Below are 57671 nucleotides of genomic sequence, written 5' to 3' on the forward strand. Positions count from 1 at the left end.
AAGTGCCTTTGCACGGCCGGGACATGCCAAAGCAATGCAGTATTTGCTTCGTAAATTGACCGATAATCCTGAATTTCGTAATCGGTTTGCCAATATACTCTTGATGGGCTTAGCACGTACAGGGATAAGTAAACAACGCTTGCAAGAAGCTCTCCTAGCGGCTTTGGAAGATGATAGAAATACAGAATGTCGATTAATAGAACCGTATACGTTTGAGCAGCTATGTCAGCTTCCAACAAGCTTTGCGAGTCGAATAATAACTGTTCTACCTCGATTCAGTGAGGTTGCAGAAGAACAACTTGAGTATGTCATTCGCCTCATGCAAGGACCATCAAACCCAATAGAAGAGGTGTAACTAACGATGAGTCAAGAACTATTACAAGATATTATGAGACTTCCCGCAGAAAGATTGTATCAGCATGAGTTGGTAGCACTTCGCAAAGCGGACACTGGTAAGGTTCCAGCCGGATGGCAGTTGTCACCCCAATCAGTACTGAAGTTTATCGTTGGCGGTAAAGCAGGGAGTACCGAGATTACACCTAAGTACATTGGTAACAAAAGACTAATAGAGATGGCGATAGCCACGCTGGTAACCGATCGTGCTCTGCTATTAATTGGTGAGCCGGGTACAGCGAAGTCATGGTTATCTGAGAACTTATCAGCTGCTATATATGGGCAGTCAGGACTTGTCGTACAAGGTACTGCAGGTACGAGTGAAGAGCAGGTCCGTTATTCGTGGAACTACGCGATGCTGCTTGCACAAGGCCCAACTCCGGAAGCGTTAGTGAAAAGTCCCATCATGCGAGCAATGGAGGATGGGGGCATCGCGCGTTTTGAGGAGATTTCTCGCTGTGCATCGGAGGTACAGGACGCGTTGATCTCCATTTTATCGGAGAAGACGATATCGGTTCCAGAGCTAGGTAAGGAAATGAGCGCGCGCAAAGGATTCTCGATCATTGCAACAGCTAATACGAGAGATCGTGGTGTCAATGACATGTCTACTGCCTTGAAGAGACGTTTTAATATTATCGTCCTTCCAGCACCTGCGGATTTATATACAGAAGTTGAGATTGTGAAGAAACGGGTTCGTGAAATTGCCTCGTCCTACGATTTGCAAGCTGCTCTTCCTGCAGATGAAGCTTTACATAAGGTCGTAACCATCTTCCGTGAGCTGCGCAGCGGGATGACATTGGACAAGAAAGAGAAGGTGAAGTCTCCTGCTGGGGTGATTTCCACCGCTGAAGCGATCTCCCTCTTAACGAATAGTATGGCGCTGGCCGCAAGCTTCGGGAACGGAGAACTGACGGACGAGGATCTGGCCGCAGGTCTGCAAGGTGCTATTGTGAAAGATGATGATAAGGACCAGCTTGTCTGGAGAGAGTATCTCGATAATATTATGAAGAAACGTGGCACAGAATGGCGGGGGTTATATACGGCTTGTAAGGAGATGAACTAGTGGAGAGCGAAACTACTGGAGCAGGCGTACATTTTTTTGGCGTGCGGCATTTGTCTCCTGGTGGTGCTCAGCATCTAGTAAGCTACCTTGATGAGATAAAGCCGACAGCTGTTTTGATTGAGGGGCCAGTAGATGCTACTACTGAAATTCGCCATATCCTCAACACGACAACCAAACCTCCTATAGCCATTCTAGCTTTTACGGAGGAAGTTCCTGTCCGTACAGCACTATGGCCGCTTGCGGTATATTCCCCCGAATATCAAGCGATGAGATGGGCGGAGCAGCAAGGAGCTTATACAGCGTTTATAGATTTACCTTCATCAGTGGTCATCGCTTTACAGGATATACGAACCAAAAGTAGAGATTCTGCTGAACAGAGCGAGGAATCTGAAGTTAACAATACAGTTGAAAGGGCTGCTGAAGAAGCATCTATATATGATAGAGTAGCTGAGCTGGCTGGTGAGCTTGATTATGATATGTACTGGGAGCGCAATTTCGAACACAACACTAACAAGGGGGCATATCAAGAAGCAATTATTTCTTTCTCATCCCAAATGCGTCAGCTTTCTGAAGAAAATGAGAGACATAACAACGTAATAGAATATGCACACAATACTATACGCGAAGCTTATATGCGTCGTCAGATTCAGGATACAATCGCTGCTGGCCATCAACCAGATAAGATCGTTGTTGTATGTGGAGCATACCATGCAGCGGCGCTTGCTGATCTGGCGTCTGGTATGTCGGATGAGGAAATAGATGCTCTTCCTTCTCTAAATACGAAGCTAACACTTATGCCCTACACGTACTATAAATTATCTTCTTTGTCTGGCTATGGCGCAGGTAACCTCGCTCCTCATTATTATCAAATGATGTGGGAACGTATGATGAACGGTTCACCTGAGGACTTACCACATCACTATCTGTCTACTGTAGCTAGATACTTGCGTAATAGCGGGACACATCGCTCTACAGCAGAAATTATCGAAGCTGTGCGCTTAGCTGAATCATTAGCTGCCCTTCACGGTGGAAGTGCACCGACGTTAAGAGATTTGCGAGATGCGGCACTGACCTTGCTGGGGCGTGGGGAGCTTAGCGTGATCGCTGAAGCGCTTGCTCGTACAGATATCGGTACTGCTATTGGTGAGCTGGCAGAGGGGATCAGTCAGACGCCGATTCAAGATGATCTGAATCGGCAATTAAAGCGCTTGAAGCTTGAGAAATATAAGACCCCAGTAGCAAATGATCTTGAACTAGATCTCCGAGAGAATCGAAGAGTGTCTTCTGAGGAAGCGGCTTATTTAGACTTAAACCGTTCCTTTCTTTTTCATAGGCTCACATTACTTGGGATCGATCTAGTGAACATAAGAGCAAGTGGTCAGTCTAGCGCAACGTGGGCAGAGCACTGGGTATTGAAGTGGTCTCCTGAAGTTGAGATCCAGGTCGTTGAATCTACGCTTCTTGGGGAAACGGTTGAGATTGCTTCAGCTTATGTATTGCAACAGAAATTAGATAGCAGTAGTACAATTGCGGAAGCGTCAGCACTCATTCGAACGGCTTATGAGTGTGGAATGTTACACCAGATGGAAGCAGGACGGCAGACGCTTCAGCGTTTAGCTGTTGACACTCGAGATGTGGTGCAGATTGCTGCTTCCATTAATGAGTTATCCCTTCTGATTCAGTATGGCGATGTTCGCCGGATCGATACAAAGCCGCTCATTCCTTTGCTGGAACAACTGTTCAGACGAGCTTGTCTGTTTTTGCTGGATGCGAGCCAATGTAACGATGAGGCTTCAGGTGAGATGCTTAAAGCTATGAACATACTGAATCAGGCAGCTATTGAGCATAGTGAGGAAGTAGATGAGCTGTTGTGGATACAAGAGCTGAAACACTTATCGGAGAGGGATGACTGCAATCCGCGTTTATCTGGAGTTGCGTGTTCCATTTTGTTGGAGCGTAATGCGATGACTGCACTGCAATGTTCAGAAGAAGTATCCAGGCGACTGTCACCAGGTATACCCGCAGAACTTGGAGCTGGCTGGTTCGAAGGGATGTCTATGCGAAATCGATATGTTCTGTTGTCTCGCTTGAGTCTGTGGGAGCAATTGAATGAGTATATTAATTCTTTGGATGATGAAGAATTTGTACGTGCGTTAGTGTTTTTACGGCGCGCTTTCAGCACCTTTGAACCAAGGGAAAAGACGATGATTGCCGAACTGTTAGGTGAATTGTGGGGTGTGAACACAGAGCAGGCTGCTGAGATTCTGACAGGTGAGCTGAAGGAGGCCGAAGCGAAAATGATTGAGGATTTGAATGATTTTGACTTTGGAGATATATGACGATGAGTACATCAGTGGATTCAAGTGTTGTAGCTCGGTGGCGGCTTATACTTGGTCAGTCTGCAGAAGAGCAATTGAAGGTTTCTAGTGGAAACACAAGTATTCACCTGTCCGAAGATGAACTCATCATGGACCAAGCGCTAGCTGCTATCTATGATGAGACGAGTGATATCGTAAATAGTGGCACTACTAACCCTTCAGGAACTGGACAAAGAGGAGCAGGATCTGGAAAATCTGCACCTCGGTTGGCAAAATGGTTAGGAGATGTTCGCAATTTCTTCCCAGAGGATATCGTTTCGGTTATTCAACATGATGCGATGGAACGGAAGGGCTGGAAGCAATTATTGTTTGAGCCGGAAGTTCTGGCAACAGTGAAGCCTGATATACAGCTAGTAGGTACACTACTCTCACTAAAAGGGAAGATTCCTGAGAAGACAAAAGATACGGCTCGCCTGTTAGTGAAGGCGGTTGTGGATGATCTTGTTAAGCGAATGGAGGAGGGTCTGCGTCGGGCGGTTACAGGTGCACTGAATCGCAGGCAGCATTCCCCACTGCCTTCACTTAGCGGCATTGACTGGACACGTACGATAAAACGCAATCTGAAGCATTATGATGCAGAGCGACAACAGATTATCCCTGAGAGATTCTACTATTATGATCGGGCAAGACGCAGTAAGGAATGGACCGTCATTGTGGATATCGATCAGAGTGGTTCGATGGCAGAATCGATTATTTGGGCTTCAGTAGTTGGTTCTATCTTTGCAAGCATCCCATCACTAAGTACCCGAGTAATTGTATTTGATACAGAGGTCGTAGACCTGACAGAGCAATGTGCGAATGATCCTGTTGATATGTTATTCGGGATTCAGCTAGGTGGCGGTACAGATATACAAAAGTCTGTTGCCTATTGCGAACAGTTTATTGATCAGCCGAAGAAGACGTTGTTTATCGTTATCTCGGATCTGTATGAAGGCGGGAACCAGGCAGGCTTAATCCGTCGTATGCGTCATCTGAAGGAATCTGGAGTTAGAACGATGTGCTTGCTGGCTTTATCTGATGAAGGCAAACCTTTCTATGATGAGCATGTGGCGAGATCTTTGACTCGAGATGGAACCCCCTGTTTTGCATGTACACCTGCACTGCTTCCACAGTTAGTAGAAGGTGCACTAAAAGGACAGGATCTTGCTGAATTAGCAAAGAAACTTGGTACAAAAGGGATATAACTGGTGTCATTATGTTACAAGTTTCATAAAAAGTGTTATTCAGACAAGAACTGTGTTTCATTACAGTTTTTGTGGCGTATATAGATATCATACCCCCCTTTAATACAATAGACTTGACCCTGTCACTTGTCGGCAGGGTATTTTTTATGGGAACTTTAGGTTAGCTATTATATTGACCTTTAAAATTTCTTTTAGAGTATGCTCTGTACTCACGCTGTGGTAAAATAGACCTGATTTTCAAATATAACGAAAGTTATGTTTCACTCTATACATTATCCTTATATTTCTCTCATAAACGCTACCGTCCCTTTAGGGACGCCAAAGGCGTTTTTGCTTCATAAACCTAAATCAGTGCATATTGGGATTGACATCTAAAATGGATGTAATGTTATAGAATGTGCTATAATTTTATATTGGGTTAAATCATCAATGAGCTATATTTTAGATAGAGGACGTGAAAACAGCATGACTAAGGGGAACCATAACTCACCGGACTTAAAATCCGGCAAGGGTTCGAAAGATTATTCGAGATATTTTGATTTTAGCGATGCGAAGGTAATTAGTGAAGAAGAAGGTAAGATTACTTACCGGATTAAAGGAAGAAATGTGCAAATTAATAGCCAGCCCGATTATAAAGAAGGAAAACGGCGTGGCAAGGAAGAAATAGAAGTGCATTATGATTTCGAGATTCCTGAAGAAATGCAGAATTTCGGAGTAGACAAATATTATCATATTACGACTTATGGCTGCCAAATGAATGAGCATGACACGGAAACGATGAAGGGCCTATTGGAACAGATGGGCTATAGAAGCGTCGATGATCGGAATCATGCGGATCTCATTCTGCTTAACACTTGTGCAATTCGTGAGAATGCCGAGGATAAAGTGTTTGGAGAGCTGGGTCACCTTAAGAACTTGAAGATCGAGAAGCCAGGTCTTCTGCTGGGCGTGTGTGGTTGCATGTCACAGGAGGAAGGCGTAGTTAATCGAATTATGTCTAAGCATGGATTCGTAGATATGATCTTCGGTACGCATAATATCCATAGGTTGCCACACCTCATTAAAGAAGCCGTATTCAGTAAAGAGCTTGTCATTGAGGTATGGTCCAAAGAAGGCGATATTATTGAGAATTTACCGAAGAAACGTGAAGGTATGCGCGCTTGGGTCAACATTATGTATGGCTGTGATAAATTCTGTACCTACTGTATCGTACCTTTTACACGGGGGAAAGAACGTAGTCGCCGGCCAGAGGACGTCATTGCTGAAGTAAGAGAGCTCGCTCGTCAAGGCTTTAAGGAAGTGACTTTGCTGGGGCAGAACGTAAACGCATACGGTAAGGATTTTACAGACATAGATTACACCTTCGGTGACTTGATGGATGACATGCGTTTAATTGATATTCCGCGCATTCGCTTCATGACATCGCATCCACGTGATTTTGACGATAAATTGATTGAAGTACTGGGCAAAGGTGGCAACCTGGTGGAGCATATCCATCTACCGGTTCAATCCGGAAGTACTGCCGTACTTAAGAAAATGAGTCGCAAATACACGCGTGAGGCTTATCTGGAATTAGTACGAAAGATCAAACTAAGTGTGCCTAATGCGGTATTAAGTACTGATATTATCGTCGGTTTCCCTGGAGAGACGGATGAGCAATTCGAAGATACCCTTTCCCTAGTGCGCGAGGTTGGGTATGATATGGCATATACGTTCATTTATTCACCTCGTGAGGGTACCCCTGCAGCTGCAATGGAGGATAATGTACCTATGACGGTGAAGAGCGAACGTCTGCAAAGACTAAATGATCTCATTAAAGAGAACAGTCGGATCATTAATGACCGTATGCTAGGTGAAGTCGTCGAGGTGCTGGTAGAAGGGGAGAGTAAGAACAACTCGGAAGTCCTTTCCGGCCGTTCCCGTGCGAACAAGCTGGTCCATTTTGAAGGTTCGAAGGATCTTATTGGCACATTTGTAAAAGTAAGAATTACTGATACCAAAACATGGTACATCAAAGGGGATATTGTGGCGGAAGCTGCAGCTGTTCATTAATCACATACGAATGGGGAGATGGCTAGTGAGTACAGAGGAACAACGGTTGAATAAATATGGAATGAAGACTTATAATACTCGTGATTTGATCGTACGCGAGGATATTATGGGTAAAGCGAAAGAACTCGCTACATTAATTTCGACAAGTGAAGAAGTAAAGCATTTTCAACAGGCTGAGCAAAAAATCCTGAACCACGAGCGGGTGCAAGGCTTGATTGCATCGATTAAGAAAAAGCAGAAGGAGATTGTTGCCTTCGAAAGCTTTAATAATAAAGACATGGTAGCCAAGATTGAGCGTGAAATTGAAGCGTTGCAGGATGAAATTGATGGGATTCCAGTCGTGAATGAATTCCAGCAGAGTCAGAGTGACATCAATTATTTGCTCCAGCTTGTCATTTCCGTGATAAGAGATACCGTTTCGGAAAAAATAAATGTGGAAGCCGGCACCGAAGCGCCTCCGACCACATGCGGATAACCCACACTCAGTTTAGGGGGCGGATGCAGATCCGCCCCTTTAAGTTTCACAATGTACATAACCTATTACGATTATGTGAATAAATGTAAAATTGAAAAGGATGGGGCAAAACTATGAGCGAAAATGGGGAACTAACCTATAACGCCAAAAAATATCGTACACCGGACGGGGTTCCGGCTGACATCGTAATGTTTACACTAACCAAACGCGAACGTAAGACGGTCACGAAGACACTTCCCTTACGTGAGCTGAAGGTAATGTTAATTAGACGGAAGAAATGGCCATGCGCTGGAATGTGGGCTCTCCCAGGTGGGTTCTGTCAGGAGGATGAATCCATTTATGATGCCGCAACTCGTGAGCTAAAAGAAGAGACCGGTGTTGATGGTGGTCATTTAGAATATCTAGGTGTTTACAGCACGCCAGGTCGCGATCCACGGGGATGGATTATTAGTCATGCCTTTTTCGCCTTAGTAGAAGAATGGATGCTGGAGCAAAGACAAGCTTCGGATGACGCTGGCGAGGTAGGTTTATTTACGTTGCAGGAAGCTCTTGAAGAGCTGGAGCTCGCTTTTGATCATCATGATATCATTCAGGATGCATACTTGCGTATTCAACAGCAAATGCTTCAGACTACGATCGCAAGACAGTTTTTGCCTAGACATTTTACCCTTAGTGAGCTCTATCAGGTGATTCAAACGGTAGTGCCGGAATTTAAGGAACCCAATTTTATTCGTAAAATCACTTCAACACGTAGTCGCCAGGGAATATTAAAAGAAGTGAGAGACGAAGAAGGAAATGCACTTAGTTCCAATCAATACTCTCAGCGTCCAGCTCAGCTCTATATGTTTACAGACCATGAGCCTTTGTTATCCATCTATACGTAGTGGCTTAAATCAGGAGAGGGGATTAATCTCATGAGAGCACTTATTGTGATTGACTTTACCAATGATTTTGTAGACGGAAATTTGCCGGTTGGTCAGCCAGCCGTAGATATCGAGCCTAGAATCAGCTCATTAACGTCCGAGTTTGTCCAGAATGGCGATTATGTCGTTATGGCCGTGGATTTGCATGAAGAGAATGATCCTTACCATCCAGAGAGCAAACTATTTCCTCCTCATAATGTGCGCGGGAATGTGGGTCGTGAGCTGTTCGGAAGTTTAAAATCTGTGTATGAGAACAATCAGGATTCCATCTATTGGATGGACAAAACACGCTATAGCGCCTTTAGTGGAACTGATCTGGAGATCAAGCTGCGTGAGCGCGGCATTACTGAACTTCATCTGGTGGGAGTCTGCACAGATATTTGTGTACTGCACACGGCAGTGGATGCATATAACAAAGGGTTTGCTATTACTGTGCACGAAGATGCGGTTGCCAGCTTCAATCAGGATGGACACACTTGGGCATTAGGACATTTCCGGGGAAGTTTAGGAGCAGACGTTGTTAAGGCATAATACTATAACAGAACATACACATATAGCAGCGTAGATATTAGGAGATGAGGACTTGAGAAGAGAACTTGCGCTACATACGGATAAATATCAAATCAATATGATGTACGCTCATTGGGTGAATGGTAGCCATAAACGAAAAGCCGTATTTGAAGCTTATTTCCGTAAGCTACCTTTTGGTAACGGTTATGCCGTGTTCGCAGGCTTAGAGCGTATTGTTGGTTATATCGGCGGTTTGCGGTTTACCGAAGACGATATCCGTTATTTATCGGAGCAAGAAGAGAACTACGCTCCCGCTTTTCTGGAGGAACTGCTACAGTTTCATTTTCAGGGAACGGTTTATTCGATGAAAGAAGGAGCGTTGATTTTTCCGGATGAGCCATTAATCCGTGTGGAAGGGACGATTATGGAGGCTCAGCTGGTGGAGACAGCCATTCTGAACTTCATGAATTACCAGACTCTGATCGCTACCAAGGCTTCAAGAATCAAGCAGGTGGCCCCAAATGATATCTTACTGGAGTTCGGTACCCGACGTGCGCAAGAAGCTGATGCAGCGGTGTGGGGGGCTAGAGCGGCCTATATAGGCGGATTTGATGCAACCTCTAACATGCTAGCGGGTAAAATGTTTAGTATCCCGACGAAGGGAACACATGCACATTCCTGGGTTCAGAGCTTTAGCAGTGAGCAGGAGGCTTTTGATGCCTATGCCAAGGTGATGCCGAATGAAGTTACGCTATTAGTCGACACCTTCGATACACTTCGCAGTGGGGTGCCTAATGCGATCAATACAGCCAAGAAGCTTGAAGCACAAGGTAAAAAAATGGTCGGGATCCGGTTGGATAGCGGCGACTTAGCTTATCTATCCCGTCAAGCGCGTAAAATGTTGGATGATGCTGGTCTAGATTATGTGAAGATTGTCGCTTCCAATGATTTGGATGAGAACACGATCATGGATCTGAAGTTGCAAGGCGCAGCTATCGATACTTGGGGCGTGGGGACACAATTAATAACCGCTTCAGATCAACCCTCTTTGGGTGGCGTCTATAAGCTGGTGGAAATTGAGTCTGCTACTGGAGAAATGATCCCGACAATCAAAATTTCCTCCAACCCTGAGAAAGTATCCACTCCTGGTAAGAAGGACGTATTCCGGATTATCGGCAAAAATGGCAAAGCACTTGCAGATTATATCTGCTTCCCAGAAGAGGAATCCCCACGCAATGGTGCGCGGTTGAAGCTGTTTAATCCGCTGCATCCATACATGCATAAATATGTTGAACGCTATGAAGCACTGCCAATGCTGGAACCGATTTACGTTAACGGATTCCAGGTGTATACCTTACCGGATTTGAATGAAGTCCGCCGCTATCATCGGGAGCAAAAGGATTTATTCTGGCCGGAATATCAACGTAAGCTGAATCCAGAGGTATACCGGGTGAATTTGAGTGAAAAGGTTTGGACTAGCAAGCAGCAGTTGATCGCTGAACATATGCAGCCGGATATTGAATAGGTTTTGCAGGATTATATAGGTCAACGGTGTGAGCGCGGGAGAACGATGTTCCCGCGTTTTTTGTTTTCCAGAGGCAAGTAAATTAGGAGGTGAACTGAATGGAAAATGGTAAGCTTGCTTTTACACCGAACCGGAACATCAAGCCCGGCGAAATCATTACTTACGGCACGTATCCACAGTCAAAGGAAGGTAAAGAGCTACCGATTGAATGGCGTGTTCTCCAAAATTCTGGTGGTGAACTGTTTCTTTTGAGTGAGTATATATTGGATTGCAAGAGGTATCAAGGTAAGAGCGTAGATATTAAATGGCGTGATTGCGTGGATATTACGTGGCAAGACTGTGATTTGCGTCAGTGGTTGAACGATGAATTCTATAATACCGCATTTAATGCCGCCGAGAAGGAATGTATAAAGACTACTCATTGCACAGACAACGGAGAGGGCAGCCCGGATACAGAGGACAACGTTTTTTTGCTTAGTGTTGATGAGATAAAGGCATTCTCTGAGATTCACGGTAAAGATCTTCTGCGTGCCGTTGGCACGGACTTTGCCAAAACGAAAAAGTCCGATGGATGCAGCTTATACGTATATGATAAAACGGATAAAGATAACTATATAATCAAAGACGGCGAAGAAATTGGATGCTCTTGGTGGTGGCTACGAACTCAGGGAAACAAACTTTCGCGTGCATTTTTTGTCGGACCGAGCTGTAGTATTCGCAGCTATGCGAATGTAAGTGTAGCCCGTGATGGCGTGCGTCCTGCTTTAGTAATTAATCTTCCATGATAAAGGAAAACCGACCTTGAATGGCAACAATAAAAAGAGGTGTTTCCCTCTCTTCGCTAATGTGAAGAACAAGGGAACACCTCTTTTTTATAAATCGATCCGAGCTAAATGCTTCCGGTCTTCTTTTTGAATTTTACGAATGACCAGATCGTAAGTATTACCACAACTGCCAGACATGAGCCTATACTGATGCGGTTTTGAGTATCGAACAGGAAGGAAATCGCGATAACCGCTAAGCAGACAAGTGTCAGAACGGTTATATAAGGGAATCCCCATACCTTAAAGGTCGCTTCTTTCGGGTAGGACTTTCTCAATTTAAGCTGTGACATACAGATACTGATCCAGACTAGTAAAACCACAAAGCCTGGAACCGCCATCAGCACACGGAACAGTCCATCCTGAGCGAAGTACGCTAACATAGAACCGATAAGAAGAACAACGGCGCAGAGCTTCAAACTGTTAATGGGTACGCCTTTTGAAGAAGTTTTTGCCAAGCTGCGAGGTGCTTCACCCTGAGAGGCCATTGAGTGTAGCATCCGAGTGGCACCATAAATACCAGAATTGGCAGCAGAGAGTACCGCTGTGATCAGTATGAAGTTCATGATGTGATCGGCACCCTTGAGTCCTGTTGCGGCTAACACCTGAACAAACGGGCTGGTATGATCATTCAGCTGATTCCAGGGAATCAAGCCACAGATGACTAAGATCGGCAAGGAATAGAACAGAATAACGCGCAGAATGAAGCTTTTGACAACCTTAGGTAAGACCTTCTCTGCATCCTTTGTCTCCGTCAAAGTTAGTCCAATTAACTCCGATCCACCGTATGAGAACATTACGACGAGAAGGGCAGAGAAGATCGGGGCCCATCCCCGTGGGAGGAATCCGCCATAATCCGTAAAGTTGTGTAAGTAAGGAGTAGCCTCAGTCATGGGCAACAGTCCAAATATTAATGAGGTTCCCAAAACAATAAAGATGATGATCATTGCAATCTTGATTCCGGCTAACCAAAATTCAGTTTCCCCGTAACCGGCTACACTCATCATATTGATGCCAATAATTAAAGCACCACATGCTAGACTAAGCAGCCATAATGGAACATCCGGTAGCCAGTATTGCAAGAAGCTTCCTGCCGCCAGCACTTCAATTACACAGACGGTCAACCACATGAAGCAATATAACCAACCCACGATAAAGGAGAGACGTTCTCCAAAAGCCTCACGAATGAAGTCCTTCATGTTTCTGTTTGGGTACACTGTAGCCATTTCGGCTATTGCTCCCATAACTACCAAGAGTAGTAAGCCTGCCAATACATAGGTAAGAATAACCCCAGGTCCAGCAAGACTTATTGTCTCAGAACTTCCTTTAAAAATCCCCGTACCGATTACTCCGCCCATCGCCATAAAGCTGATATGCCGTGGAAGCAATTTTTTCTGTAATGATGCTTCGTTTGACTTCACGATTAATGCCTCCTAGACTATGTTCAAAAAAATACACCAAGCATCAGTTTATCCTGAAATGGACTAGTTGAAAAGTAAAAATAACACACATTTTTTTGAAAACGGGTGACTTTTCACTGGAGTGTGATATTTATCATGCAGAATGTGATGAATTTAACATCTTAATTTTTAATTTTATTGCTAAATAAAAGTAGCTGAATAAGCTTAGGTAACACATGGAAAATGCAAGATTTGTCACTTCGCAACTTGCAAAATCAAGATACAATCGTTGAAAAAGTCAAAAGGATATTATACTGATGACATTTTGAAAGGGGCTATGTCGGTGGTACAGTTACCAAAAGTGAACGAACTCGGATTTTTTGAGATTCGTCTGGAATCAATTGGAGGGCTAGGCGCGAACTTAGCTGGTAAAATGCTTGCAGAAGCGGGCGTTGTCGGTGCTGGAATGAATGGAGTGAGCTTTTCATCCTATGGTTCTGAGAAGAAGGGATCAGCGGTAAAAGCGCATATCCGTTTTTGTGATTTGAACACGCATATTCGTGACACTTCACCAGTAGAACGACCTCATGTCGTAGGAATATTCCATGAAGCGTTGGCAAAGACCGTCAACGTGACTAGCGGAATTTATGATCATAGCACCGTGCTAGTGAACTCGGCTAAGACGCCAGAGGAATTGAAGTCCTCCCTGAATATGATGGCAGGAACCATAGCGGTTGTTGATGCCACATCGATCGCATTAGATGAGAAGAACCGCGTAAATATGGCGATGTTAGGTGCGTTGTTCCGGATGTGTGATTTCTTAGATCCTGAAATAATGAAGGGTGTTATTGAGAAATCTCTGGGCAAAAAATATCCGCAGGCTGTTCAATCAGCATTAACTACTTTTGAACGTGGATTTAATGAAGTTACTTTCATGCATTTTCCTTTGCCAGAAGGTGCGATGATGCCTGAGTTCGTTCGGTCCGATATTTCGGCCTTAGGTTATGAAACGCAGCCTATCGGTGGTACCATTACGAACCCTGGAAGTAGCTTTTTAAAGAATCTTAGTATTTCACGATCCGGTTTGTTGCCTCATTTTAAATTAGATGATTGTATTCATTGTGCGCAATGCGATACGGTATGTCCTGATTTATGTTTTGTTTGGGATGAGCAGCCTGATAAGAAGGGACGCCCGCAAATGTTCCTGCAAGGGATTGATTATCAATACTGCAAGGGCTGTTTGAAATGCGTAGAAGCCTGTCCGACAACTGCCTTGTCTAGTGAACGTGAGGAAGATGGCTACGCAGAGAGTCATACGGTCCGGCATATTTTTGATCTCGTTACCCAAGCTTAATTTAACGGAGGAAGGTGGAACACACGTGGCTATAGATTATGAAAAAGAAGTAAGCTCTACGAAGGTTGAGCAGAAATTCCTATATGAATCCGGCAATGAAATGGCAGCTTATGCTGCTCACCAGATTAATTATCATGTCATGGGTTATTTTCCGATCTCCCCATCAACAGAAGTGGCACAATTTCTTGATACAATGAAAGCCAGTGGACAGCATGATATTATGCTCATTCCATCAGATGGTGAACATAGTTCTGCTGGTATCTGTTATGGAGCTTCGACGGCTGGTGGACGTGTATTTAATGCTACCAGTGCCCAGGGTTATATGTTCATGTTAGAGCAATTGCCTGTACAAGCGGGTACACGCATGCCTATGGTTATGAATTTGATCTGTCGCTCGATCTCCGGTCCGCTTAATATTCATGGGGATCATTCTGATTTATATTTTGCGCTAAATACGGGCTGGCCGATTCTGATGTGCCGTGATCCACAATCTGTTTATGATATGAACCTGATGGCATTAAAGCTTGCTGAGCACGCCAAAGTGCGTCTTCCAGTAATGGTAGCTTCAGATGGTTATTTCACCTCTCACCAGAAGCGCCGTGTACAGGCATTTACTCACCGTGAGGATGTTCATAAATTTGTTGGGCCACAACCTCCAGCAGGCTTTACGGATACACTGGATCGCAATAATCCGGTCACCGTAGGTCCATACATGAACGAACCTGACTATATCAATAACCGTTATCAGCAGTCAGTAGCGATGTATAATGCTGGTGAAGTCTTCGAAGAAATCGCTAAAGAATTCGCTGAATTGACCGGACGCCACTATCCAATGATCGAAGAGTATCGGATGGAAGATGCGGAAGTAGCCGTATTCTTGATGAACTCTGCCTCAGAGATCATTAAGGATGTAGTGGATCAGCTTCGTAAGCAAGGGATCAAAGCAGGTTCAATTTCACCAAATATGATTCGTCCTTTCCCACAAAAGCAAATGGCTGAAGCACTGAAAAATGTGAAAGCAATCACCGTAGGCGACCGCGCGGATTCGGTTGGTGGTCACGGCGGTAATATGGTTAATGAAATCAAGGCAGCCTTGTTCACTTATGGCAACACTACTACAAAGGTCATTAGCCGTATTTACGGGTTAGGTGGTAAGGACTTCTATGCAGAAGATGGTCATGCGTTCTTCCAATTAGCCTTGGATGCCGTTGCTGCAGACCGTGTTGAAGTTCCGTTTGACTACTATGGCCATAATCCAGGTACACCGGATAAAGCGCCACAGCGTCTTTTGAAGCCGATGGACTTTGATTCGCTGAAGACTGGTTTAATTACGGTTAAACAAGATGAAGTAACCGGCAAATTAAGTGTGCGGATACCCCCACTGCGCAGCTTGACGAAGAAACCTAAACGGCTGGCACCGGGCCATGGCGCATGTCCAGGCTGTGGGATTTTCTCAGGACTGGAGACTTTCTTCAAAGGCATTGAAGGAGATATCGTAGCGCTTTACCACACAGGTTGTGCGATGGTAACGACTACGGGATATCCATATTCTTCTCATAAATCTACGTTTATTCATAACCTGTTCCAAAATGGTGCGGCTACCTTATCTGGTGTCGTAGAAATGTTCTGGGAACGCAAACGTCGTGGTGAGCTAGATGGACTTGGACTTCGAGATGATTTTACATTTGTAATGGTTACTGGTGATGGTGGTATGGACATCGGAATGGGGCCAGCGATTGGGGCTGCACTGCGCGGTCACAAAATGATTATCGTAGAGTACGATAACGAAGGTTACATGAATACTGGTGCTCAGCAATCCTATTCCACACCATTGGGTCACCGGACTTCTACATCCAGTATTGGTAAGAATCAGCAAGGAAAAGCTACTCAGCATAAAGATACTGCTCAGATCATGGCAGCTACAAATATTCCTTATGTCTTCACTGGTTCAGAAGCTTACCCGCAGGACCTCGTGAAGAAAGCGGCAAAAGCGCAGTGGTACGCACAAAACGAAGGATTGGTTTATGGTAAAATCCTGATCGCTTGCCCATTGAACTGGATGTCTGAAGATAAGGAAGGCACCAACATCGTCTCGCTGGCGGTTGAATCTTGCTTCTTCCCGCTGTATGAAGTGGAGCACGGCTCTACGAATATCACGTACAATCCAGAAGACAAAGGCAAACGCGTTGAGCTCTCGGCATGGCTGAAGACGATGGGCAAGACCCGTCATTTACTGAAGCCGGAGAATGAGCCAGCTTTACGCAGCTTCGAGGCAGAAGTTGAGCGTCGCTGGAATCGTTTGAAAGCGAAACATGAGCATCCTGATTTGTAAATTGCAATACAACAAACCCGGCAGATTCTTCTGTCGGGTTTGTTGTATATATTGGAAGAGGGAAGGGATTTACAATTGAATCAGATATTAACGTTGTACTCCTGACGGCAGCAAATCATTTAAGAGATAAGAATCCAAAGTCAGAATCCAAAGTAAGAGCTACCCGTAGACGATCCACATGTAGCGTTTAGTAGATGGGTTCTCCAACATAGAAATATAGCTATTAAAGATTTAGATTGGTTATGGTATGAAGCACCGTTAAATTACACTATTATTGGCGAATTAATCGTCCCGATCCATTGGTTACTCTTAGCCCGGTTTTGGTAGGGTTATAATCTGATCTAAACGCCAAACCACGAATGATTAGGGAAATATTTGCGCGTACAATGATGATATCGGACACAGATGACCTTAAACGCAACTTTTTCCCACATTTCAATTCTTAACGGACCCCAAAGCAGCTATTAGCATGAAAAACAACAAAAAAGAGTACTTTTCTAAGGAATAGAGTCACTGGTGGAGTTAGAATTAAAAGTGGACACCAGTTAACAGACTGACCGATAATGAGCCCACGGAGGTGTGTTCACATGGGAGAACATCGACAACGGTATAACGAAGAATTCAAGAAACAGACGGTGCAATTCATTCAAGATCAAACGAAGACGGTAGGTGACTTGGCCGAAGAGCTCAACATCCCTAAAAGTACTCTTCATCAATGGATGAGCCAATACCGAGAACTGAAGAATGAACCGGTAGCCAGCAGGGATCGAGTACGAGAACTTGAGGCGCAGTTGAAAGAAATGAGTCGCCAACTTCAAGAAAAAGATAATAAGATCGCTGATGTGGAAGAAGAATTAGCGATCGTAAAAAAAGCAGTGCACATCTTCAGCAAACCAAGGAACTAAGATTCCAGTTTATTGAAAAGCATCGCTCCGAGTTCCACTTGGAGAAGATGTGCATGTCTCTACAGGTGTCAAGGAGCGGATACTACAAGTGGCGGTTAGAAAAAACCAATACACAAAAGCTTCGTAGGACTGCCATAATGAAGCGAATTCAGTATCATTTTGCGGATCATCATAAGCGGTATGGGAGTCCGAAGATCACCGTCCTGTTACATCAAGAAGGCTACACCATTACCGAGCGTACTGTAAGCGTGTATATGCGACAAATGAAGCTTCGTTCCGTTGTGTGTAAAACGTATCGCGTGCAAACTACCGACTCCAATCATGACCACCCGATCGCTCCGAACACTTTAAACCAACAATTTAAGATCCTTAAACCCAACAAAGTATGGGTCACGGATATTACCTATATTCCTTGCCGAGGTGGACGCTTGTATCTAGCCAGTGTAATGGATCTTTGTACGCGTGAAATTGTAGGGTGGCGTCTGGAGAACCATATGGAAACTAGCCTGGTTTTGGGTGCCTTGCAAGATGCTTACGCAGCCAAACGACCCAAAAAGGGCCTATTGCATCACTCCGACCGAGGTTCTCAATATACTTCTCATGAATACGCTAAGCAATTGAAGGAATACGGCATGGAATCCAGCATGAGCCGCAGAGGCAACTGTTACGATAACGCCTGTATCGAGTCATGGCACAGCATTTTGAAGAAGGAACTTATCTATTGCAATCCACGCTTCAAAACCAAGGAGCAAGCCTACCAGGCGCTTTTTCAATACATTGAGTTTTACTATAACCGCAAGCGAATGCATGGTGCGCTGGGGTATCTTTCCCCCGTTCGTTTTGCTGAGCAATTTACTGGAAAATCTGTTTCGTGACTGTCCACTTTCTTGACAGAGGTCCATGGAGTCCGCAACTCATCAAAAAAGGCTGAAAACTAGCGAATAACGTCAACTGGGTCCGAATGATTGATAGGAGAAGGCTGCAATCATCCTTATTCCGTGAAAAAGAGAGTATACGGACCGTCCGTACAGAGATTCCATTTTGGAAGCATGCGTTTAGATTATCATCTTCAGTGTGCCACTTTCGCGTAAAATTCTCAAAATCACAGGGTGAATGGTCCATATTATTAAATGTTTCCTACAAAAAAAGCGAGAGAAGTCCAGTGCATTTAGCACGGTTCTTTCTCTCACTTATAGAAGACTTTTAATAGCGGCGTGAAGTAGAGTTATCTTCTGCCTCTAGGCATCATGGAATTATCGCACATCACATCTTTAACAGAATAAGTGTAGCAGTGACGAGGTACTGGTACACAATGATGGCGTCTCACGATTTCCACAGGGTGAATAACATTCACAACTTGAGGATGGTAGTAATCTTGATAAACCACTTTTGGTGGGTCAGTAACGGTTTGATCCGGGCATTTTGGACATTCAGGCATTTCCTTCAGCTCCTTTGTGTGTGGACTTACCGTATTATACGCACAGAACAAAAGCCTGATTGGTTGTTTGTCTATTGTATAAAAAATTGGGTATTTGTTTATCGTTTGTAAATTTCACGCATGACATGGCGAAGTTCTGGGATAATTAACCGTTCCATGGCCAGTTTAACGGCTCCAGTTGAGCCAGGCATAGAAAAGATTGCGGTCTTACCCATTGTGCCAGCGATGGCCCGACTAAGAATAGCGGCTGAACCAATGTCCTCTGTGAAGCTTAGCATCCGAAAAATCTCACCAAAGCCAGGTAGTGTTTTATCTAGCAAAGAGGCAACAGCTTCATAGGTCGTATCCCGTGGAGAAATCCCTGTTCCACCAGTCAGTAATACGGCTTCTATTCCGTCATGGTCGACGCATTTATACAGTAGCTCACGGATATCTTGATAATTGTCTTTAATAATGGTGCTGCCCATCACTTCATACCCAGCTTCTTCGAGCATTGATTTAATCAAAGCTCCGCCGGTATCTGTTTCTGTGGTTCTGGTGTCTGAGACGGTAATGATATAGCAGGAAACGGTTTGTGGTGCTTCTTTCCGATGTTCTTCAACGGATGACAAATGGATCAGCTCCTAAATTAGAGATGTTATCATGATAGAGTATGACTGAAGTAAAGACAAGCTGACTTAATACTCATTGAATGCAGCTTGAAATTTGGATGCCGCTTGCGTGCATCGCGCGCATGTAGTACACTCGCTACACATAACCGTAATTTGCTGGGGAGCGATGAAACATGGAACAGGTCGTACCTGTGTATATATTGTCTGGATTTCTGGGAAGCGGCAAAACAACGTTGCTGCAGCGTTTACTAGATCATTGGAAAAATCAGGGCTTACGCCCTGCAGTAGTCATGAATGAGCTGGGTGAAGTGAATTTAGATGGGTTGCTAGTTGAGCAAACTGTCCCTATGGCAGAACTGCTTGGTGGATGCATATGCTGTTCTATCCGCAGTGATCTTAGTACAGAGCTGGCTACACTGATCAAGAAGGAATCACCAGATGTCGTAGTGATTGAGGCAACGGGTGCTGCGAACCCGCTTGAAATTGTAGATGGAGTAACCGAGATTTCTTTATATCAAAAAGTAGAACTGAAAAGCCTGATCACCGTCGTTGACGCGGCGCATCTTCTTGAACTGTATCGCGCGCAGCAAGGTGCAACTTATCGCTTAATGCAGGAGCAGATTCGCTGCGCTTCTGTCTTGTTATTAAATAAAGTCGACCGTGTAACCGCTGAAGAGGTGGAAGAGGTTACCGCTGTACTGCGGAAATGGAATGCTTATGCACCCATCCTCCCAACTGAGCGTTGTGAGGTGGAAATAGAGGAGCTGCTGCGTAATGCAGGTGGAGTTCTTAAGGATGAACAACTGGAAGAGGTTGAAGACGTAAATGAGATCTCGATGTATGATGAAGATGAACAACCTACAGGTGGCACACATGCTACCCACGATCATGTCATGGCGTATACACATTACTTCAAACGTCCGGTAAACAGTGAGGAATTCGAACTGTTCGTTAAGGAACTGCCGCGTGATGTTTATAGAGCTAAAGGGATCGTGACCTTTAATGACACCTCCAGCCGGTTTCTTTTCCAATATGCCTATCGTGAAGCTGATTTTATGAAAATCACACCGCAGGGCGAAGTGCCAGACGTTGCCGTATTTATCGGTGAACATTTCTCATCAAGTGAACTGCGCACTAGGTTGCTTGAGATGGAGGGACGTATCTTTGTTCGTCCTAGTGCAATTAAAAGAAGTCTATAATCAGATCTCCTTGTCAGAAGTTGTAATGGTTCATTCCTAATCTTGTAGGTTAATAGTATCGCATACCCTATAAAAATACAGGAGGTTTAAGGCTATGACCCGAATTCAATATCAGGAGTGCATTGACGCTTGTTTAGAAAGTATGAATGCCTGTAATTATAGCTATGTCTCAAGCCTAAAAGAATATGATCTTGCTTCTCTGCGTGAAAGCATGCGGCTAGATCGTGAATGTGCGGATATTTGCTCTTATGCCATACAAGCGATGACTCGCCAAAGTCCGTTTGTTTCCGGAATTCTCCGACTGTGTGCCGAAATTTGTGAAGCCTGTGCAGATGAAAGCAGCAAGCATATACATACACATTGTCAGGAATGTATTGATGCCTGCCGTAGATGTGCTGAGGCGTGCCGTTTGATTAGCGATGCGGTTAAGGTATACGCGTAAGGTTGTATATCCTAACTACCTATATAACAAGCAAATGACCAGACCATTGCTGTGGATCCACAGCAATGGTCTGTTTTCTTTTTAGCACGCTCGAGCTTATAGTCTCAATAGATCTTAGCTTTGCTAGATATAATTTCTATTCTAGAAGAGGAAATTTATAGGGAACTGGAGAATTAACAGTAGATGTGAAAGGGAACACATACTTCTGCGAGTTACCTGGATGAAATCAGTTTATTATAGCTCTGGCAGAGCTACCGAAGTGGAGGGGAAAGATGAAGCATACACAAGTACCAGAGAGTGAACAATCGAAGGAGTTATTTGCGTATTTTGGATTAGCAGTCTATTATGGTCAAGCCCTAGAACAGCAGTTGACCAATTTGTTATTGCTCACCAAATTATCACAAGGGAAAACGCCCACGGAAGCAGATCTGACAGATTTGTATCAGCGAAAACTCAGCAATTCACTCGGTCAACTCATCAAAGAAATCCAGCATCACTTTCCTTTCTCGGAGCAAGAAACCGCTCAGCTAGAAGAAGTGTGGAAACAGCGCAATCATATCGTTCACGATTATTTCAAAGAACGGATACAAGAAACGTTCACCCCGGCTGGAAGGGCTAAAATGATCGAGGAGTTAAAACGATTCAAAAATAAAGCTAGAAGACTAGAGATCAAGTTACAAGGCTATTGTACAGAAATGTTCACGAAGCTTGGGTTAGAAGAGGAGACTTTATTCTAATAATCCTTCTAATCCGCAAGCTGTTACAACCTCCGGTCTAAAATGAATCTTAGAAGCTCTAACACAGCGTGAGAGTGCAGATAGAGCTTCGCCTAATGCCGGAACCATCTCTGGCGTTAGGCTCTCACCCGGTTCCCACCACCAATTCACAATATTCAATGTTTTGTTCTTCTTATCCATTATCGGTTCCAATCTCCCGATAAAACGATCATTATATAGTAATGGCAGTACATAATAGCCATATTCTCGTTCCAAGGCAGGTTTATAGACTTCCCAGCGGTAATGAAATCCAAATAACTGTCGGATCAGCTCTCGATCCCATATCAAGTTATCCAGAGGAGCTATTACAGCTGCAAACGAATAACTTGAATGAGCCTCATCTTCTTCAGACTCCTGCTGTATTACAGCTTCTAAAGTTGGTGCGTCCATGCTACGGATGTAAAGTGGTAGCTTAATACCCTCTACTAGAACTTCTCTGAGACTGTCCGCCATTAACAGCCTTTGAATCGCTGCAGTCTTCTCCTTACTCTTCAGGCCAGAAATCCCAAGCCATCCGTCTCCGGATTTATTCCATAATAGTCCGATGCTGCCTATTCTCCGCAACACATACCATTCGTGAAATTGTTCATCAGTGAAGTTAGGGTCTTCAGTGTTTAATAGGTTATGAGGAAGCAGACGTTCAGTGAAATCGTAATACCGGCGGGTATGAACACGATGATGAACGACTAGTTCACCCCAAAAGTACATACTTTCCAAAGCGGCCCGCGTTAATCTAGCCGGAGCCCAAGCCCAATCCACCTTGTCTTTCCCTTCCAAATCCAGAGAAGAGAGGGGACCACGCCTAACTAACTCTTCACGAACCTGTTCTACAGTAGCCATTACAAGCTCATTGGTTTGGTGGTACGAGGCAGATGCATCTCTTCTCCGTTTAAAATAAGGCCGATCTTCAGTACAATAAATGGACATGTTTTTGTCCCAGCCATCCAATAGCAGCCTGTCTTTATACAGAAGCTCTTGAACAAGTTCCGGTGTGAATCCGGGAATCCGTGCTTGGAGGACAAGCTCATGATTATGGCCGGCAATGTTAAGCGGGTCATATTGGATGCAGCCTACGTGACGAACATAATCATAAATGCTAAGTTTACCTGCAGGCATAGCGCTCTTTGTTAACTTCTGGTGAGTCAGGAGAAACAGTCGAGCTTGCTTCTTGGTTATAGTATATGTATGCATCAGATTCCACCTTCACATTAATGTATTATTTTACATTTTACAGAACAAACGTTCTAATATCAAGTATAGAAAAACCCTGAACCACAAGATGTGACTCAGGGCATAAATTACATTTTCTCTAACGACGGCTGCAAGCTGCCGATCGAGGAACGGAAGGGGGCACCAGTACCAGTATTATTGTCTATACTGTTAGCGCCAGCGCCTACTTGAAGCTGATACATCCGGAAGTATCTACCGCCAAGTGCCATCAGCTCATCGTGGCTACCGCGTTCTACGATCTCTCCGTGATGCAGAACTAGAATCTGATCTGCACTGCGAATCGTGGATAGACGGTGCGCGATGATAAAAGTGGTGCGACCTTTTTTAAGAACTTCTAGTGCATCTTGAATGACGCTTTCTGTCTCCGTATCGATATTGGAGGTTGCTTCATCAAGAATCAGGATAGCTGGGTCGAAGGAGAGCGCTCTTGCAAAAGAAATCAATTGCCGCTGACCTGCAGACAAGGTGCTACCTTTTTCTATAACGGGCTCATCAAAACCTTGTGGAAGGTGAGCCAGCAATTTATCTGCTCCGACTTCCTGCAAGGCCCGTTCTACCCGTTCGCGTGAGATTCGTTCATCCCCTAGACTGACATTAGAAGCAATAGTGCCAGTGAAGAGGTAAGGGTCTTGAAGAACGATCCCCATGTGATTGCGCAGCCACTGCTTAGGAATATCTGTAACCTTCTGGCCGTCAATCGTAATTTCCCCTTTTTGCGGATCATAGAACCGGAATAGCAGATTAATGATGGAGCTTTTTCCGGAACCGGTGTGACCCACCAGAGCAACAGTTTCACCCGGGCGTGCTTCAAAGGAAATATCGCGAAGGACGAAGTCTTTTTTATAAGCAAAAGATACGTTCTTAAACTCCACTTTTCCTTTATAGCGCGGCATGGTACCGTCGGTAACATTCTCCCCAGGCTCATCCATAAGCGTAAACACACGACCCGCAGACACCATAGAAGTGTCGAGGTTTGCGAGCTGATTCACCATACCAGTAATCGGTTGGAACAAACGTCCGAGTACATCGACGAAGGCGTACAGAACACCTAATGATACAAATGTGGAACCCGAAATACTGCCATGTCCGAAATACCAAAGCACCATTACAAAAGAGAGACTGCGCAGTGAGTTCACCAAGTTGTGGGAGGTGAAGGCATTCAGATTCAGCATTTTATTCTGATATTTCAAGTAGTCATCGTTCAGATTCTCAAATTCTTCACCAAGCTGCTTCTGACGGCGGAATATACGAACGATTGACATGCCTTGAATTGATTCATTAATGATCGCGTTGATCTCACTCAGACGTGAGCGGATGATCGTATTATATTTTGTAGCGATTTTGCGATAAAGCACGATCCAAAGAATTAGAATCGGAATGATGAACAAGCTGATCAAACCTAGCCGAACGTCGAGCAAGAACAAGGCAATATATACGCCTGTAATATTTATAATACCGGTACTGAAATTGGAGAGAACGGCTATAAATAGATCCTTAATCGCCTCGGTATCATTGGTTACGCGGGATACTACCTTACCTGCTGGCAAGTTGTCAAAAAAGTAAACCGGAAGTCGCTGGATATGTGCGTATACATCAGTTCTTAGTTTTCGGATCACCTGATTCGCCGAAGATTGTAGCCAATAGGTTTTACCGAATTCCGCAAAGATCGAGATCACTAGGAATATAGCGTACAAACCGACCAGCTGATAAATACCAGGAAGTTCAGGTTTGTAAAAAGCGAACAGCTCATCTGCTGAAAGTTTAACCGCAGGGTAGATGGCTTCATCTTGACCGCGCGTGATATGCATTTCACCATTACTGAACTTTCGCTCACCATCGGACTGTGTTACGGGTGCATTAATAAAGTAGAAACTTCTTCCTTCTTGCAGAATACGAATTTCTTGACCTTTAGCTTCCCCAGGATCAAAACGGTCTCCACGTTTGTAATAAGTGTTGTTATACTGGACCGCCTCATCAGGAGACGTAGTACTAAAATAAGGCTTTTCGATAGCCAGCATGTGATTGTCAATCATGCTTTTGGCGATAAATGGACCTGCCAGCTCTGCCGCTACCCCGATGGAGAGGAGTAGAAGAGCTGCGATAAAGGTTTTTTTTGCGGTCAATGCGTATTCAAGCAGGCGTTTGCCTGTACTCTTTGTCAACGGTGACACCTCCTAAAAGTTTTGCATAGTCATAGCTAGTATGTTTTTAATCATTCGATAAATTATTCTCTACCTGCTGCCTGTCATACTGCTCACGGTACCAGCCATTCATATCCAGTAGTTCCTGATGCGTGCCGCGCTCAACGATATGTCCGTTGTCGAGTACTACGATTATGTCGGCATGTTGAACAGCAGAGAGACGGTGCGTAGAGATCAATGTAGTCTTTCCTGCACGCTCTTGGCGAATATTCTCAATAATCTGAGCTTCAGTACGAGCATCAACTGCAGATAAGGCATCGTCCAGAATAAGTACATCCGGATTTGCGATAAATGCTCTAGATAGGGATACACGTTGTTTTTGTCCACCGGATAAGGATACTCCACGTTCACCAACCAAGGTATCTAGACCATCGGATAATGTTCCTAAGTCGTTTTGGAAGGCGGCAGCCGTGATGGCTTTCATGATCGTATCGTCGTCCGCGTTATCAAGACCAAATTGAATATTTTGACGTACAGATTTGGAGAACAGAATCTGTTCTTGAGGAACATACCCCATCCAGCTATGCAGTTGATCCAATGAAATCTGTTGAATGGGAACACCAGAAATAAGGATCTCACCATTACCTGTTGGATATTCACGTAGCAGCTGTTTGAGAAGTGTTGATTTACCGCTTCCCGTACGGCCAACTACACCTAGTGTTTGCCCTTGGTCCAAGGACAAACTGACATTGGTAAGATTGTCAATTGTCGATGAAGGATAACGGAAGGTCACATCGTTAAGTTCAATTCGAGTAGGGTTTGCAACATGAACCGGGTTTGCAGCACTCTGAACATCTGCTTTGGAGTTTAGCGTCTCATCAATACGTTCGAGAGATGCACCACCGCGTTGCATGATGTTAATGAGCTCTCCAATGGCAAACATCGGCCATACAATCATACCGAGGTACATGTTGAAGGAGACAAGGTCACCTAGTGTGATCTGATTACGGAACACAAGATAAATCCCATAGGTAAGACCGATAATGTAGCTGAGCCCTACGCAGAACCGAATGGTCGGTTCGAAGAAGGCATCGACACGAGCGACGGCCATGTTCTTGTTGTATACATCTTCTGTAATATCCGAGAATCGTTTCTCATCAAGTCGCTCTTGAACATAAGCACGAATTACTCGCACACCAGAGACAGATTCGAGAACCTGATCATTCATATCTCCGAACGCGTCTTGTGCTAAGCTGTACCGATCATGAATAGCTTTACCATAAAAAATCATAGCTATTGCAATTAGTGGCAATGGTAATACTGCTGCGAGGGTCAGCTTCCAGCTGACGAGAAAACCCATCGCGAACAGTACAACTGTTAGGTAGATAGTGGAATCCACAAGTGTGAGCATCCCGAACCCAACGGTAGCTGAGACAGCTCTGATATCATTGGTTGCCCGGGCCATCAGGTCGCCGGTTCTATTGCGTTCGAAAAACGATGGGGTCATGGTCATCAAATGATTCATAAATCTCGAGCGCAGCAGGCGCTCTACGAGGTTGGAGCCTCCGAATAATTTGTGCATCCATATGTAGGTAATCCAATAAATGACTAGCAGTAATATAAGGATCATGCCGATATACTTGGCTAGTGATGCTGTAGTAATTGAACCGCGTACTATGTCGTCAATGGCATTGCCTAACAGACGAGGAGGGAATAGTTCTAAAACACCAACACCAATAAGTAAGATAAGGCCAATCAGGTAACGCCTTTTTTCTCGACGAAAGAACCAGCCGAGATTGCGGAGAACGGAGAACAAGTAAATCCCTTCCTTTCGGGTTGTAATAATAGCTGTGACGTTGGTAAAAAAGCGCAAGTGGTTAGCTCTACAGCCAAGAAAAAACGACGTTATCGTCCTTCAAAGATGACAACCGACAAAAAAGGCATATCATCCGAAAACGGACGATATGCCTGTAATTAACAGCTATCATGCGCACGGTGCTATACAGCACCAGGCATGTGAGAGACCTTCAAGAACTAAAGTTATACGATCAATTACACTCGCAGGGAACTTCAGGATGGTTTCACCACTTGGGCTGCTTCGGTATTCGGTTGAATGAAAATTCCAACAATAGTAAAATGATATGGTTGTAACTTCGTAAACACCGCGCTCACCCCTTTCATTGATTTAATCAGAAATTTTGGTAATAACTAGTAGACGGTTTGTTCTGTTCAGAGTTTATCACTCGCTTTGCAAAGTTGTCAAATTAATTTTTGAGAAGCTCGTGAAAACATTAAATTGCGTAAAGGTGTTTGAATATCGATTCATTTTCAGTATGATTAGACTATACAAAGGAGCTGAGAGAGATGAACATGGAAATTAGTCAAGCAGCGGCAGCTTGGTTTAAAAGAGAACTGGACCTTAAGGATGGAGACTATATTCGTTTGTTTCCCCGTTATAGCTCAGGAGGCGGACTTCACCCTGGCTTCTCATTGGGTATCGCAACAGAGGCACCTGGACGTCCTACAATTCAAGTTGAACAAGATGGCATTGTCTTCTACATGGAGGAGCAGGACTTATGGTATATGGAAGGCTATGGTTTAACTATTGTGTATTCAGAGGCAGAGGATGACATTGAATATAAGTATGAACCCGAGTCGGTGCCTGACGAAGTACAGGTATAAATGTCTTAATTTTATTTTTAACTGATGATGAAAAGCCCTTGCCAAAAGGCAGGGGCTTTTTCTACTTCGATGTAATCAGTGCGAATTGCGAAACGTGTCTTCTTCCAATGCAAAGTCGAAGTCGTCAATGTCGTATACCTGAACAGGGACTCCGCCCTCAATAATGCGTTGGATCAGTTCGAATTGATCGGTAAGAATAGGTACCTTCTCACGTTGAGAGGACAATAAGAGCTCCGTTTCGATGGGATCGAACGTTTCCCCATAGACTGCGGTATCCATGCTGTTGATGATTGTAATCTTTGATTGTCCACCGAGCAGAATACCAGAGCTTTTTGCCCAAGGCACAGCTAAACAGCGGTTGATTTTCTTAGCATTAAGTGGTTCTTCGAAATAAGCAATGAGCTCACTAATTTTGAGTTTGACATGCTTATCATCATCTGGACGGTTCATTAACGGATCATCACTATCCCGCAGCTCGTATAATTCCATCACGGTAGTATAAGGTACTATATATTCTACAGGGCTACTCGAAATGAGAAGCTGGCCGTAAATCGCCATCATGACGGCTTCCGTCACAAATTGTCTAGACATCGTTATCCTCCTGAAGTTCGGGTACTGCTATCGTACTTATGGACTTAAAAATATAAAAACACTGTAGAGCGCAAAAGTCAACTGTACTTAGCAAATCAGTAAAAGAGAAAGGACAGAATATTCCTGTGAAGCAATGGAAATCATATTTTACTTTTGTACGCCCTTATATGAAATTGATTGTATTTACGCTCCTTATAGGTATGATCAAGTTCAGCATCCCGTTGACACTGCCTATGATTCTGAAATACGTAGTAGATGACCTGTTGATGAACCCTACCATGAGCGTAGAGGAGCGGGTATCTCAATTGATGCTCATCCTCGGAGGCGCTTTTATTTTATTCGTAATCGTGAGGGGGCCGGTGGAGTATTTCCGTCAGTATTTTGCCCAGCTGATTACAAGCAAGGTATTGTTCGACATGCGGAATAAGCTATACAGTCACTTACAACGGCTGTCACTACGGTATTATCAGAATACAAAAGTAGGCGAAGCGATTTCGAGATTTATAAATGATGTGGAACAGACCAAAAATTTAGTAGAAGTCGGTATGATGAATGTATGGCTGGATTTATTTACGCTAGTGTTTGCGCTCGGTTTTATGTTCTATTTGAATCCGGTGCTGGCGCTAGTATCTATCGCTGTACTGCCTTTTTACGCCTTCGCGGTAAGTAAATTGTATAAACGACTTAAGGTGTTAACCAAAGACCGTTCACAAGCTCTGGCGGGCATTCAAGGCTATCTTCATGAACGGATTCAAGGCATATCGATCATTCGCAGCTTTACCATGGAAAAAGTGGATCAGAAGCAGTTTGAGGATATCAACGGTAACTTTCTCAAAAAAGCGATGGCTCAAACCCGCTGGAACGCGATCACCTTCGCTATTATCAACACACTAACGGATATTGCACCACTGCTAGTCATCGGATATGGTGGTTATCAAGTGATTTACGGTAATTTGACGGTAGGAACCTTTGTTGCATTCTTTGGCTATCTTGACCGAATGTATGCGCCGTTGCGGCGATTGATTAATTCCTCTACAGTGCTCACTCAAGCCTCGGCTTCTCTTGAACGGGTGCTTGAGCTGTTGGATGAGCCTTATGATATTGTGGATAAACCGGGAGCAAGACCTCTGACTAATGCACGAGGTGAAATAGATTTTCATAATGTATGGTTCAAATATAATGAAGAGAACGATTGGGTACTGAAAAATATTAATTTAAGTATCAAACCTGGACAGACCGTCGCTTTTGTCGGAATGAGTGGTGGTGGGAAGTCCTCTCTCATAAGCTTGATCCCGCGATTCTATGACATCAGCAAGGGAAGCCTCCGGATGGATGGTCAGGATATACGGGATTTGACGCAAGATAGTTTGCGAAAAGCCGTCGGAATGGTGCTTCAAGATAATTTCTTATTTAGTGGATCTGTACGAGATAATATCCGATTCGGTAATCCTGATGCATCGGAAGAGGAAGTCCTCTCGGCCGCGAAGGCTGCCAATGCGCATGATTTTATTGAGCAGCTGCCGCAAGGCTATAACACTGAGGTGGGAGAACGTGGGGTAAAGCTGTCTGGAGGACAGAAGCAGCGGGTAGCAATTGCTAGGGTGTTTCTTAAAGACCCGAAGGTTCTTATCCTAGACGAAGCTACATCAGCGCTGGATCTGGAATCAGAGCATTTAATTCAACAAGCGCTGCAATCTCTCTCGTCGGAACGTACTACACTAATTGTCGCACATAGATTGTCTACGATTACACATGCGGATCAGATCGTGGTGCTTGAAAACGGTGAAATCACAGAGAGTGGTACCCACGAAGGACTGATGGCATTAGATGGTAGTTATGCGAGATTGTTTAACGTACAGCATTTGGACATATGATATGTTGTAACGTACTATAAATTACTTTGGTGGTCTTCTCGGGAGAGAAGGCCATTTTTTTTAAACTCATTTGAGTCTTTTTGAATATCACGCGCGTCTAAAAAATATAAGCAACCTGAAAGGTAGTGAGAACTTGAATACAACTGAGCTGGAAGAAAAGGCGATAGCTGGCGATGAAGACAGCTTTACAGCCTTGATTGACGGGATGCAGGAGCGGATTTACCGTATGGCATACTCGTATGTGAGGAATAAAGATGATGCGCTAGAGATAGTGCAGGAGACCGTCTACAAAGCTTATATCTCTATTCATAAACTACAGCAGCCTCAATATTTTAAAACGTGGATTATAAAAATAGCCGTTAATTGTTCCTTGGACTTTATCCGTAAATCTAAAAAAGTGGTGTATATGGACAAAGATCCCGAATCCAGCTACGTTTCTAAACCCATTGAAGAAGTCATTGATCTTCAGGAGGCGTTAGGCGAGCTTGATGAAAAATCAAGAATGATCATTGTTATGAGGTATTTTGAAGACTTGCCTATAAAGGGAATTGCCGGGGTATTGGACATGCCAGAGAGTTCAGTGAAAACCGTCATTTATCGGGGGTTGGGAAAATTGAAAATTAATTTGAAGGGGAGTGGATACTTTGGATAACCGACTTGAACGTTTACAGCAAGCATACAACGATATCGAAATCCCTGAAGAATTATCATTGGCTTCTCGTAAAGGCATTGAAAGAGGTAAGCAATATAAACAAGAGCAAAGTCATCAACTAGATAATCAAACTAAACAAGTGAAAAGAGGAACAAAAATGAATGGATTGAAATGGACAGGATCAGTTGCAGCAGCTATATTAATTTCTTTTACGGTGGGCGTAAATACAGTACCAGCCTTCGCAGACAGTTTACATGATGTGCCGGTTCTCGGTAAGCTAGTAAGTGTATTGAAATTCACTGATGGAAGTGCAGGGGGCGGTACGATTCAGGATGGCGTAGATGTTAACTTCATTTCATTGAAACAAGATAAGAAAAGTGATCAAATGATCCTGAACTTTGCGAATTCGGACACAACGCAAGACCTAGCAAGCTCGTATAATGTGAAATTCACAGACAATCCTTCTGTAATGACCGTTACTGTGCATGGGGCTAGAAATTTCTCAGCTGTCAAAGATCTCGAGACTTTAAAACAAAGCAAGTATGTTCAGGATGCGTATCCTTTAATAACATTGGATGACTCGGCTATACGTTTCAATGTAACCTTCAAAGAGCCGGTTGCTTATGAGGTGAAGGAATATAAAGATCCGGCACAAGTGGCAATTACATTGAAGGATAAGAAGGGTGACGAGGGAAAACAGGATACTATCTACTCCGTGAGAACCATCTCTCTGCTTGCTGATGAGGGGTTAGCCGTGAACGAAGAAATGGTATTCGGATTAAAAGACGTCCGCATATTGAAAGACAATGGTGACATGTACTTAGTGGAAGCCGGATATTTCGATACAGAAGCAAAAGCCACTGCCTTTTTGAAAAAAATCCAGAAAGAAAAAGGTGTCGGTGAGTATTGGATCGTTGAAAAAAGAACTTCTCAGGAAGCTCCAAAATGTATTCCTCAGCTTGGCGTCTAAAGATAGGGACTATTTCTAGATAATTGTTGTACAAAAAAACTATTTGTGATAAAAAAAAGAGGCCTCGTCATCCACCTTTCAGTGGAGGACGAGGTCTTTTTGGTTGCCCATATTTTACATTTTGCCAATCAAGAGCGACAACAAACCGGCTGCAATAAGCGGTCCTACCGGGACACCCTTGAACAATGCAACGCCAATCACTGTTCCGATCAGGAGACCAGCAACAACTGTGGGCTGATTGGTCATAAGGATGGCTCCACGCCCACCAAGATAAGCGACGAGAATGCCGATCGCAATCGCTAAAAGAGACTTCCAGTGAAGAAACGATTGACCGACCATTTGTAGCGATATTTTACCGCTGGCCAAAGGTGTCATGACTCCGATCGTAAGAACGATAATCCCGATGGTTAAACCGTATTTTTCTAGCCAGGGAAAGGTCTGCTGCAGGCCAAGAACTCTTAGCAGTAGTAGGACGACCATTGCTATTGTTACTGGGGAATTACTGCTGATAATCCCGAGCGCAGCAAGTCCAAGCAAAAGCAAAGAGGTCATGTCCATCTTAAATGTTCAACTCCTTATTGTGAGAACTGCGTTTCGAAAGAATATGATCAGCGATAAGTTTACCATGCCCACGTCCTGTCTCAATAAACACTTCATTCGCATTGCGACCTGAAGCGATTACTCCTGCAACGTAAAGACCTGGCACATTGCTTTCCATGGTTGAGTGGTTAAACGCTGGCTTATCCAAATCGTCATCCATGACTACGCCGGCTGAAGTGAGAAGCACTCGGCTAGGCCGGAAGCCAGTCAGAGCAAGGACGAAATCATTATCTAATGTTTTTTGGTTTCCGTCGTGATGTGTGACAATGACCGAGCTTGCAGTAATTTCAGTGACACGTGATTCCAAATGAAGTGTGATTTTGCCTTTCTGCACTAACCCTTCAAAGATTGGCCGAACCCAAGGCTTTATATTCGTGGAAATGCTCTCACCGCGATAGACCATATCTACAGTTGCTCCAACTCGCATAAGCTCCAGGGCTGCATCTACAGCGGAATTACTGCCACCAATGACTGTAACCTTCATCCCTGTATATGGATGGGCTTCGCCGAAATAGTGGGTAACTTTAGGAAGTTCTTCCCCTGGAATACCGATCATATTCGGCTGGTCAAAGTAACCCGTAGCTATAACTACATTAGCGGTGATTCGTGTTTGATGCTCACCTCGCATATTGGACGTATGTACAGCAAAGGTTCCATCCTCAAGTGGCTCGATGGACAATGCTTCTTCGTAAGCGGCGATATCTAGACCATATTGCTGAGCTGCTCGGCGGTAATAGACAAGCGCTTCATGGCGGTAGGGTTTATCATTGGTCGAGGTGAAAGGAACATCTCCGATCTCCAATAACTCAGCTGTACTGAAGAATTGCATATTTGTTGGATACAAATAAATTGAGTGAACGATAAAGCTTTTTTCAATAATGAGACTGGATAGTCCTTGGCGCTGGCATTCGATCGCTGCCGATAGACCGCAAGGACCTGCACCGATAATAATTACATCTTTCATACAGCGGGTTACCTCCTGATTGTTACTATCTTTTCTTTAAATCCTACCCTAAATTCATTCATTTTGCCATAAGCGTAAGATTAAACATAATAACCATTGCAACTGTAATGTTGATTGTTATATAATTAGATATATATCTAATGTGTTTCTTGCTTATGAAGTGAAGGAGTGTGATTCCAGTGCAGTTGGAAAAAATAGTTAATTATCATAAAGCTTTGGCTGACCCAACGCGATTACGTTTATTGTTGCTTCTGTCGCAAGGAGAAATGCACGGACAAGCGCTGGCTGAAAAATTGAATTTGTCGCAACCAACAGTAACTCATCATGCAGGGAAATTGCGTGAAGCGGCTCTAATTAAGGAACGACGCGACAAAAATACGGTTTATTTTAAGCTGAATCCAGAGTTCATTAGTAGTGGCGCTGAGGCTTCAATTCAGTTTATTTTTTCGAAAGGAGCGAGGAATATGGAAGAGAAGTCACCTGAGAATAGTCTTAAGGAATCTGTGCTTCGTAATTTTTTCTCGAAGGATGGTCGACTTCGGCAAATCCCGGCACAATACAAGAAGAAGTTGATCGCGCTTCAGTACATGGTAGAGAAGCTAGAGCCAGGGGTGGTTTATACTGAGAAGGATATCAATGAGTTCATTAAGCAGTTTCATGAAGATTTCGCCACCATTCGGCGTGAATTTATTATGCATCAGTTTATGTACCGTGAGAATGACAAATACGAGCTTAATCCTCAAGAAATATGGACACGTTGGGAAGATGTCACTTAATGATCATAAATTTGTTAACGATTTGTGTCGAATGGGAATATGCTGATTAATAAAGAGGAATTCGAATATAATATAATTGTAAGCGCTAACAAAGCTGGCTTTTAGAGAGGAGAATTCCCATATGTTTTTCAAACGCACAAAAAAACAACCCAAATCCGATCATGTAACCGTTACCTTGACTCAAGTAAAACAGGCGATTAGAAAATTTGAAGAAGAAATGCCTGCGCTCATTAATAGAACAGCCTTAATCCTTGACGATAAAAGAATAGACTTGAGTCGACTAAAACGATATTTAGGTGGAGTACCGGAGCAGAATTTCTATATGTCACGTGAGACCTATGAAGTTTTCGAGGAACAAGATAAGCTAGTTCCGTATTATCTTGATATGGTTCAGTCCGCTGTAGACAATTACATCAGTGATACAGGTCAACTGCCACTCGTTGAAGATGCTTGGTTACCAGAGGTTCATTATCGATTGCTAGCTACAGAAAGTTATCTTAAAGAAACCCCTCCCTTCCCTCTATATATAACTCAAGAGGAAATGATGCTGACACATCGAGCGGAGCATTTTGAGTAGATGAGTGATGAATCTGAAGTAAATCATATAAAGGCCATTCGGTAGAAGAGGAGATAGTTGTTCCTTTTTACAGAATGGTCTTTTCATTGTCTCCAAAGGCATAGTACAATAGATTTCTAAAAGTTCAAGTCAGAAAATCAACATCACATAAGGGGAATCGCTTGATGAAAGAATTACAAGCTATATTATTTGATCTGGATAATACATTAATGGATCGCGATAATACATTTCGTAGTTTTACTACTCAGTTTGTTCAGGATTTTCTAGGACATCTGGAACCTGCGGAAGCGCAGAAGGTTATAGAGGACATGATCCTCAGAGATGCTGATGGATACCGTGATAAGGACGGATTCTTCGTGGAGCTAAGCGAGGTACTACCATGGGAAACGCCAGTTACGGCTGAACATATTCGTGCGTATTACGATGCAAGCTATATTAATCACGGAGCAACGATGAAGCATGCCGTGGAGGTTCTAAAGTACTGCATAGAGCGTGGTTATACCCTTGGGCTGGTTACTAACGGCAAAGTGGACATTCAGAATACTAAAATTGATACCCTTGGCCTAAGAGAGTACTTCAAGGCTATTGTCATATCTGGAGAAGTAGGAATCGCTAAGCCTGATCCTGAGATATATCAACTTGCTCTAAATAGATTGGGAGTTACTGCGGATCAGACGTTGTTTATTGGAGACCATCCAGTGAATGATATCTGGGGAGCAGGCAAAGCAGGGCTTCAAGGAATTTGGCTGCAAAGAAAACATGCTTGGGACGATCAGCTGGACATACAACCTTGGAAAATGATTCATGAGTTGAATGAGCTTAAGTCCATTTTGTAATAATTTGAAATTTGTAGTTGACATTATACTGCTGCGCCGATTATGATAACAGCATCTTATTTCGGAAGGAGACGATGTTTTATGACAGTTTTTAATGTAAGTAATTCAACTGTTGTGGATACGTGTCTTCCGGGAACAGCTGCTGCCGAATAAATGATTCGTGCAGTTTAGCAGATAAGCTCTATTACGCTTATTAGAGCCGCGGGAACCGTATCGGGTCCGGCGGCTTTTTTGCGTGTATAGATCCGATAGGATTTGTAGTTTAGAGTCTATTTATCTATATATCGCACGGAAAAATGAACTTATCCTAGTTTTTTGGATGAGACACTTTCTGATTGTGTGTGCACTTTTTGTCCTTTTCGTCCTAGAGGAGTTCATAAAGTGTAGACCGCCGCCGGAGTCATAATTTCCGGCGGCTTTTTGTGTTCTCGGAAAACGCTAGAAGTGTAAGGAAAATAAAAAATATAAACATATCGTTTGGGAGGATTTAAATGACTAACATACAGCAATATGGATGGAATGAAAACTGGAATACGAAATGGAATGAAAGGTGGAATCAGCCGGAGGATAAACAACATATTCCCGGAAGAATCGTTGGAGATTTTGGAAGTAAGTATAGGGTGATGACTGATTTGGGTGAGACATGGGGAGAGCTATCAGGTAAGCTGAGACACACGTTTGTTGCTTCAGGTGATTTTCCTGCAATCGGTGACTGGGTGGTTCTTTCAATGCAGGATGGCGGTGAACACGCAATTATACATGGGGTATTGCCTCGGCATAGCGTCATCTCACGTAAGGTAGCAGGTAACACACAAGAGGAGCAAATTGTTGCTTCGAATGTAGACACCTTATTTCTGGTCAGTGCTTTGAATGATGACTTTAATGTTCGGCGAATGGAGCGATACCTAATCATGGCTTGGAACAGTGGAGCAAATCCAGTCATTCTGCTGACAAAAGCGGATCTTTGCTTAAATGCAGATAGTAAAATCGCTGAAATGGAAAGCGCCGCTCCAGGTGTTTCAGTTCATGCAGTTAGCGCATTGCAGGATGATGGACGTGAGAAACTGCTGCCGTACATCGGCAGAGGACAGACAGTGGCTCTAACGGGCTCATCAGGCTGTGGTAAATCAACGATGGTCAACTGGCTATGCGGTAAGGACCTTCAGCTTACACAGGATGTTAGAGAAGGGGATAGCCGCGGACGTCATACTACTACTCACCGTGAATTGTTTGTTATGCCAGACGGAGGAATTATAGTGGATACACCGGGGATGCGTGAGCTACAGCTGTGGGAAGATGAAGGTGGACTAGATCTGGCGTTCAGTGATATCAGCAGTTTAGCTGCCGCATGTCGTTTTAGTAACTGCAGACATGAACGTGAAGAGGGCTGTGCGGTACTGGAAGCAGTTCGAACTGGTGAGCTAGAAGAGAAGAGACTGCTGAACTATCGAAAGACACAGCGTGAGCTGCTGTACCAAAGCACCAAAGAGGTGAAGCTCAAAAGAAAAAGCACTGCTTCTTCTAAAGTCAGCTCGTCAAGGACTAGAGGGAACGGATGGCGCAAAGAATTGGATGAGTATTAGAAGGATTTTAAAAGACGTGGATAGGTACATTAGGCGTGTATAAATAGGATAGAAAATTAAAAGGGGCCGTCCCAGCAGCCATTTACATGGCTTTTGGGACAGCCCCCTTATATATTGAATCGGATCTTTTAGGCTTAGATTAGAATGATGCAGCTGTTTCTTTAGCCAATTGTAGTCCGTTCTCGATGATTTCAGCGGATTGTGCAGGAAGTTGGTTGTGACCTTCGATGATTACTTGTGTAATATCTTTGATACCCCAAAGGTTAAGGTTACCAATGATGAAGTTTACAGCCATTTCAGCACTTGCTGCAGGACCTTCGGAATAAATGCCGCCTCTAGCGTTCAGGACGATTGCTTTTTTACCAGTCAAAAGACCAACTGGACCTTCAGCAGTGTAAGAGAATGTTTTGCCAGCTTGGCAAAGGTAATCGACATAAGTATGCAATACAGCAGGTACAGTCATGTTCCACAGAGGGAAACCGAATACTACTTTATCAGCAGCGATGAACTGTTCCAAATATTTATTAACTATAGCAGCACCAGCTACTTCTTCAGCTGTTAATTCGTAACCTTGAGCAGCTTTGTACATAGCAGTGATCAGAGTGTTGTCGTAGTAAGGAAGTTGCTCTGCGAACAGATCAAGTTCAGTGATTTCATCCTCTGGATTGTTGAGTTTGTAGTTCTCCAAGAATTCGTTGTAAAGCTTAACACTTACGGATTGTTCTGCTGGACGATTGTTTGCTTTGATAAATAATACTTTAGACATTATGATTGCTCCCTTGGATGTGTGTATTTAATATTAACTATAAATAATATAGCATGTATTCTTTTGTTTGTAAATTATTTTTTTGTAATTGAATGCTTACTTAAGGAACAAGAGTTTGAAAAACTAAAATCCCGGTTAATAATCTTACAAGGGAATAGGAAATATTTGCCTATATCCACGAGTGTTAGAATGAATTAAAAGGAGCGATTGATATGTCCATCGATCGGTTTATCATTAAGAAATTGGACAGCTGTCACGAAGAGCATACGCGTCAAAATTTAGTGAATCTTTTTAAACTTCGAATACAAAAAGCTGAAAAAGAAGAGAAAAAGAACTATAAGATTAGCTGAAATTGCCCACTACTAGTGCAATCATTACGTTATAGCTGCTCAACTTAAAAACAGCAAGTCTCATCAGAGACTTGCTGTTTCGTGTGCGAAATCCTGAAGGTTTACAAAAAAACTACCCCTCTATTAATAGAGGGATAGCGCCAATGAATCATTTTCACTATAACTGTGCAATATAGCTTCAGAGCCTTTAATTTCGATACTAATCAGAGAATTTAGGCATTTCTGGATGGCGTTTTTGCCCTTTTGAATTTTGAGCTCCAGCGTACTGTTAAGTAATCTAAGTACTTTCTGAGTGGGCTGTTTATTTTCTGTTGTGAAATACACAGGTACAAGTTTGTTTTGAAATGTGATGAGCATTCTCATTTTGAAGACACCTCGCTAAAAGTATTTCATGTTAATGATAATACCCTTTGTTTCTTAATTTTACCTTAAAATTAGCTTATGATAACATAAAGATTGTTATATTAATATACATATATATGTAATACAGGAAGGATACAATGATGTGAATGACAATGGATTGGCGGATTTATCGCATTTTTTATTCCCAGATGGAGCAAAAGGTAAAGCAATAATGGACCAGTTACATAATGGCTCTACCGCAAAACGGATCTGTAGATTGAAATATAAAGAAAAGGAGGAGATGAAGGATCTGTGCTTGCAAATACATAAAGATCGAATATTAGTAATCTGTAATAGTAAACCAGAATCCCTGCCCTATGAATTAAAGGACGAAAGTGAAACGGAGAGCTTTTGTCTTCAGTTGTTCGAATGTGAGAACAAGGAGCCCAACAATAATGGGATTCCGGCATTACTAATGTCAAGAAGAAGGTTTGAGGAGCTGAGAAGAAGCTCTTGCTCATCCACACTGCAAACGCTCTCAGATTGTTTAGCCGCCGAGACAGGGGATGATGTACATTCCATCCAACTAGCACGAGTGATGAAGTGCTTCTTGGCAGAGGGAGAAATACGACTCTACACATCTAGTGATAGTGGATGGAGGTTCCAAAATGCAAGCTTCATGGGCGATCATTCCAGTGGCTGGTTGCTGCGAATGAGCAGTGATCCTTCCAAAGACTGGCTTATTGCCCTTCCGATTACGAAAGCACAATTATGTGGTTCAGTAACAAAGTGGATATTGCAATCCTCTCCATTTCTCACTCCACTATAGCAGTTGAATAGGGAGGAAGGGTGAGCTGGTCTGACTTCAAGGTCGCTTTATCAGATATCGTCTTTAAGATCTTGGAATAAGAGAAGCTATCAACATTGGGATGTAGTTCAATCGTTTGTTCTTCTCCAGTAAGGTTATGAACGACGAGCACCTGATCCTGAGTTGTTAGTCGTTCGTAAGCCATAACCCCGGTATTGCCAGAAGCATAGTCACGGATTCCACCATCCCGGAGCGCAGGGAACTCATTTCTTAATGCAATAAGTTCACGATATCTTACTAGCAGTGAGGTGCTGTCATTTAACTGGCTTTCGACATCAACGCTAATCTTGCCAGCATTATTACTTCCGGCCTCCCAAGTAGTCTGCCCCTTTCCTTGAACGGTTGCCATCCATCTCATGGGCTCTCGAATCCCCTCATCTGGCTTCACACCAAGCATTCCGATTTCTTCACCGTAATAAATAAAAGGATTTCCAGGCAAAGTTAACAGTAGGGCTGCTGCCATTTTAGCATGGTTTGAGTTGTTGTCTAATTGACTCATGACTCTGTTTTGATCATGATTCGTCAAGAAAATAGCATCGGTAAAATGGTTATCGGATATGTTGGAATACAACTTATACGTTCGTTCCAGCGTAAAGGCAGTCCCACTGTCTTTTTCAACTTTTACAGAATTCACTAGTGTTTCTGCTAAGCCAAAGTTAAAGCTTGAGTCAAAGGCTTGATCTAAATAAGCCCCAACGGCGACAGCAGAGTTCTCCCATACCTCGCCGACTATATATGCCTCTGGATTTACTTCAATCATGGCTTTGCGGAACTCTTGCCACCAGGATACATTTTTAACGGTTGTGGCCTCATTTTTGTCACTCAAGAGATCTTCGTAGATATGCTTCGCAGCATCTAGTCGAAATCCATCCACACCTTGCTCCAGCCAAAACTTTCCGATGTCTTTCATTTCAGTACGAACCTCAGCATTATCGAAATTCAGATCAGGCATGCCTTCCCAAAATCCGCCCAAATAATGACTGCCAAGTAAAGAATGCCACGCATTTCCACCACCCGCTGAGCTGGCGCCGTTTGCGGAACGACCTTGGTCTTCAGCCCATACGTACCAATCGCGATATTTACTGTCGGTGTTTTTAGCCGAGTCTACGAACCATGGGTGTTCTTTGGAGGTATGATTCACAACCAGATCCATTACTATTTTGATTCCTCGTTTATGCGCTTCTGTAATTAGCTCCTGAAAATCCTCAAGCGTGCCATAATCAGGATTTATCGCACGATAATCGGTTACATCGTATCCATGATAGCTTGGCGATGGGTTGATGGGCATGAGCCAAATCCCACCGATCCCCAAATCGTCTTTGGTCTCGGGATTCCCATCGTTTAAGTAATCTAGCTTTTGGGTGATTCCTTTGAGATCTCCAATGCCATCCCCGTCTGAATCGTAGAAGGAACGAACAAATAATTCATAATAAACCGTGGAGGGTTGTTCGTCCGCCACGGTTTTGACTTTTGCAGCTTGGGGAGCAGCGGTGCTCTTTACTGAGTCTGCTTTAGGGGAAGGAGAGGCAATGGATTGCTTGTTGCTTTGATTTCCGGAACAACCGGACAGCAGTAATGCGGTTAGACTGATGCCCACCAGACTGCATATGGTCCTCTTTTTGGTTATGGATGTAACACCTTTATACATATTAAATATCCCCTTCAGTTCCAATTTTCCTATACAAGAAATGGAAAGCGCTTTATTTCCTATAGTACCCGAATGTAACCCTGTGGGTAAAACGTTTGCACAGATACAAAAACAGCAAATTGATCGATATTTAAGCATTATTTCAATAGAAATCACTACTATCATGGTTATTCTTGATTTTCCCTATGTTATTGGAGGTTTTAACCTTTTAGTAGGCATCTGCATATGCTTTAAGCAAGGGCGAAGGACCCGGTAAGAAAGGAGAATGAAGAATGAAAATTAGGAAAAAGCTGTCATTGTCGCTCATGATCATTACTTTATGCTTTTCAGTGCTTGCCGGTTGCGGCGGAAAGTCGGAGCTGGTAAAGGTGAAGATTGGTGAAGTTACCCGTTCTGTCTTTTATGCACCCGAATATGTTGCCTTATCTCAAAATTTCTTTAAAGATGAAGGACTTGATGTAGAGCTGCAGACGATCCCCGGTGGAGATAAAACGATGACTGCACTCCTCTCAGGCGCTATCGATGTTGCATTAGTCGGTTCTGAAACCTCCATTTATGTGTATCAGCAGGGTTCAGATGATCCGGTCATTAATTTTGCACAGCTGACTCAGAGGGACGGAACTTTCTTGTTTGCACGTAAGGCTGACGGAGAATTTAACTGGGATAAAGTAAAGGGGTCTACCTTCCTGGGGCAAAGAAAAGGCGGTATGCCACAAATGGCAGGCGCGTTTACTTTAAATAAAAAAGGAATAGATCCTACCAAAGACATCACCTTGATCCAAAATATTGACTTTGCCAATATTGCAGGTGCATTTGCTTCAGGTACTGGCGATTATGTGCAGTTGTTTGAACCACAAGCTTCTATTTTTGAACGTGAGGGCCGAGGGGAAGTAGTGGCTTCGTTTGGTGTAGAAAGCGGCTATTTACCGTACACCGTGTTTATGTCTAAGAACAGCTATATTAGTAAAAATGGAGATACGGTACAGAAGTTCACTAATGCGATCCAGCGTGCTCAGCTTTGGGTGAAGGAACATAGTCCTGAAGAAATCGCGGATGCGGTTATGACTTATTTTGATAAGACGGATAGAGATATTGTGGTCTCAGCAGTCAAACGATATAAGGAACAGGATACCTATGCAATAAATCCAATTATAGATAATGAAGAATGGAACAATTTGCTTGATGTTATTGATCTTGCTGGTGAGCTTAAAGAACGTGTTCCCGCTGATAAAATAGTGAATAACAGCTTTGCTGAGAAAGCTGAGAAGAGTATAAAGAGCAGCGACTCAAAATAAGAGAGAACCAAAAATCCTAAAAAGGATTATGTAAATTTGAAGGAGGGGCTGACAATGCTTCCAGTAGTGCAATTAAAGGGAGTAACGCATGCCTATCTTGGCGACCGTGAAGCTTCACTGGCCGTTGAGGACCTGAATCTTAATGTCGAGCAAGGAGAGTTCGTCAGCTTAGTTGGGCCAAGTGGCTGTGGCAAGACGACTCTTCTATCGATTATTGCAGGACTGCTGCAGCCTTCTCATGGCGAAATATTCGTAAATGGCCAACCGATTATGGGTCCTTCATCGGAGGTTGGTTATATGCTGCAGCAGGATTATCTTTTTCCTTGGCGGAGTATTCTGGACAATGCCATTCTTGGTCTAGAACTGACTGGAAGCTTGAACGAAGAGACTAGAAAGCGGACATTAGAGCTACTACAGGAGATGGGTTTAGAGGGAAAAGAGCACGCCTATCCTTCTCAGTTATCAGGTGGGATGCGGCAGAGAGTAGCTCTGGTGCGTACTCTGGCTACGAATCCTGGACTGCTTCTATTAGACGAGCCGTTCTCGGCGCTTGATTATCAGATCAAATTACAGCTTGAAGATTTGGTCTCTGAGACCTTACGGAGCAGGGGAACGACTGCAATATTAGTCACACATGATCTATCAGAAGCCATTGCGGTAAGCAGTAGGGTCATTCTTCTACAACGAAATCCAGGGAAGATTCGTAAAATATTTCTAGTTCCAGAGCAAATCCGGTCAGCACCTCCGCTGTATGCGCGTGATCAGCCAGGCTTTTCGGAGCTTTTTCATGAAATATGGAAAGAGATGGAGATTGCAGGGAGGGAAAGCTAATGAGGCATACGGAGCAATCGGGATTATTAGCTTCCCGTGAACAGTGGCTGCGGCAAATGCATGGCGATTATAAAAAAACGAAGAAACGCTGGCGCAATCAAGTGATTGTCGTGAGGAGCAGCCTGTTGCTGCTGTTCTTTGTGCTCTGGGAAGCTGGAGCAAGAATGGGTTGGATTGATGAGCTATTGTTCAGCTATCCGACAAAAATCTTCCGCCAGATCTGGGGAGATATGGTTAGTGGAAGCTTGTGGCCGCATTTGGGGATGACGGTAGGTGAGACTGCGGTAGGCTTTGTACTGGGAACACTGCTAGGGACACTGCTGGCTGTGATTATTTGGTGGTCTCCTTTTTTATCTGCGGTACTTGATCCGTATATGGTCGTATTTAACAGTATGCCGAAGGTGGCACTGGGGCCGATTTTTATCGTCATGTTCGGGGCCGGATTCACTGCTATCGTTGTTACTACTTTATCTATAACAGTGATTATTACGACGCTTGTTGTTTACAATAGTTTTTGCAGTGTGGATCCGAATTTAGTAAAGGTGGTCCGCTCCTTCGGAGCATCCAGAGTTCAGGTGTTTTTTAAAGTAATTCTTCCTGCCTCATTCGGAGCGGTGGTATCTACCCTAAAGGTGAATGTGGGGATGTCATGGGTAGGGGTTATCGTAGGTGAGTTTTTAGTAGCTAAATCCGGTCTGGGCTATCTGATTATTTATGGTTTCCAGGTATTTAATTTTACGCTGGTGATGTCCAGTCTTTTGATTATCGCAGCTGTAGCAACGGCAATGTACCAACTAGTGGTATATCTAGAGAAGCGATTGTTATCCAGGCGATGAACCTTATGTAATATTGTGTCCTTACACAAAATCTTGTAACATGTCTATATCTTTACCTATATATTGGGTTATTGCTTGTAAGGAGAGATAGGGTTATGGGATTTCGTGTGATTAAAACAGCAGCAGCGACGTTATTGTCCGTACTACTTGCGTCTGCAGCGGGTATACCTAATGCGCACAGTGCAGGCTTGCTAGCAATTTTGGGTGTAGAGGTTACTTTGAAAAGGAGTTTCCGAACGATAACGGCTCGTTTTTTAGCCTCGCTCGTGGGACTCTTTTTTGGCTGTATTCTATTCTGGCTACTAGGTTTCCATTATTGGGTACTTGGGCTGTATGTACTCGTAGGCTTCCCGATGATAGTAAAGACTGGATACAAAGAGGGGATTGTCACCAGCTCGGTTATCGTGTTTCGTGTGTTTGGACAAGCTGAGCTAACGTTCGATGTCCTGCTGCAGCAAATTGAGCTTCTGGCCATTGGTCTAGGTTCAGCAGGGTTAGTAAACATGGTTTACATGCCACAGACTGGTGGAGTAATTTATGGGATCCGTAAGGAAGTGGATCGCTATTTTTCGGTTATTTTTACCCAAATGGCCCGTACACTGCGTGATCCTGCGTATATCTGGGATGGCAAAGAATTAATTGATGCAGATAATGCAGTACAGCGGGGACTGACGGCTGCTACCCGTGAAATGGAGAATCATGTCATTCATCCAGATGGAGCGTGGAATGTTTATTTCTATATGCGGAAAGAGCAACTGGAATCGATTCAAAGTATGATGCAGCTGCTTTCTCAAGTGTATCGTCGTTTGCCACATGGGGAGATGGTTGCTGATTTATTCGACCAGCTTAGCGGGGATGTTCTTGCGGAAGAATATACTGGACGAACTGAACATTTGCTGGACGAATTAGAACGAGAATTCGAAGATATGGATCTGCCAGAGACGCGTGAGGAATTTGAAGTGCGCTCAGCTATTCTTCAGCTATGTAGGGAATTGGCACTTTATTTAAAGATAGCTAAACGACATAAAATCCCGGTTAGTTATAAGGCAGAGAAACGTCAGAACATTCGAAATAAAGTTTAATATTTAAGGCTTTAATTAACTGAAGTATTAACTATCACTGTCAAAATCACGATAACATATATATGAACTTAAAGTTGATCACAGGATATGATTAACGATTTTATGGTGAGTTCAAATTATAGCAGGAAGTTCGGTAGTCGAATTTTCCGCATTGGCAGGTGAGGCGTATGGACAAAGTTATGGATTCTTTTATCGGAAAACAGCTTGTAGCTAACCTTTTTAATGACAAAGGTGTATTTGTTTTACCCGCATTGACTTTATTAAGTGCTGAACATATACGATTGATCAGTCAACATAAGATCACCTTAGAGTCTCATGACGTCGTACAGCTGGACAGCGCGGAATTTTTCCAGCTTGCAATTGATGACTGCACAGCTGCAATAGAAAATATTTTTGAACAGATTCGTCATAACAAAAATAAACGAATTCCTATGCTTGAAGTTAGAAATGAAGTCATTCCGTTTATTCAGCAGGTAAGCGAAAAGAATGACTTCTACGGCGTATTGGCTGCATTGCAGTCCAAGGATGATTATACATACAGGCATAATGTAGCGGTTGGCATTTTATCTACATTGTTAGGGAAATGGCTTAAATTAAAGCCTGAGGATTTGAGCATGCTGACGATCGCAGCGACCCTTCATGATATCGGTAAAATGAGGATTCCGGATGAATTATTGACTAGGCCTGGCCCGTTGACCGATGAGGAGTACCAGCTTATGAAAAAGCATACGACTTATGGTTACGAGATGATCAGGGATACGATTGGAACGAATCATATGCAAGCGCTTGTAGCTCTACAGCATCATGAACGAATGGACGGCAGTGGGTATCCGTTTGGCGTGCTTGGCAATCGAATTACTGATTTCAGTAAAATTGTTGCAGTAACAGACGTGTTTCATGCGATGACATCCGACCGGTATTATCGTAAAGCATCACCTCTTTATGAAGTGTTGTTGCAGATGGAGGAAAATGTGTTTGGCAAGCTCGACCCTTATATTTGTAGAGTCTTTATTAATAAGTTAATGCAGTCAATGATAGGGAATGAGGTGGAATTGACAGATGGACGGACAGGAAAAATCATAATGATTCTTGCTAATGATCCACTGCGTCCACTCGTGAATATTGATGACGAATTTATTGATCTAAGTAAGCATAGATCCATTGGTATTATGCGCGTAATCCCGCAATAGCGGGCTTTATGAGGTTTTTTTTACGTTCAGAATGGATATGTAATAGGCTGGACCATTTTAGTAATCTACTCATATCTGCACAAATTTTGAAATAAAATGAACTATGAGTCTCCTGATAAAAGCCTCTGGAGGGCTTACTCAAATTTATTTATAGACTAACAATCAACAAATGCCTAGAACCTGCATACACTTGATAGTGAATGATTGTATGGAGGAGGTTTAAAGATGTCATTAAGCCATAAACGTCAAACAAGGGAGATCATTACGAAGGCAATTTGCGGCAAAGGTCGTAAGTTCTCTACAGCAACCCATACCGTGACTCCGCCACATCACCCGACTAGTATTTTGGGGGCTTGGATTATCAACCACCAGTACGAAGCGGTTGCCGCCGGGAACGGAATCGAAGTAATTGGTACTTACGATGTAAACATCTGGTACTCGTACGACAAGAACAAACAGACCGAGGTAGCTAAGGAAACGGTCTCCTATGTGGAGCTCATTCCGCTTTCGTACCTGGACACGAGACACCGCACTTCTACCGTTGAGGTCTCTGCGGAGGCAACGCAGGAACCCAACTGTGTGGAAGCGGGTGTATCGCCAGGCGGAGGCAGTGTGACACTTCGCGTAGAGCGCGAGTTCGAAGTGGAATTGGTGGCTGAGACCAAAGTCCGCGTGTATGTTACTGAGCAAAGTGATGATCTAGAAGACAAGGATTATGATTTTGACGGTGAAAGCTTCGATTACGATGATCTGGACCCTGACAATCTGGATGATGAGCTGTAAGGAAGGATACGCCGCCGTTAACTGAGTATCAATGGGTTATGGTCCATTATATGTAGGGAGGGCGGCGGCGTAGAGGGCGAATGCCCTCCTTTTTTTTATTTATTTTTAGGAAATAAGTTTACCGTCCTTATAAGTACAGTTATATCTGTGTAATTCAGGCTTCAATCTCGGATGGAAGGGATGGAGGGGCGAGAGGATGAATGAAGGGCATAAGGTGTATTCGGGATTGTCAGTAGCACAGAGAGAGTCCAGATTACTCCGGAGTGGTATTGAAGCTACGCTTACTTCGTCTAGCAAGCAGGAACTGTTACGAATGAAGGGCTCAGAAGCATCTCTGCGAAGAAACCAGACCTCTGGTGAAAGAAATCGCTTAGAAGATACATATGATATTCTGTCTGCCGATAAGGCCCATAAACAGTGTTATAAGATCCTCGTGTATAATTTGACCGTTCTTCAGATCACTCCACTTGGCGCAGGACTAGGAATGCGCCCAGCCTGTGACATGCTTTCTGGGGCTTTAAATGAGGATCGTGTTGATAGCAGCGAAGCAATGGGATCTGGATCAGGAGTGTGGCGCGGGGTAATGAAATTACTTCAGCGTATTGCCGTTAGGACTTTGTACAGCTTGGGGTTGGATAGCGGTGAGGTGCTGCTGAGGGCAATGGGGAACCGGAAGTATGTCGTGGAGCATGCAGCTCCACTTCAACAGACTTCCGGACGACGATTGCCAGAACCTTATCGTTCCGCAGCGATAGCGCTGGAACGGAGCCTTGCTCTGGAGCAGCCAGGCCGCAGCGGCCTGCTCATGGGCATGGACCCGGAGTTTATCATCCTCCGGGAGTCCACCGGCCGCGTCGTGCCTGCGTCGCGGTACCTGCCCACGGACGGCGTCGCAGGCTGCGACGCCGGACCTCCGGGAACGCGCGGGGCGTTCCCGGTCGCCGAGCTGCGCCCTCAGCCGCGCGGGGAACCGCGCGCGCTGCTGGCGCAGCTGATGTCCGCCGCGGCCACGGCGGACCGGCTCATCGCCGACCGCACGCTGCGCTGGCGGGCGGGAGGCATGCCGCTGACGGGCTGGGCCCTCGGCGGCCATTTGCACTTCAGCGGCGTGACGCTGACGGCGCCGCTGCTGCGTGCGCTCGACAACTATCTCGCGCTGCCCATGCTTCTGCTTGAGGACGTCCGCGCAGGTGCGCGTCGCCCTCGTTACGGCGTGCTCGGCGATTTCCGGACTCAGCCGTATGGCGGCTTTGAGTACCGAACCTTGCCGAGCTTCCTAGTATCCCCGGTCATCGCTAAAGGCGCGGTCTATCTGGCTCACCTTATTGTGAGCCATTATGAAGACCTGACGCTGCGCCCGCTCGACCGGGAAGACCTGCATATCGCCTATTATAGCGGCGATAAACCTCCGCTGCGCGCCGCAGTACCCTCTCTGCTAGCGCAGCTGCGCTCTCTAGGCGGCTACGAGAAGGCTGCACAATACATAGAGCCTTTATTTGAATATATTGCCGCTAAACGAACGTGGGATGAGTCTCGCGATATCCGCGAGCTTTGGTGCAGCAAAGTTAAAGCTTGAGATTATTCTAATTCATCTACATGTAGACGATAGTCCAAGAGCCGATATCCTGAAATCCCAGTCGTTTATAAATGACCCCAGCATGTGGGTTATCATAAAAGAGGCATAAAGATTTTCCTTCATGGAGCAAGTCTGTACATAGCTGTGCTACTACGTTTGTAGCTAATCCTTGCTCCCTGAATTCGTGATGCGTGGCAACCCCTACGACCATAGCTGACATAGAATTTTCCGCAGTTGTAGAAGCGGTGGCTATAACCTTTTCTTCGCGTTTCAAATAGTACGTGCGGCCGGTGCCACTGGCCAATGTTTTACGCAGGCTTATTCGCGATCCATCCCGACTGCTTTCAAACTCTTCTATAGTATCTGTAAGCGAACAAATCGCTTCTACATCCTGAACAGTTGCTCTTTTAATCCTCTCAGATGATGAAATGGAATCTTTAATTTTGGCATCCATTTCTTTCAGCTCAGCAAAGTACAAATGCTTTTCTTGTTTGAAATTAATGACTCCGTCAAAAGCCTTTACGATATCGGTTTTACCGGAAATCATATGAATGTCGTTATCTTTTCGCATAATTGTAGCGAATCCTTCCACATCAAACGGACCATCTGCATAGGGAAGATAGCTTCTATAGAAACGTAATAGAACGGCTTTCATAAGGCCCTCAGAGGGATCGATCTCTCCCCACAACTCCATGAAATCTTGATCAAACCCGAAATTCTCAATATCTCCAATGATGAACAAATTAAGAGCAGGCTCTTTCCGTAGCAAAGCCATTAGAAGTCCCAGATCATCCTCCGTGAGTCTTCGTATCATTTTGTATTCTCCTTTGATATTCTTATGAGCTGACACTCTGTGTTAAGATTTTACAATATAAAAATGCAGAAGAATATACCTCTTTCAGAAGAGGGATGGATGCTCGAAAGATTATGTAACGGTATTTTCCTCTATGCTTTAGTAATTGTGGAGAAAGTATAAGTTTCACCCTACACATTATCCTTATATTTCTCGCACAAACGCTTACCGTCCTTAAAGGGACGCCGAAGGCGTTTTTGCTTGGCCTACTTTCTGTTATAATGAAGGACAGCATTAAATAGGCATGGAGGTTGACCATGGCACAATATACGCCGATGATTGAGCAATATTTAAAGGTAAAGGAAGGGGCAAAGGATGCCTTCCTATTTTTTAGACTGGGCGATTTCTATGAAATGTTCTTTGAAGACGCCATATTGGCTTCTAAGGAGCTAGAAATAACATTGACAGGTCGCGAAGGTGGGGGCAAAGAGAAAATCCCGATGTGTGGAGTACCTTACCACGCTGCCGAGGGTTATATTCAACGCCTGATTGAAAAAGGATATAAAGTCGCTATTTGCGAGCAGTTAGAAGATGCTTCAGTCACTAAAGGAATGGTGAAGCGGGATATCGTACGTGTAGTGACACCAGGAACGGTTATGGATGGAAAAATCATTGCCGACAAAAGCAACAATTATCTCGTTTGTGTAACCGAAAGTGATGGGATGATGGCATTAGCGGCTTGTGATTTAACGACTGGTGAATTGTATGTTACTTCAGTCTTATCAGGTGCAGAGTGGCTGCGTGATGAGATTGGCATTTACGAACCGGCCGAGATCATCGGAGACCCTGCACTTTTGGAGCTTTTACGTGTTGAAACGCCACTGTTAGCGAAGCCTGTCGTGTATACGCCATGGGAGAAACGCGAGGAGGAGCTGGCACGTCGTCAGTTCGGTGAAGCCGCATGGGTACGTCTTGAGAAAGAACGCGGGCAATGTCTAGCACTGCTAATCTCTTATCTAAACGAGACACAGCGGCGTTCAATGGGACAGCTTAGTCAGATTTCTCCTTATGAACCCGGTAATTATATGATTCTTGATCCGTTCACCCGCCGAAATCTGGAGCTCACAGAGACGGTCCGAGAACGCTCCAAAAAAGGATCTCTACTTTGGCTGCTAGACCGTACCGAAACGTCCATGGGTGCACGCTTGTTACGTCGTAGAATAGATAAGCCGCTGCTGCAACGAGCTCCAATCGAACGTCGCCTTGAAGCGGTTGATTATTTGTACAATCAGTTTATTGTTCGTGAGGATTTACGTCTAGCACTTAAGGAAATTTATGATTTGGAGCGACTGGTTGGGCGTATTGCTTTTGGCAGTGCGAATGGTCGTGATATGAATGCCTTGAAGCTATCTCTGGCACAAATCCCTGCTTTGAAGGAATTATGTATGACTTCGGGATCTGCGACCTTACGCGAGATCGGTGCTAGTATGGATGAATGCGCTGAGATACGTGAGGATATAGACCGAGCTATTGTAGAGGATGCACCAGTGTCTGTGCGAGACGGAGGGATTATCCGATCTGGTTATCATGAGAGGCTGGACGAGCTACGAGAAGCAAGCAGTAATGGTAAACGTTGGATCGCAGAACTGGAAGCTAAGGAACGGCAAGCTACAGGCATCAAATCGCTGAAGATCGGCTATAACAAAATCTTCGGTTATTTTATAGAAATCACCAAATCTAATCTGGCCTCATTGCCGGAAGGGCGATACGAACGTAAACAGACGCTTGCAAATGCAGAACGATTTGTTACACCAGAGCTTAAGGAAAAAGAGGCTCTAATACTTGAAGCTCAGGATAAGATGACGGATTTGGAGTACAGCCTGTTTACCGAGCTACGCGATCGAATCAGTGGTCAAATTCCACGACTACAGAATCTTGCAGAAAAGGTAGCTGAAATTGATGTGTATCAATGTCTAGCGGCCGTCAGTGCAGAGCATCGCTTTGTGAAACCAGTTCTTTCTGATGGTTATGACCTTCGACTTGAAGGTGGTCGCCATCCTGTTGTGGAGGCAGTGCTGAAGGATACGGCATTTATAGCAAACGGAAGTACGCTCAGTAAGGAAGACGGAAATATTCTTTTGATTACGGGTCCTAATATGGCTGGGAAAAGTACCTATATGCGTCAGGTTGCACTCATTTGCATTATGGCTCAGATTGGTTGTTTCGTTCCAGCATCCTGCGCAGAAGTTCCGCTTATTGATCGAATCTTCACACGTATTGGGGCAGCCGACGATTTAATCGGAGGTCAGAGTACGTTCATGGTAGAAATGGCTGACATTCAGGTTATGACAGAGAAGGCAACAGCACGGAGTTTGATTATTATTGATGAGCTTGGAAGGGGAACCTCGACTAGTGAGGGGATGGCGATCGCACAAGCGGTGATTGAGTATGTACATGATACCATTTCTTGCAAAGCATTAGTTTCGACGCATTTTCATGAATTGGCTCACCTGGAAGAAAGCCTTAAAGGGTTGAAGAACTACTCGATGGCCGTTCAGGAGAGTGGCGATAAAGTAAACTTCCTGCGCAAGCTTGTTCCGGGAGCGGCAGACAGCAGCTATGGAATTTATTGTGCACGCCTTGCGGGTCTTCCTGAAGGGATCATTGATCGTGCTTACGGCTTGCTACAGAGCATTGAGCAGGCGGCTCATCCGGGTGGGTCCTCTATTCACTATGGGGGTGGACTAGAAGTTCAGGCAGCTGGAAAAGAGGTCGCAACTACATCTATCCAAGAACCTGTTAGTGTCATCGCAGAAACTTCCGGGATTACTGCGGACTCATACTCATCAGTAGCAGATGAAGTAGTACAACTGTCTATCTTTGGCGAGGAAGAACCACGAAAGAATCGTAAAGGTAGTGCACATCAGGTAGCGGTAACTGAGGTACAAGAGGATCCAGCGATAAAAGAATTCATCACTTCTGTGCGTAACGCAGATCTTATGAATATGACTCCACTGCAGGCTATGAGTCTGCTGAACGATCTGAAGATGAAAGCGAAGGATCTTTAATTATTGATTGCCTAGATAAGAGGTGAATGAAATTGGCCAAAATTCATATATTGGACGAGCATATTGCCAACCAGATTGCTGCGGGTGAAGTTGTGGAGCGGCCAGCTTCTGTTGTGAAGGAGCTGGTTGAGAATGCCATTGACGCAGGCAGCACGAGGATTGAGGTATCGGTAGAGGAAGGCGGTTTACAGAGCATCCGAGTAAAAGATAACGGTTCAGGGATCGAGGCTGAGGATTGCGAGACCGCTTTTTATCGCCATGCTACAAGTAAAATCGCTAATGGGCGAGATTTATTCCAGATTACTAGCTTAGGGTTCCGTGGGGAGGCACTTCCCAGTATTGCGGCGGTATCTAAAGTCTCTCTTCTGACGGCTACAGCGGATGACGGCAAAGGACGCCTGATTGATATTGAGGGTGGTAACTTAATTCGGAATGAGGACTCCCCTTCGGGGCGTGGGAGCGATCTTGCGGTTCGTGAATTGTTTTTTAATACGCCGGCAAGGCTGAAATATATGAAGAGTATCCAGACGGAGTTAGGTCATATATCGGATGCAATGTACCGAATGGCGCTGGCGCATCCTAGTATCTCTTTTACCTTGCATCATAATGGCAATCAGCTGCTGCATACACTCGGAAATGGTGATCTGTTACAGGTGATCGCAGCTGTATACGGAACTTCAGCAGCCAAGGCTATGCTGCCGATTACGGCTGAGGATTTGGATTACCGCATTTCTGGTTATATAAGCCGTCCAGAATGGACACGTTCAAATCGAAATGCTGTGACTACCATTGTGGGGGGACGTTATATTCGTAGCAATGGTCTGAACGCAGCGATCATGCGTGCTTATCATACTTTGCTTCCGATTAACCGATATCCGCTGCTGGTGCTCGAACTGGACATGCATCCTTCACTTGTGGATGTCAATGTTCATCCGGCCAAGCTGGAGGTTCGATTTAGTAAGGAGAATGAGCTTTACACGTTTGTTGAACAAGAAATTCGTAAAGTGTTGCTGGGGCAAAGCTTGATTCCGCGTCCTAGTAAAGAAACCATCGGGCCGAAGGGCAGCAGTTCATTTATACAGGAGCAGTTTGCTTTCTCCAAAGGGACAGCTCCGGCACCAACATCGACTGAGGTGGACAAGGATTCAGTTCCTCAGGGATCTGGAAGTTCCTTCAGTAGACAACAACAATCAAACATTGAGCTGAGCGCCCGTGAGTTCAGGAAGGAGGGGCTGGCTGATAATCCGATGACCTGTGAAGCGGCTCCATCCTATGGGACAGGCTATCAGTCTGCCTCTTCGCAAGGACGTCAAAGTAATGTGAGCAACAATTATTCTAATAGCTATCGCCCGCAAGAACCTGCAGCATCGCTGAAGCAATTCCCTACTGCCCAAGCGATATGGGCTCCACCGCAGCAGGAAGAACCGGGACTTCCGCCCTTCCCTGAACTAAATTATATCGGGCAGCATCATGGGACTTATATTATTGCTCAGAATGACGGAGGGCTGTATCTCATAGATCAACATGCAGCTCACGAACGCATAAATTACGAATATTTTTATGAGAAATTCGGTCGTCCTGAAGATGCTTCTCAGGATCTACTGTTGCCAATTACACTTGAGTTCACCCCTTCGGAAAGCCGTCAACTCAGTGAACGTCTACACTGGTTTCAGCAGGCTGGAGTTTACCTTGAGCATTTTGGTGGGCAGACCTTCCTGATCCGATCTTTGCCTTATTGGTTTCCTGAAGGCGAAGAGAAAGCGATCGTTGAAGAAATGGCGGAGTGGGTCTTGAGTGAACGAATGATTGACCTTGCGAAACTGCGAGAGAAGTCGTCTATTCTGTGTTCATGTAAAGCTTCAATTAAAGCTAACCAGAAACTAACAGAACAGGAAGTCGAGGCGTTGCTGTCTCGTCTGGCAGCATGTCGGCAGCCGTATACCTGTCCACATGGGCGACCCATTGTGATTTCTTTTTCATCCTATGATTTAGAGAAATTGTTCAAACGGGTGATGTAATTGTAAGTCTATATTAGTTGAACTTGAAATTTTTCTATTAAGGTAATTGCATGACTGCGGTGAATGCTTGGACTTCCGGCCGCTGTTGTCCCCGGATTTCTTGATTATATACCGTGTTTCACGGTTGAAATCCGGGGACAAAGGCGGTCGCTATCGCTCCTACAGTTCCAAACTTCCCCTCCGTCACTTTTCCTTTTAGAATGTTTTTAAGATCAACTTATAAGAAATTTGTTGTAAGTATGACTGGAGGCAACATGATTATAACTACGGGTTATAGCCCGATAATGGAAATTGTAGAGCGAGCTCAGAGTCTTGCAGAGAGAACGGGCTGTAAGTACGCTCCACGTGAGAAATTCTCTATACCTAAGCTGGTGGAACACTACGGAGACGAGGATATTCTAATTCTTTCTCAAGAAGCCGTTCGTTTACACCGACTAGGGATGGAGCCTATGGAGTTTCACCCGAGCATGGGGTTTGTTCGCGCGAAACGAATTCTAAAGGGCGATATAGAGCCGATGCTTGTCGCAGCAAGAATGCTTCCCGGAGATAGTGTACTAGATTGCACAGCGGGGCTAGGCGCTGATTCCTTGCTGTTTGCTGTGCATGGTGGTGAGTCCTCTGAGGTTACCGCTCTGGAGAGCTCATTGCCGCTGTACGCGTTGCTCTACGAAGGGATGCGTCACTATACCTCTGGGCAAGTAAAGGTTAATGAGGCCTTGCGTAGAATTAATGTCGTGCATAGTGAACATTTGGACTACTTGCGTGCTCAACCGGATCGAAGTATAGATATTGTGTATTTTGATCCTATGTTCCGGGTGCCACTGACAGGTTCTGCTTCGATTTCCCCGCTACGGCAGTTTGCTAATCGTGCTGCATTATCGCTAGAGAGCGTAGCTGAGGCAGTGAGAGTTGCTCGTAAAAATGTTCTTTTGAAAGAGAAGGCTTTAAGTGGCGAATTCGAACGTCTTGGCTTTACCGAGCTGCTCCGGAGCAACTCCAAAACATCGTACGGGGTGATACACATTGACAACTAAAGAGAGACATAAGGTTCTAGTCCTATTAGGACCAACCGCCGTAGGTAAAACTAGGTTAAGCCTAGAGCTTGCAGCTGCATATAACGCAGAGATTATTTCTGGCGATTCGATGCAGGTTTATCGTGGTATGGATATTGGTACGGCTAAGATCACTCCAGCGGAAATGAAGGGAATTCCCCATCACCTAATTGATATTCATGATCCGAAGGATCCGTATTCTGCTGCTGAATTTCAGGAGCAAGGTCGCAGACTTATCGAAGAGATAAGCAGCCGTGGAAAACTTCCATTTATTGTTGGGGGGACGGGTCTATATATTGAGTCCTTATGCTACGGATTTCAATTCTCTGAAGCCGTTGCTGACGAAGCTTTCCGTAAAGAACAGGATCAATTTGCAGAAGAGCATGGAGCGCTTGCACTGCATGCCAGGCTTGAAGCGGTTGATCCAGACAGTGCGGCGAAATTGCATCCGAATGACCGTCGTAGAATTATTCGGGCACTGGAAATTCATCAGCAGACAAAGACCACACTTTCCGCTTCACATGCAGCTCAAACTAAGGAATCACCCTATGACTTATGTCTTATAGGTTTGACAATGGACCGGAAAATACTATATAAACGTATTGAGGACCGAATTGATAGCATGCTTGCGGATGGTCTTGTTGCTGAGGTAAAGGGACTGCTGGATAACGGTTACAGCAGAAGCCTTGTGTCCATGCAGGGGTTGGGCTACAAGGAAATTGCCGCTTACCTTGCGGGAGAACTGACGCTTGAGGAAGCTGTGATACTGCTCAAACGCGATACTCGCCGATTCGCCAAAAGACAGTTGTCATGGTTTCGCCACATGAAGGAAATCGAGTGGATCGATGTCGAAGGTGAGCAAAACTTTTCTGAGAATTTCTCAAAAATACGTGCTATAATAGCAGGAAAGTTTCTCTCAGGTCTTGAATATACTTCTGAACAATATAATTGAACCATTGGGGGTACGTCATATGAACAAGTCCATTAACATCCAAGATACATTCTTGAACCAACTACGCAAAGAAAATATCCCTGCTACAGTATATTTAACCAACGGTTTTCAAATCCGGGGAATTATTAAAGCATTCGACAATTTTACTATCGTTATTGATAGTGACGGGCGGCAGCAAATGGTGTATAAGCATGCGATTTCCACATTTACACCACAGCGCAGTGTATCACTCATGCAGGATAATAGTAACGAAGAATAACACTTAACAAATTTGAAGTGAAACCTTTCTTGTTTATAAATCGTTTGAATAGAGAGTGTGAGAGCAACCTGAGAAGGTTGTTCTTTTCATTCAAGGCAGACCATTTATGATTTATTCAAGGAAGGGAGTCAGGAGGCACCATGTCCAGAGACGATACATCAAGGACGAATAATAATAGAAATAGAGGATCGTCCAGTTCCAATTCTAATTCAAAACAAAAACCGAAAAGTAAGAAGAAAAAGAAGTTTTTAACTAAGAAGCGTGTGCTGTGGAGCTTGTTCTTTGCCACGGCGTTGGCCATTTTCTGTGCACTCGGCGGTTATTTGTTCATTATGCTGAATGGGCAAAAGCTTCTCCTTGAGAATCAAGACAAACTAACCGTTAATGAAACAACAAAGGTATATGACCGCAATGCTAATTTAATCGGCGAATTATCACTAGAGAAAAGCGATCCTGTAGAGTATGAGAAGATCCCACCGTTATTAATAAATGCTTTTGTAGCTACAGAAGATAAACGCTTTTTCGAACATAAGGGCGTGGATTTATGGTCTATTGGCCGGGCAGCGGTAAAAGATATTGCTGCACGCAGCATGGTAGAAGGTGGTAGTACCATAACTCAACAGCTAGCCAAAAATATCTTCTTAACACGGGATAAGACATTTTTCCGTAAAGCGACTGAGGTATCCATTGCTGTAGCGTTGGAGA

Annotated in this window: 53 protein-coding genes (2 of these 53 running past the window's edge); 40 read left to right on the forward strand and 13 right to left on the reverse strand. The window is 44.2% G+C overall.

Going from position 1 to position 57671, the window contains the following annotated elements; genetic code table 11:
- From NSS67_RS16320 to NSS67_RS16365, 10 genes are all read left to right on the forward strand, one after another.
- Positions 1-355: the 3' end of a HEAT repeat domain-containing protein gene (locus NSS67_RS16320; protein ID WP_339314293.1), read on the forward strand. It extends 1523 nt beyond the left edge of the window; 355 of the gene's 1878 nt are visible here — the last part of the coding sequence; the start codon falls outside the window, past its left edge; its stop codon occupies positions 353-355.
- Between the two features lie 6 nt (positions 356-361).
- Positions 362-1456, forward strand: coding sequence for an AAA family ATPase (locus NSS67_RS16325; protein ID WP_339314295.1), 1095 nt, complete (start codon positions 362-364; stop codon positions 1454-1456).
- Positions 1456-3795, forward strand: coding sequence for a DUF5682 family protein (locus NSS67_RS16330; RefSeq protein WP_339314297.1), 2340 nt, complete (start codon positions 1456-1458; stop codon positions 3793-3795). The genes NSS67_RS16325 and NSS67_RS16330 overlap by 1 nt, the downstream gene beginning before the upstream one ends.
- Before the next feature lie 2 nt (positions 3796-3797).
- Positions 3798-5018 (forward strand): VWA domain-containing protein, encoded by a 1221-nt coding sequence (locus NSS67_RS16335; protein WP_339314299.1) that lies wholly within the window; start codon positions 3798-3800, stop codon positions 5016-5018.
- 465 nt (positions 5019-5483) lie between these two features.
- Entirely contained in the window at positions 5484-7070 is a 1587-nt protein-coding gene (gene miaB / locus NSS67_RS16340) for a tRNA (N6-isopentenyl adenosine(37)-C2)-methylthiotransferase MiaB (protein WP_339314301.1), read from the forward strand.
- 25 nt (positions 7071-7095) lie between these two features.
- Positions 7096-7545 (forward strand): YlbF family regulator, encoded by a 450-nt coding sequence (locus tag NSS67_RS16345; protein ID WP_339320617.1) that lies wholly within the window; start codon positions 7096-7098, stop codon positions 7543-7545.
- A 113-nt stretch (positions 7546-7658) separates the two neighbouring features.
- Entirely contained in the window at positions 7659-8429 is a 771-nt protein-coding gene (locus tag NSS67_RS16350) for an NUDIX domain-containing protein (protein WP_339314303.1), read from the forward strand.
- 30 nt (positions 8430-8459) lie between these two features.
- The gene (locus tag NSS67_RS16355; protein WP_339314305.1) at positions 8460-8999 is read left to right on the forward strand and encodes an isochorismatase family cysteine hydrolase; all 540 of its coding nucleotides are present in this window, start codon (positions 8460-8462) and stop codon (positions 8997-8999) included.
- A gap of 52 nt (positions 9000-9051) precedes the next feature.
- Complete coding sequence (locus NSS67_RS16360) at positions 9052-10503, forward strand: nicotinate phosphoribosyltransferase (RefSeq protein ID WP_339314307.1); 1452 nt, start codon at positions 9052-9054, stop codon at positions 10501-10503.
- A 98-nt stretch (positions 10504-10601) separates the two neighbouring features.
- Complete coding sequence (locus tag NSS67_RS16365; RefSeq protein ID WP_339314309.1) at positions 10602-11288, forward strand: DUF6273 domain-containing protein; 687 nt, start codon at positions 10602-10604, stop codon at positions 11286-11288.
- Between the two features lie 104 nt (positions 11289-11392).
- Here NSS67_RS16365 and NSS67_RS16370 read toward each other — a convergent pair whose 3' ends face one another.
- Positions 11393-12745 (reverse strand): amino acid permease, encoded by a 1353-nt coding sequence (locus NSS67_RS16370; protein WP_339314311.1) that lies wholly within the window; start codon positions 12743-12745, stop codon positions 11393-11395.
- A 322-nt stretch (positions 12746-13067) separates the two neighbouring features.
- On the opposite strand from NSS67_RS16370, the gene NSS67_RS16375 reads away from it, so the two are divergent.
- The 4 genes from NSS67_RS16375 (at position 13068) to NSS67_RS16390 (ending at position 18190) form a co-directional block, all read left to right on the forward strand.
- Entirely contained in the window at positions 13068-14078 is a 1011-nt protein-coding gene (locus tag NSS67_RS16375) for a 2-oxoacid:acceptor oxidoreductase family protein (protein ID WP_339314313.1), read from the forward strand.
- A gap of 25 nt (positions 14079-14103) precedes the next feature.
- Positions 14104-16410 carry a thiamine pyrophosphate-dependent enzyme gene (locus tag NSS67_RS16380; protein ID WP_339314315.1) on the forward strand — a complete coding sequence of 769 codons (2307 nt, stop codon included), beginning with the start codon at positions 14104-14106 and terminating at the stop codon, positions 16408-16410.
- A gap of 587 nt (positions 16411-16997) precedes the next feature.
- Complete coding sequence (locus NSS67_RS16385; RefSeq protein WP_339314317.1) at positions 16998-17315, forward strand: transposase; 318 nt, start codon at positions 16998-17000, stop codon at positions 17313-17315.
- A gap of 11 nt (positions 17316-17326) precedes the next feature.
- Positions 17327-18190 (forward strand): IS3 family transposase, encoded by an 864-nt coding sequence (locus NSS67_RS16390; protein ID WP_339320618.1) that lies wholly within the window; start codon positions 17327-17329, stop codon positions 18188-18190.
- A 350-nt stretch (positions 18191-18540) separates the two neighbouring features.
- Here the strand turns inward: NSS67_RS16390 and NSS67_RS16395 are convergent, their stop codons facing one another.
- The gene (locus NSS67_RS16395; protein ID WP_339314319.1) at positions 18541-18753 is read right to left on the reverse strand and encodes a hypothetical protein; all 213 of its coding nucleotides are present in this window, start codon (positions 18751-18753) and stop codon (positions 18541-18543) included.
- Positions 18754-18851: 98 nt separating this feature from the next.
- Positions 18852-19370 carry a MogA/MoaB family molybdenum cofactor biosynthesis protein gene (locus tag NSS67_RS16400; protein WP_339320619.1) on the reverse strand — a complete coding sequence of 173 codons (519 nt, stop codon included), beginning with the start codon at positions 19368-19370 and terminating at the stop codon, positions 18852-18854.
- 167 nt (positions 19371-19537) lie between these two features.
- Between NSS67_RS16400 and NSS67_RS16405 the strand changes: the two genes are divergently transcribed.
- The 3 genes from NSS67_RS16405 to NSS67_RS16415 all read left to right on the forward strand — a co-directional run bounded on the left by NSS67_RS16405 (position 19538) and on the right by NSS67_RS16415 (position 21742).
- Complete coding sequence (locus tag NSS67_RS16405; protein WP_339314321.1) at positions 19538-20563, forward strand: GTP-binding protein; 1026 nt, start codon at positions 19538-19540, stop codon at positions 20561-20563.
- Between the two features lie 94 nt (positions 20564-20657).
- Positions 20658-21005 carry a four-helix bundle copper-binding protein gene (locus NSS67_RS16410; protein ID WP_339314323.1) on the forward strand — a complete coding sequence of 116 codons (348 nt, stop codon included), beginning with the start codon at positions 20658-20660 and terminating at the stop codon, positions 21003-21005.
- 272 nt (positions 21006-21277) lie between these two features.
- Positions 21278-21742, forward strand: a complete 465-nt coding sequence (locus tag NSS67_RS16415; protein ID WP_339314325.1) for a hypothetical protein — start codon at positions 21278-21280, stop codon at positions 21740-21742.
- Here the strand turns inward: NSS67_RS16415 and NSS67_RS16420 are convergent.
- The 3 genes from NSS67_RS16420 to NSS67_RS16430 form a co-directional block, all read right to left on the reverse strand.
- Positions 21734-22972, reverse strand: a complete 1239-nt coding sequence (locus NSS67_RS16420; protein ID WP_339314327.1) for a winged helix DNA-binding domain-containing protein — start codon at positions 22970-22972, stop codon at positions 21734-21736. The genes NSS67_RS16415 and NSS67_RS16420 overlap by 9 nt on opposite strands.
- A 107-nt stretch (positions 22973-23079) precedes the next feature.
- Complete coding sequence (locus NSS67_RS16425; protein WP_339314329.1) at positions 23080-25173, reverse strand: ABC transporter ATP-binding protein; 2094 nt, start codon at positions 25171-25173, stop codon at positions 23080-23082.
- Between the two features lie 46 nt (positions 25174-25219).
- Positions 25220-26968: an ABC transporter transmembrane domain-containing protein gene (locus tag NSS67_RS16430; RefSeq protein ID WP_339314331.1), complete on the reverse strand. Its 1749-nt coding sequence runs from the start codon at positions 26966-26968 to the stop codon at positions 25220-25222.
- A 548-nt stretch (positions 26969-27516) separates the two neighbouring features.
- Here NSS67_RS16430 and NSS67_RS16435 point away from each other — a divergent pair.
- Complete coding sequence (locus tag NSS67_RS16435) at positions 27517-27834, forward strand: HesB/YadR/YfhF family protein (RefSeq protein ID WP_339314333.1); 318 nt, start codon at positions 27517-27519, stop codon at positions 27832-27834.
- Between the two features lie 75 nt (positions 27835-27909).
- Here NSS67_RS16435 and NSS67_RS16440 read toward each other — a convergent pair whose 3' ends face one another.
- Positions 27910-28425 carry an ADP-heptose synthase gene (locus NSS67_RS16440; protein WP_339314334.1) on the reverse strand — a complete coding sequence of 172 codons (516 nt, stop codon included), beginning with the start codon at positions 28423-28425 and terminating at the stop codon, positions 27910-27912.
- A 125-nt stretch (positions 28426-28550) separates the two neighbouring features.
- Between NSS67_RS16440 and NSS67_RS16445 the strand changes: the two genes are divergently transcribed.
- The 3 genes from NSS67_RS16445 to NSS67_RS16455 all read left to right on the forward strand — a co-directional run bounded on the left by NSS67_RS16445 (position 28551) and on the right by NSS67_RS16455 (position 31921).
- Entirely contained in the window at positions 28551-30299 is a 1749-nt protein-coding gene (locus tag NSS67_RS16445; RefSeq protein ID WP_339314336.1) for an ABC transporter ATP-binding protein, read from the forward strand.
- Between the two features lie 133 nt (positions 30300-30432).
- The gene (locus tag NSS67_RS16450; protein WP_339314338.1) at positions 30433-30951 is read left to right on the forward strand and encodes a sigma-70 family RNA polymerase sigma factor; all 519 of its coding nucleotides are present in this window, start codon (positions 30433-30435) and stop codon (positions 30949-30951) included.
- A complete protein-coding gene (locus NSS67_RS16455) occupies positions 30944-31921 on the forward strand; it encodes a DUF4179 domain-containing protein (protein WP_339314340.1) in 978 nt (325 codons plus the stop codon). The genes NSS67_RS16450 and NSS67_RS16455 overlap by 8 nt, the downstream gene beginning before the upstream one ends.
- 114 nt (positions 31922-32035) lie before the next feature.
- Here the strand turns inward: NSS67_RS16455 and NSS67_RS16460 are convergent, their stop codons facing one another.
- Complete coding sequence (locus NSS67_RS16460) at positions 32036-32479, reverse strand: DUF441 domain-containing protein (protein ID WP_339314342.1); 444 nt, start codon at positions 32477-32479, stop codon at positions 32036-32038.
- 1 nt (position 32480) lies between these two features.
- Complete coding sequence (locus NSS67_RS16465) at positions 32481-33485, reverse strand: YpdA family putative bacillithiol disulfide reductase (protein ID WP_339314344.1); 1005 nt, start codon at positions 33483-33485, stop codon at positions 32481-32483.
- 179 nt (positions 33486-33664) lie between these two features.
- Here NSS67_RS16465 and NSS67_RS16470 point away from each other — a divergent pair, with 179 nt between their 5' ends.
- The 4 genes from NSS67_RS16470 to rsgA all read left to right on the forward strand — a co-directional run bounded on the left by NSS67_RS16470 (position 33665) and on the right by rsgA (position 37257).
- Entirely contained in the window at positions 33665-34261 is a 597-nt protein-coding gene (locus NSS67_RS16470; protein WP_339314346.1) for a metalloregulator ArsR/SmtB family transcription factor, read from the forward strand.
- Between the two features lie 121 nt (positions 34262-34382).
- Positions 34383-34838, forward strand: coding sequence for a DUF3939 domain-containing protein (locus tag NSS67_RS16475; RefSeq protein WP_339314348.1), 456 nt, complete (start codon positions 34383-34385; stop codon positions 34836-34838).
- A gap of 164 nt (positions 34839-35002) precedes the next feature.
- Positions 35003-35674 carry an HAD family hydrolase gene (locus tag NSS67_RS16480; protein WP_339314350.1) on the forward strand — a complete coding sequence of 224 codons (672 nt, stop codon included), beginning with the start codon at positions 35003-35005 and terminating at the stop codon, positions 35672-35674.
- A gap of 491 nt (positions 35675-36165) precedes the next feature.
- Entirely contained in the window at positions 36166-37257 is a 1092-nt protein-coding gene (gene rsgA / locus NSS67_RS16485) for a ribosome small subunit-dependent GTPase A (RefSeq protein ID WP_339314352.1), read from the forward strand.
- Positions 37258-37396: 139 nt separating this feature from the next.
- Here the strand turns inward: rsgA and NSS67_RS16490 are convergent, their stop codons facing one another.
- Positions 37397-38023: an FMN-dependent NADH-azoreductase gene (locus tag NSS67_RS16490; protein WP_339314354.1), complete on the reverse strand. Its 627-nt coding sequence runs from the start codon at positions 38021-38023 to the stop codon at positions 37397-37399.
- A gap of 212 nt (positions 38024-38235) precedes the next feature.
- On the opposite strand from NSS67_RS16490, the gene NSS67_RS16495 reads away from it, so the two are divergent.
- A complete protein-coding gene (locus NSS67_RS16495) occupies positions 38236-38373 on the forward strand; it encodes a hypothetical protein (RefSeq protein WP_339314356.1) in 138 nt (45 codons plus the stop codon).
- 123 nt (positions 38374-38496) lie between these two features.
- Here the strand turns inward: NSS67_RS16495 and NSS67_RS16500 are convergent, their stop codons facing one another.
- Positions 38497-38736, reverse strand: a complete 240-nt coding sequence (locus tag NSS67_RS16500; protein ID WP_042128392.1) for a hypothetical protein — start codon at positions 38734-38736, stop codon at positions 38497-38499.
- Between the two features lie 142 nt (positions 38737-38878).
- Here NSS67_RS16500 and NSS67_RS16505 point away from each other — a divergent pair, with 142 nt between their 5' ends.
- The gene (locus NSS67_RS16505; RefSeq protein ID WP_339314358.1) at positions 38879-39544 is read left to right on the forward strand and encodes a hypothetical protein; all 666 of its coding nucleotides are present in this window, start codon (positions 38879-38881) and stop codon (positions 39542-39544) included.
- On the opposite strand, the gene NSS67_RS16510 is transcribed toward NSS67_RS16505, so the two are convergent.
- Positions 39531-41231, reverse strand: a complete 1701-nt coding sequence (locus NSS67_RS16510) for an alpha-amylase family glycosyl hydrolase (RefSeq protein ID WP_339314360.1) — start codon at positions 41229-41231, stop codon at positions 39531-39533. The genes NSS67_RS16505 and NSS67_RS16510 overlap by 14 nt on opposite strands.
- Before the next feature lie 272 nt (positions 41232-41503).
- On the opposite strand from NSS67_RS16510, the gene NSS67_RS16515 reads away from it, so the two are divergent.
- The 7 genes from NSS67_RS16515 to NSS67_RS16545 all read left to right on the forward strand — a co-directional run bounded on the left by NSS67_RS16515 (position 41504) and on the right by NSS67_RS16545 (position 48824).
- Positions 41504-42526 carry an ABC transporter substrate-binding protein gene (locus NSS67_RS16515; protein WP_339314362.1) on the forward strand — a complete coding sequence of 341 codons (1023 nt, stop codon included), beginning with the start codon at positions 41504-41506 and terminating at the stop codon, positions 42524-42526.
- Positions 42527-42580: 54 nt separating this feature from the next.
- On the forward strand, positions 42581-43357 hold the full coding sequence (locus NSS67_RS16520) for an ABC transporter ATP-binding protein (RefSeq protein WP_339314364.1): 777 nt from the start codon (positions 42581-42583) through the stop codon (positions 43355-43357).
- Positions 43357-44193 (forward strand): ABC transporter permease, encoded by an 837-nt coding sequence (locus NSS67_RS16525; protein ID WP_339314366.1) that lies wholly within the window; start codon positions 43357-43359, stop codon positions 44191-44193. The genes NSS67_RS16520 and NSS67_RS16525 overlap by 1 nt, the downstream gene beginning before the upstream one ends.
- A 95-nt stretch (positions 44194-44288) precedes the next feature.
- Entirely contained in the window at positions 44289-45275 is a 987-nt protein-coding gene (locus NSS67_RS16530) for an aromatic acid exporter family protein (protein WP_339314368.1), read from the forward strand.
- A gap of 167 nt (positions 45276-45442) precedes the next feature.
- Positions 45443-46465 carry an HD-GYP domain-containing protein gene (locus tag NSS67_RS16535; protein ID WP_339314370.1) on the forward strand — a complete coding sequence of 341 codons (1023 nt, stop codon included), beginning with the start codon at positions 45443-45445 and terminating at the stop codon, positions 46463-46465.
- A gap of 225 nt (positions 46466-46690) precedes the next feature.
- Positions 46691-47248 (forward strand): outer spore coat protein CotE, encoded by a 558-nt coding sequence (locus NSS67_RS16540; RefSeq protein WP_339314372.1) that lies wholly within the window; start codon positions 46691-46693, stop codon positions 47246-47248.
- A gap of 724 nt (positions 47249-47972) precedes the next feature.
- Positions 47973-48824: a hypothetical protein gene (locus tag NSS67_RS16545; RefSeq protein ID WP_339314374.1), complete on the forward strand. Its 852-nt coding sequence runs from the start codon at positions 47973-47975 to the stop codon at positions 48822-48824.
- A gap of 16 nt (positions 48825-48840) precedes the next feature.
- On the opposite strand, the gene NSS67_RS16550 is transcribed toward NSS67_RS16545, so the two are convergent.
- Complete coding sequence (locus NSS67_RS16550) at positions 48841-49638, reverse strand: GNAT family N-acetyltransferase (protein ID WP_339314376.1); 798 nt, start codon at positions 49636-49638, stop codon at positions 48841-48843.
- Positions 49639-49934: 296 nt separating this feature from the next.
- On the opposite strand from NSS67_RS16550, the gene mutS reads away from it, so the two are divergent.
- The 6 genes from mutS to NSS67_RS16580 all read left to right on the forward strand — a co-directional run.
- A complete protein-coding gene (gene mutS / locus NSS67_RS16555; RefSeq protein ID WP_339314377.1) occupies positions 49935-52685 on the forward strand; it encodes a DNA mismatch repair protein MutS in 2751 nt (916 codons plus the stop codon).
- A 32-nt stretch (positions 52686-52717) separates the two neighbouring features.
- Complete coding sequence (gene mutL, locus NSS67_RS16560; protein WP_339314379.1) at positions 52718-54703, forward strand: DNA mismatch repair endonuclease MutL; 1986 nt, start codon at positions 52718-52720, stop codon at positions 54701-54703.
- Positions 54704-54957: 254 nt separating this feature from the next.
- Positions 54958-55737 (forward strand): class I SAM-dependent methyltransferase, encoded by a 780-nt coding sequence (locus tag NSS67_RS16565; protein WP_339314381.1) that lies wholly within the window; start codon positions 54958-54960, stop codon positions 55735-55737.
- Entirely contained in the window at positions 55727-56707 is a 981-nt protein-coding gene (miaA, locus tag NSS67_RS16570; protein WP_339314383.1) for a tRNA (adenosine(37)-N6)-dimethylallyltransferase MiaA, read from the forward strand. Before NSS67_RS16565 ends, miaA begins: the two co-directional genes overlap by 11 nt.
- A 19-nt stretch (positions 56708-56726) precedes the next feature.
- Positions 56727-56966 (forward strand): RNA chaperone Hfq, encoded by a 240-nt coding sequence (hfq, locus tag NSS67_RS16575; protein WP_042128368.1) that lies wholly within the window; start codon positions 56727-56729, stop codon positions 56964-56966.
- A gap of 140 nt (positions 56967-57106) precedes the next feature.
- A protein-coding gene (locus tag NSS67_RS16580; RefSeq protein WP_339314385.1) for a PBP1A family penicillin-binding protein crosses the window boundary here: on the forward strand, positions 57107-57671 show its 5' portion. 2012 nt of this gene lie beyond the right edge of the window; the window shows 565 of its 2577 coding nt (coding positions 1-565); its start codon is at positions 57107-57109; its stop codon lies beyond the right edge, outside the window.

Origin of the sequence: Paenibacillus sp. FSL R10-2734 (genome assembly GCF_037963865.1) — a bacterium.
In the GTDB taxonomy this organism is placed as follows: Bacteria; Bacillota; Bacilli; order Paenibacillales; family Paenibacillaceae; genus Paenibacillus_AQ.

Coding starts and splice junctions, on each gene's coding strand:
- NSS67_RS16565 (WP_339314381.1), top strand. CDS start 54,958: ATGATTATAACTACGGGTTATAGCCCGATAATGGAAATTGTAGAGCGA.
- hfq (WP_042128368.1), top strand. CDS start 56,727: ATGAACAAGTCCATTAACATCCAAGATACATTCTTGAACCAACTACGC.
- NSS67_RS16500 (WP_042128392.1), bottom strand. CDS start 38,736: ATGAGAATGCTCATCACATTTCAAAACAAACTTGTACCTGTGTATTTC.
- NSS67_RS16465 (WP_339314344.1), bottom strand. CDS start 33,485: ATGAAAGATGTAATTATTATCGGTGCAGGTCCTTGCGGTCTATCGGCA.
- NSS67_RS16405 (WP_339314321.1), top strand. CDS start 19,538: ATGGAACAGGTCGTACCTGTGTATATATTGTCTGGATTTCTGGGAAGC.
- NSS67_RS16460 (WP_339314342.1), bottom strand. CDS start 32,479: ATGGACATGACCTCTTTGCTTTTGCTTGGACTTGCTGCGCTCGGGATT.
- NSS67_RS16365 (WP_339314309.1), top strand. CDS start 10,602: ATGGAAAATGGTAAGCTTGCTTTTACACCGAACCGGAACATCAAGCCC.
- NSS67_RS16525 (WP_339314366.1), top strand. CDS start 43,357: ATGAGGCATACGGAGCAATCGGGATTATTAGCTTCCCGTGAACAGTGG.
- NSS67_RS16350 (WP_339314303.1), top strand. CDS start 7,659: ATGAGCGAAAATGGGGAACTAACCTATAACGCCAAAAAATATCGTACA.
- NSS67_RS16435 (WP_339314333.1), top strand. CDS start 27,517: ATGAACATGGAAATTAGTCAAGCAGCGGCAGCTTGGTTTAAAAGAGAA.
- NSS67_RS16385 (WP_339314317.1), top strand. CDS start 16,998: ATGGGAGAACATCGACAACGGTATAACGAAGAATTCAAGAAACAGACG.
- NSS67_RS16355 (WP_339314305.1), top strand. CDS start 8,460: ATGAGAGCACTTATTGTGATTGACTTTACCAATGATTTTGTAGACGGA.
- NSS67_RS16335 (WP_339314299.1), top strand. CDS start 3,798: ATGAGTACATCAGTGGATTCAAGTGTTGTAGCTCGGTGGCGGCTTATA.
- NSS67_RS16540 (WP_339314372.1), top strand. CDS start 46,691: ATGTCATTAAGCCATAAACGTCAAACAAGGGAGATCATTACGAAGGCA.
- mutS (WP_339314377.1), top strand. CDS start 49,935: ATGGCACAATATACGCCGATGATTGAGCAATATTTAAAGGTAAAGGAA.
- miaB (WP_339314301.1), top strand. CDS start 5,484: ATGACTAAGGGGAACCATAACTCACCGGACTTAAAATCCGGCAAGGGT.
- NSS67_RS16535 (WP_339314370.1), top strand. CDS start 45,443: ATGGACAAAGTTATGGATTCTTTTATCGGAAAACAGCTTGTAGCTAAC.
- NSS67_RS16530 (WP_339314368.1), top strand. CDS start 44,289: ATGGGATTTCGTGTGATTAAAACAGCAGCAGCGACGTTATTGTCCGTA.
- NSS67_RS16415 (WP_339314325.1), top strand. CDS start 21,278: ATGAAGCATACACAAGTACCAGAGAGTGAACAATCGAAGGAGTTATTT.
- NSS67_RS16325 (WP_339314295.1), top strand. CDS start 362: ATGAGTCAAGAACTATTACAAGATATTATGAGACTTCCCGCAGAAAGA.
- NSS67_RS16515 (WP_339314362.1), top strand. CDS start 41,504: ATGAAAATTAGGAAAAAGCTGTCATTGTCGCTCATGATCATTACTTTA.
- NSS67_RS16490 (WP_339314354.1), bottom strand. CDS start 38,023: ATGTCTAAAGTATTATTTATCAAAGCAAACAATCGTCCAGCAGAACAA.
- NSS67_RS16520 (WP_339314364.1), top strand. CDS start 42,581: ATGCTTCCAGTAGTGCAATTAAAGGGAGTAACGCATGCCTATCTTGGC.
- NSS67_RS16480 (WP_339314350.1), top strand. CDS start 35,003: ATGAAAGAATTACAAGCTATATTATTTGATCTGGATAATACATTAATG.
- NSS67_RS16410 (WP_339314323.1), top strand. CDS start 20,658: ATGACCCGAATTCAATATCAGGAGTGCATTGACGCTTGTTTAGAAAGT.
- NSS67_RS16420 (WP_339314327.1), bottom strand. CDS start 22,972: ATGCATACATATACTATAACCAAGAAGCAAGCTCGACTGTTTCTCCTG.
- rsgA (WP_339314352.1), top strand. CDS start 36,166: ATGACTAACATACAGCAATATGGATGGAATGAAAACTGGAATACGAAA.
- NSS67_RS16475 (WP_339314348.1), top strand. CDS start 34,383: ATGTTTTTCAAACGCACAAAAAAACAACCCAAATCCGATCATGTAACC.
- NSS67_RS16495 (WP_339314356.1), top strand. CDS start 38,236: ATGTCCATCGATCGGTTTATCATTAAGAAATTGGACAGCTGTCACGAA.
- NSS67_RS16440 (WP_339314334.1), bottom strand. CDS start 28,425: ATGTCTAGACAATTTGTGACGGAAGCCGTCATGATGGCGATTTACGGC.
- NSS67_RS16395 (WP_339314319.1), bottom strand. CDS start 18,753: ATGCCTGAATGTCCAAAATGCCCGGATCAAACCGTTACTGACCCACCA.
- NSS67_RS16550 (WP_339314376.1), bottom strand. CDS start 49,638: ATGATACGAAGACTCACGGAGGATGATCTGGGACTTCTAATGGCTTTG.
- NSS67_RS16510 (WP_339314360.1), bottom strand. CDS start 41,231: ATGTATAAAGGTGTTACATCCATAACCAAAAAGAGGACCATATGCAGT.